The organism is Microvirgula sp. AG722, from assembly GCF_003269145.1.
GTDB classification, from domain to species: domain Bacteria; phylum Pseudomonadota; class Gammaproteobacteria; order Burkholderiales; family Aquaspirillaceae; genus Microvirgula; species Microvirgula aerodenitrificans.
The window spans coordinates 55,158-111,928 of the sequence record NZ_QLTJ01000011.1; the positions used below are offsets into that span (position 1 = coordinate 55,158).

Here is a 56,771-nt window from a genome sequence, read left to right on the forward strand (position 1 = left end):
GTTCACCACGCTGATGGGCGACCAGGTCGAACCACGCCGGGCCTTTATCGAGAGCAATGCGCTGATTGCGCGGAATATTGATATTTGAGGGTGTAGGATCCCACGAATATCTAGATATTTCCCACTTTTCTAGATTTGCGGGATTATGTATGATTTTGACATATGGCAAAGTGGCTTGTTTTTGAAAGTTATCTGATGACAGCAAAAGTGAAAATTCATTGACTAAGTTGTGAAAATTTCCCTGTACTGGATCAGCTGCTCGCGTGGAGTCTATAGCCTGCGTCGGCTTCGCAAAATGCGAAGATAACTTTTATTTACATCTAGACCACTGCATTACGTACGAGGGACTCATGGTAGACAGCTCGCAGGACGACGAACTCCTTCACCTGGCATCGCTGCGCCACTCCGTATCTCCGGACTTGATGGCTGAACTGATGGCGCTTGCCCCAAACTTTGAAAACCTGTCGGCTTACGGTGCCAAGGTGAACTTCTCTCGCTCCGTCTCAAGCATCCTAGATGCAGCGGCGGCGAGGGAAGGGAGTGGTACGAAGTAATGAGATTTCTCAGCCTGGAAGTTCAAGACATCTTCGCGTATCAGGGACTCAGCAAGGTCGCCTTCGATACTTGCTCAGAGTCTCGCAACATCGTTGTCATTTCTGGGCGAAACGGCGCAGGCAAGACTAGCTTGCTTAATGCAATTAAGCTTCTCTTTCTTGGTACCGAGGACGAGGGACTTCGTCGCGTGAACTTTGGCGGCCCTCCGATTAGCGCAAAGCACTTCGTCCTTGGGCAGCCTGGTCGCTGGTATGGCGTTTTCAATACTGGAGCCACCGGCACGGACGCGCGATCTCATGTCGCGTTGGAATGGGAAAGTGGTGGGCATCGATACCGTGCAGAGCGTAGTTTCCGTAGAACGCCAAGCGGATACGAAGAACTGCTCGTGGCCACGATTGACGGTAACTCCATTGCTCAGCCTGAGGAGCTCCTGCGTCAGCTGGTTCCTCGCGAAGTCATCCCCTTCTTTTTCTTCGACGGAGAACAGATCCAGTCGATTGCAGACGCAGAGGTTGGTAGAGAGCAGGCGGAAATTGAGCGTCTTCTAGGTTTGTCCTTTGTCGCTCACCTGATCCGTGAGGTTGAGCTTTATACAAAGGAGAAGCAGCGAGCAGGAATACCAGCTGAGGCGAGCCTCCTCATCGTCCAAGCGGAGAACGCTAAGCGCGAGGCAGAGGCTCGCGCTGAGCTAGCGCGCAATGCAAGGATTGCGCTAGAGAACGAAGTGCAGGAGCTGCTGCGATCGCGCCGCCGTCTGGATGCTGAACGCAACAAGCTGCGTACCGGCATCGCGGAGTCCGATCAGATCCGAATGACAAACCGTATGCGAGTATTGAAAAGTGAGTACGAGCGCCTAGCCCTGGAGACGGCCGCAGATATTCCTGTCGAATCCCCGTGGCTCACTAACTTGGACCTCGTTCGCGAAGCATTGCGCGCACTGGAAGACGAACTAAACAGAAGCGCCAATCCCGATGTGGCGCTGCGATTGCACGAAGAGCTTCCTGCGGAGCTCTTGCGACGTCTGGCTGCTTTGTCGCCTCCAGTCTCCATGGACAAGACCCAAAAGGAACAGTTTCACCAAGATGTCGAGGAAGCACTGGAAGTGTTCGGCATTACCGTCCAGGCGCCAAGCAATCCACTGCTGAACACCCTCAGCCCGAGGCAAGTGCAAGCTCTCTATCGACGCTTTCTGGTCTGGTCCGAAAAGGGCACAAATCTTGTGAATGCCCAGGCCGATCGCCTTCGGACAATTCGTCAGAATCAAAGGGAACATCAGCAGATCCAACGTGATCTGGACGAGGCTGAGATCACTAGCGATCAAGCGCGCCAGCAGTTCAATTTCTTGACAGCGGAGATCGAAGCGCTTGACACCCGAGAACGCGACTTCAGTGACAAGTTGGCAGAGTATCGCATCGAGGAGCAACAAGCCAGCCGTGCTATTGCTCAGGAGAGCGACAAAGTCACTCGTGCGCTCCGTGAGTTCGAAGAGGTGTCCCGAAAGAACCAGGGCTATCAACTGGGGCTGAAGGTGATGAAGGCGTTGGAAGATTACCGGCAACGGCGTCGTGCGCAAATTCGCCAGGCAGTGGAAGCTCGCCTTAACGAGCATGTTGGAGTGCTGCTGGGCCCTAGCCAGTTGATCAAGTCAGTACGCCTCGATGATCAATTCAACATGACCTACTTCGACGCGCAAGACGAAGAGGTCGCCCGTCGTAGCATTTCCTCAGGGATGAGGCAGCTTGTTGCCATGTCTATGCTCTGGGCTCTAAAGGACGAAGCAAATCGGCCATTGCCCGTAATCATCGACACGCCGCTCGGTCGGATCGACCGGCAGAACCGAGCGCTCTTGATGACCGACTACTTCCCACACGCAGGAAATCCACTTGTGCTCCTGCCCACTGACAGCGAAGTTGCGAAGGAGGACTATGCGCAGCTCTCATCTCATATTGCTCGACGATATGAGATCGTCAATAGCGATGGGCGAGATGCTCAAATCGTCGAGAGACATGGAGCGGGTGCATGAGCAGCCTTTTCTTCACAGCCGACGAGCGCGACTTCTGCGATCGTGTTCTCGAGCAGGGCCTGATGTTGCCACCCAAGCATGGGCCGCGTTGGTGGGTTATTCGTCTCGCAATTTCCCAGTCTCTACGCCTCGAATCGCTACCTGACGAGCGCTACAACGCTCCTGCTCATCGCGTCAGCGAGTTGGAGCTTGAACAGATTACAGGCTTCGGCAAGGAGACGTCAGAAAACTATGACGACTCGATGCGTTTACTCTTGTCGATGCGGCACAAGCAAGATCTATTTCACGACGAAGACGATCAACTCTATTTGCAGTGCTTGCAGCGCCATGCTCGTCGCGGTATCGAGCACCTGAAGACTGCATGGCGTCCAGATCAAAGCTTTTATGACTATTTACTCGATGAGCTCTACTTGCACGCGGTGCCAACCAGTGGCGGAGATTCAGACAGCTCAGCGGGCACCGTTAGCCTGTCCGCACTTATTCAAGGTCTTGGGCAAATTGGAGTGTCTGCACAGGCAGTAAGTGATGCGCTCCCCGGTCCTCGTTTGACTCGCTTTCCGCTCACCCTATCTACGGTTGATGACTATGACCGCCTCAGAAGGGGCTCCGAAGACTTGGCTTTTGCGATCGGTCTCGGTAGCTCTGGCATTGTCGTAGCACGCGAACAGGGAGAACGACGAGTTATCGTCGATGTTCCGCGACCGAGCTCCACTTGGACCGATGTGACCTGGTCAAGTATCCGTGCGGCACTCGACGACCGAAAGGAGGCACTTCCTGTTTGCCCCGGCGTTGACGTGATGGGTATCCCAGTCGTTTTTGATCTGGTCGAGACACCGCATCTTTTCATTGCGGGGGCCACTGGCAGCGGGAAAAGCGTTTGTCTGAATGCGCTGCTGGTTTCTCTTCTCTCTGCGACCAGGCCACCTGAACTGCTAATGATTGACCCCAAGGGCGTCGATTTTGCGGACTATGACAAGTGCGCGCGTTTGAGAGAGCGGCACGTCATCACCGACATGACAGAGGCGGTTGCTGCACTACGAGCCTTGACGCAGGAGATGGAAGAGCGCCAGGTCGTACTTCGCCAATACGGCGCACGCAATTTGGCAGAGGCTCGTGCCAATGGTGCTTCACTTGAGCGTGTTGTGGTGGTCATCGACGAGCTTGCTGACTTCATGATGGGAAAGAGCGGTGCTGAAGAGCCGTTGATCCGCTTGGCCCAGAAGGCCAGAGCAACTGGTATTCACCTTGTGCTCGCAACTCAGCGCCCTGAGGCCGCTACATTCCCCGGCCTACTACGTGCCAACATTCCAAGCCGAATCGCGCTCACAGTTCAAAAGTCAGCAGATTCGAGGATCATCTTGGATGAGGGAGGCGCAGAGAAGTTGTTGATGCGTGGTGACATGCTAGTGAAGTTGGCAGGGCGAGATGCTATTCGCGCCCATGGTGCACGGGTTGAACCTGAAGACATTCGCGCTGCCGTTCAGGGAGTCAATTACAAATGATAGATGCTCTTCTTCGTCCGGCACGGTTCGAGTTAGTTTACCTGTCTCTCTTCGACATCGGTACGCTTCGTGGCACTACGAGCTTTAGCCTGACCTCCGCGGATGGGCGTGCGGTGAACATCTACCTCATCATGGGTCCGAACGGCGCAGGTAAGACGACTGTCTTGGAGTCGATCTACACTACCATGAGCCTGCTTGAGGCTAGAGAACACTCTGAAGTCGGAATCGACGCTATCGATAATGGACAAGGCGGTCTGCAGCTCGATGCATTAGTCTCGCTCGACGATGGCCAGCGCGCACGCCTGTTCTTGTTATCAATCGTCGCCGGCTCCCCTGGGCTCCTCCGAACCTGGACTAGCGAGCAACTTGAGACGCTCGGAGCCGAAAAGCAGATTGTTCTAAGCTACAAACGATCGGGGATAGGAACGAGCATTTCGCGTTCCTTGGAGTCGCACCCAGAGGCGTTAGCGTTTTCTGAGGCGATTCTTGAACGCCTAGAGGAACCTCCACCGGCCTTGTTTGACACCGGCAATGGTTTCCCCACCGTTCTGTACTTTCCGTCGGATAGAGGAATGAAGCGACCGCCACCGGGAGAGCGCGCGGTAACGCGTCCCGATGGGCTTGGCTATCGCCCAGCTCATAGGTTCAATGCGGACGGCGCGACCTGGTCCTCGTCGATCGACAACCTATTCGTTTGGTTTACTTGGCTCGACGATGGACGCGAGCAGCTCTGTCGTGAGTTGGTTAATCAGCTGATCTTTAGGGGCAGCAAGAGCCTTCGTCCAGTGGACCGACCAACGCTTTCGGTCCCGGTCGAAGTGGAGGGGGGAGCCCGGCACAGGCTGGACCAACTCAGTAGTGGTGAACGCCAGTTAGTACAGCTGGTCGTGCGCGTGGCTAGTCACATGACCGGGTCAACTATCGTTCTGATTGATGAGACAGAGCAGCATCTGCATCTAGTGATGCGTCGACGCCTGATCAACATCGTTAAAAATTGGGCGCGAGAGTACGACGGTATGAGTTTCATACTCACGTCCCACCAAGTCGACTCCATGCGCATTTTGGCGCCCAAACTTGCAGAAGAGGGACTAGTGAAGGGTGGGTGCCTAGTCAAACCGAAGTTCCGCCTGCCGCATGAGTGAGAACATCGCGTCGTTCGACGACTTCGATTCGGACATACAGATCGCTGCCCATCAGACAGGGCTAGTTCGCATCGTGCTTGAGGGTGAAATGGATGTCACCCTCTTCCGACGCTACTGGTTCTCTCACCGGCAAGATGTATTCGAGTTCGTTGAGGCTGAAAGCGTCGCCGGAGCAGCTGGTTGCACAGGCGTGCGGAGCGGTGTAGCAACGTTTTGCGACCAAGGCATCCCAGCCTTCGGGATCGTAGACAGGGACACCCACTTCCGTCAAAAGAACTGGGACCAGCTTTTCCTCCGCGATGCCACATCGCTGAACCCCGATCCCATCGGCACTCGGTTATACGTTGCATCGCGCTGGGAAGTCGAAGCCTATCTCCTTGAGGCTGATCAACGACTCTCTGACTGGGTAAGCGCGCAGCACAGGAAGCCCCCAGGCCCCGAGCACCTGTGCAGGCAAGCCGTGGAGATCGTCTTACAGGCCTGCGATTCTTTGCTGTCCGCAGCGGCGTACTTTGCCTCCAAACATGAACAAGGTGAAGCCGTAAGTGCTGGAGCATTCTGCGACTGCAGTGACGCTCAGATTGAAGAGACTTGCAATGCGCACATTGCCGCCAGCCCGGCTGATGCTCAAGAGGTCGCCGCAAAGGTCTCCAATCTGATCGCGGCCGTGAGGGCTGAACTCCCACCGAACGAGGTCGATCGCCTAGCATTCCTTCTTCAGTATGTGGACACTAAGCGTCTCTTCAAACGCCTTGTGCACAAGCTAGGGGTACAAGAGAATCCCTGGTTCCTTGCAACCATCATGATGCGTGATCAACGACCTCCTCGCGAATTAGATCAGTTTCTCTCTCAAGTTGAGGCTCAGTTCGCTTGCTAAGGAAGGTCTGAACAAGTCCCTGCGTCAAAATACTGTCACAATATAATCAATGTGTTATGACGCACCAAGGTTGGAATCGGCCACTTATTCAGACAATCCCTAACCATTCCATTCCTATGGCACATGCAAACTAATAAATTTATTACTTAATTCTGACTCAGAAATGCCCGCCATAAAAGACAACCCCCGATGTAGATGAATATTTAATGATAGCTTGAGGGATGTTTCATCCTTGGAGAGCCCATCCACGTGCTGTCGCATAATAAGCAAATTAAGATATAAAACCTCATTACCACCTGTAAATGTTCGCCAATCGATATCTATCCCCCCGTTAAAATTAAAATTCTCAACAGGTGGAATTGCTTCATTAGCCAGTGACAAGCAAAAAGCATATCTACACAGAGTATTGTAGTGATTAATGCCAGTCTTTCGCTTTAACGTAATCAATTGATTTTTGGCAACTGCCGTTAATCTAATTCTATCGATTTGCATCATTTAGATCTCCGCGGCGAAAATAGCTGTGCTACGTCGCACTTCGTCAAACTCCAGGCCAATCGACGCGGCCATAAAAGGCTGTAGTGCTGTATATGCTGGGCCATGTACCTCTTCGTCAGTCGAGAGCACAAGTACCTGATGTGAGACTTTGCCGAAGAAATTATTGATCAGTGACTCTCGGTGCTTCTGATCCAGGCGGGCCAGTGGCGTATCAACCACCACCGGGAAGCGCCCTTTTCTCTCTTGAATCAGAGCACTAAGTACAGAAATAGCCAGAATCTGCCTCTCACCTGCAGACAAACGTTCCATCGGCAGCGTATGGCCTGTGGTATCGATAATAGAAACCGTATAAGTATCTGGATCAACATTGACTCTTCCTACCAGCCGCTTTTTGCGAAGCAGCTGCTGGAAGGATTGCGTAATCATGTCAGATAGCCAAGTAGCTTTGCTGGCAAGCAACCGCTCCCGGAAAACCAGTAACGCTTTTTTCGCCCGTCCAGCCGCTTGCAAGCCCTGCTGCTCCAGGGCTTTATCCTTGAACTCTTCCTGCAAACGCTTGTGTGCAGCATTCAGGCGTGTTTCTGTATGAGTACGATATGTCTGTAGCTCGGATAGCTTAGCCGTCAGCACTAGCAAGTCTGACTCGGTCTTCGCAACCGTATGCGCACGCTGCTGCAAGCCACCCAAAACACCGGCAAGCTGCTCCCCTGCAGGTATTTTCCCAACCGCTCGCTCAGCCTTGGATCGGGTGGATTCTGTTTGTTCAACCTGTGTCACACATTTCTGTAGTGATGAGACGGCCTGCTCCAGTCGTGGCTGAATTTCATGCGGATTACCACCTGCTTGCAATACAGGTTGGCGTACATTTTCTGCTTTGAATCTAAGCAAGTCTGCCTGTAGCAGCCCGGCCAACCGCTGCTTTTCTGAGGAGGGCAAAGACAATTGTTTTAGTAAGCGGCTATCGCGCTTTTCAAATTCGCTGGCAAGCAAAGTAGCATTTTGTGCCTGCTGATCGATATCCCATTGGGTTTTGTATCTATCCCACAGAGGGCCAAGCCAAGTGAGGGGGAGTAGTGGATCCTCTATCGCATCGATCAATTCTGCCTGCGCTTTTTCATTGCGTTTTCGAGCGATATCAACTTCCGCCTTTAACTCCGCAGCTTGTTCATAGGCAGTCAAGCCCTGACGCTGGGCATCTAGCTTGTAGTGTTCCAACGCTGACGTGGCTGCATCCAGCGTATTTTGCAGGCTAGCTCTTTGCTGCTCCAGAACCGTGATGGATTGTTCTGTTACCTCAAGTTGTTGAGCAAACTTCTCGGCATCTTCACGCAGCTTGGCATGCTCGCCACTGCTTTCCTTGTTACGCAGATTTGCTCGCCGTTCTACTGCCTTCAGATCCGTTGCCAACGAGTCGATTCCACCCAGACCCAAGAAAACTTCTGTAGCACGGCGCAACAGATCAGGTAACCGAGCTGGGCTGGCAAGCGCTTCTATTTTTTCGCCATCAAACAGGAAAAGCTGGGCTAACTCGGCAGGCAGGATGCCATTAATAAATTCATCCCAGCTTTCAGTAAAAGCCGTGTCTATCATGCCATGGCTACTTACTGTCATGTTTTCTTGCAGGTTGCCAGTGGATGTTCTCCACTCGCGTCGAACGGCAACTGGTTGCTGCCTTCCACCCATCTCAACAAGCAGATTAACTTCAACAGCTGCATTACCCACTGCATCTTGTCTAAGTAAACTCTGGATAAGCTGATCGTATTCTGACTTTCGGGCCAAATTAATTGCCTTGTAGCCGTACAGTGCGATCTGAATGGCCGTCAATAAGGTAGTCTTGCCGCTGCCATTCAGTGCTTTGATCAAAATAACCGGCTTGCCATCACATACTGAAAGCGGCAAGGTCTGGCGCTCGCGGAATGGCCCCAAGTTTTCGATAGAAATATCTGTAAATGTAATTTTTGCCATGTTATTGCTCAGGCCAGTACTGTCGAAGCATCGGAACTGTCGTCGTCGCTCGCTTCATCAATCTGTTGTTCGTTGCTTTCCTGTTGCTGGGTACTCATGGCAAATTCCAATGCTTCCTCTTCCGTCCGGAATGCATTGTTTTGCAAAATTGACTCCAGACGATCCAGATGCTGGGAACGCTTCAGGGTCTGTTGGGCCTGGAATTGCTCAGCCAACAGACTGCGCGTCAAGCGATACAAGGTTTCAGCCGCTTCAGGGTCAAGCTCTTCTGTCACAGTCTTGAGCAATTCGAAATCACTTGTGTCCAACGGAACCGACTCGATTTCCTTGCCTGGGTAGGGCTGCTGATAGATCGATTCGTAAATGCCAGGTAGTAAATCTTCGATTTCGCCTTTTTCTTCTACCCAGATACGGCGTATCTCTTGCAGTTCTTCCAGTGAGATCAGCTCCACATTGTGGTAGCCAACTTTGTCGCCCGCTTGCTTCACCATTTTCTGGGTTGCTAAGAGCTCACGTAGCAGCTCGACACGCTTGGACTGCAAGTACGGGCCATGGATGAGAGAACCATTCAGTACCTTGAGCTGGCCACTCATGCGGCGGAAATCACGCACATCACGATCGGAAGTAGTCAGCTGCTTATTACGAAAATCGAGGATGGGTTGCATCCAGGCTTTTTGATCATCGTTCTGGATCATCGCCTGCATCGACTTGTCTTGTGAAACCATCGTGCAAACATAGCAACCAAACCGGCTATCGCCACAGCTTGGAGTCGATGTATCTACAACAATCGGGCACTCGGCATCCTGGGTTGCACCGCGATAAATATGGAACAGCTCCTGATTGCTGACTCCCCAAGGGTTGTCATCTGTAATCAGGTACTCCCACACATCATCACTGGTCCAGGTTTCTACCGGCAGGTATACCCATACACGTGACAAGCGCGGATCTTTGTTCCTACTCAACCGGTCGCGCGTGCTCCCGCTGTAGGTATCCATGACTTTGTCACGTGCATTGCTCTCACCGCGCCTTTGGCCAAGAACCAGAATCGCCTCGCCATTGCTCTCTGATAGCTCCTTGATGAACTTGGTGGAAGCACTGATTTTGAGCCGGTCGGTACACCATCTGAAACGATTACGTGGTGCAGGATAGCCCTTGCCAATCAGGCTGACCCAAAAACGGTTCTCCAAAGTAGGAACCAATCGATTCGGCACAATCGGCATGTTTTGCGCATCTGCCGCATGCCGCATGCACTCCAGAGAGTTGCTGACCCAGGAGGCAATCACCGGGTTCTCAACCAAGGTGTCGGTACTGATTACATAAATAAGCTTGGTTCGCTTGGATGCCGGTAACTGTGCAACGGCTTTCCAGACCAACTGCAAGGAGGCTGTTGAGTCCTTGCCTCCGCTGTAGCCAATAATCCAGGGGATGGAATCCGACTGATACAGGGTCTGGATTTCCGCGATGATAGTGTCAACAGGCGTGCTCACTTAAGGCCTCGTGTGGATTGCTTGGGAGCCGTGCGGACTGCCAAAAAGGCCGTCTCAACATCTTGCTCCTCTACGGCCAAGGCTAAGCCTAGGACGCGTTTTATTTCATTGCAGGTCAATGTGATGTTCTGGCTGGACTTGGACATGCGGCCACCGATCATGGCCCGCCCCTCCCAGGTTTCAATATTTTTCCGCGACCAGTCGATTTCTCTGAGCTTGCTCAGGGTCTGGGCCAGATCACCAGAATTTTCCTGGTAGACAAACTTGCCTGCGCGTCCCAATGCTTGCAGAACAATTGCATGGGAATGAATGAAGTCTTGTCGGACTTCACCAGCAGTCATTTTCCCTTCTCGGACATATCGCCACTCCGGGAACTGGGCAGCTACTGCCTCCCAGTACTCCAGACACTTTTTGGAAGAAGCCGTAAAGTCCTCAAGCTCTTTCTCGGAAAGCATCTCCAGAATGGCGAAGTGCAGTGCGCTGAGAGTGAACAATTTTCGTGAGCGACCTGACAACGATGAACGTTCTGACTCAATCAGGTTATGGAACACTTTTGACGTCAGGCTGAGGTGTCTTGCCACATTCGCGGCGGCGCTGCGGTGGTCGTACAGGATCCCAAGTGAGGAGGATGGTTTGACAGCATGGCGGTTAAGATCCGCAAACATCTGCTGGCACCGCTCCAACCCTCGATCCAGGAAAAACACGACTGCAATGGTTTCGTCAGCCAGTTCTGGGGCCTCTTGCAAGGCTTGTTCGATCGCAGCTCGACGGTGCTGGCCATCATTCACGATGAACCTGGCATGCATATCGACCGTAAGGGTCCCCATCCGAAAATTGATGACATTGTCCTGAGCAACCGGTTCGAATGACACGGCACCATCAATCGATGCAGTAATTGCAGAAAACGTGTAGCTATCTGCATTGATAACGATGTAGCGAGCAATGTCTGGAACACGTGCACGGTTCAGCGTGCGTTGAGCCCTCAGCTCGGGCATCAGTTCTTCGTTGTCAAACTCGAACAGCTTGGCAAGCAGGCGAAGCGGGCACATGGAAACGTAGTATTCACGCCCAGCTTGCACCCCTCGAATCGCAGGGAAAACATAGGAAAAAGAGTTCGCCATAGTGACCCGAATTCTAGCATGTTTGTGTTTTTACAGACATACATACGTTATATGCCACCAGCTGAGATACAGCAAAATTCTTCGGGTAAAATGGTGAGCAAGAGCAACTTCAAAGATTAGGTCATGACTGAGCATCAACAAGAACTGAAAAAGCTCGCGAAGCAGCAGGAGTACGCTCTCCAGCTTGAAAAGGTAAAGTGGGTGCAAAGAAAGCAAGAGTTGGCTTTCCTGGAAGCAGGACAGCACATGCGTGCACTGAATCAGTTAATGTGGCAAGTGCCCAACATCGCAATGGCGATTACCGGTGGCCTCTGGTACGGAGCCGCCAACTTGCATGCTCAAGAACCGAGAGTATGGGTATTTGCCTTTGCTGCGCTTGCGGACTGCATGACCGTTATCACACTTTGGCGACTACGTCATCTCATTCAAAAAGAAATAGACAAACAATCTCGATTCACCGCAGAAAGGGCCATCTCAGACCGTGATGAAGGCAAAAAGTGCTGGATAAAACGTGCCTATACAGCTGTGTTTAGTTTTACACCGCTAGTAGTTAGATGCTGGACTATTGTTCTTCTTGCTGCTGCAGTTGTGAGTATTTTTGGAGCCTGCAACGCTGAAAAATTCAGCACAACTCCCGCACCTCTGCCAACATCTGCTCCAAGCAAACCTTCACAGGGGAAGAGCCCTGTATCTCAAGCAGTCATAAAAACCACCGCATCTTCATCCGTCAGTAAAAAATCCCCATGACTAAACGAGCATGGACGGCGTACAGCCAAGCGAGCCAGCATTATTTTGATGTATACCAAGAGCTAGATTTCACAAAAATGCATAAAGCATTCTTGCGATTTCTACCGGCAAAGGGCTCGCTGTGTCTGGACGTTGGTGCTGGCTCAGGGCGTGACGCCGCGTCACTAGCCAGAAGGGGTTATCAGGTCACGGCTGTCGAACCAAGTCAGGGCCTACGCAGCTTGGCAGAGAGTCATCATGGAAGCTCATCGATAACCTGGATTGATGACAAGTTGCCCCGGCTAGATAAGGTCAAAAGCCTTCCAGATCGCTACAAATTTATTTTACTCAGTGCAGTCTGGATGCATATCCCATTGCGCAACCGGTTAGCATCGTTGCGTACACTTCGGAGTCTGCTTGCTCCTGATGGATACATTGCCATCACCCTCAGGCTTGGCATTCCCAGCAGTGACAGAGTCATGTACCCGGTAAGTGTGGACGAACTACTTCAGCACGCTGAAAAGGTTGGCCTATCCCCGGTATATGTTGGACGAAAAACCAAGGACTCAATGAGCCGTAATGATGTCGAGTGGCAGAAGGTCGTTTTACAAGCGACACCCATAGATAAAAAAGCCTCCCGAACATCCACGGCAGTCTGAGAGGAGTGCTATTCTTCGAGGGTCGATATCGCAGTATTTACGGAGATATTTCGATGAGTAGCGCCGGCAATCATATTCAACTTGTCGAAGTCGAAGGGCCGATCTGGGAAGGTGTGCCCATACCCTCATTTCTACCTCTGAGCGACAGCGGCACTCAGCTGAGTGGGGGCGTCGTTTATTGGTCGGACATGCCTGACGGACTTCAAGTTTGCTTCATGCAATGGCTAGAAAGTAAGTGCCTGTCTATCAGCATGCCTCCGGCCGGCCTGCCGAGAGCCGGGCGTCGGTATTTTCTGGATGATGTGCTCGGGTAATCCCCCCGACAAGTAAGTGTCGCGAGAAGTAGAATTTTCTAGCCGCAGCACCTTAGGGGATTTTGCATGAAGACCTCCCGATTCACAGACAGCCAGATCATCGCCATCCTGAAGCAGGCCGAGGCCGGTACGCCGGTTCCGGAACTATGTCGGGAGCACGGTATGAGCAGTGCCAGCTTCTACAAATGGCGGGCAAAACATGGCGACATGGATGCGGTGCTGATGACACGGATGAAGGAGCTGGAGGCAGAGAATGCCCGGCTCAAGAAGATGTACGCCGAGGAGCGCCTGAAGGCCGACGTCCTGAAAGAAGCCATCGAAAATAAGTGGTAAGGCCATCTCATTGACGTGAGATGGCTATGCGTGCCGTGCGGGATCGCTCCCTGACCGTCAAGGCGGGCCTGTGCGGCGTTTGGTGTGAGTGAGACCTGCTACCGGTATCGTGCCAAGGGCTCGGTAGAGAACGAGCTTATTGCCGATTGGCTGGTCAGGCTGGCCCGCAACCAACGCAACTGGGGCTTCAGTTAGCCGATGGCCGTAGCATCCGGCTCTTCAACGTTATCGACGACTTCAACCGCGAAGGGCTGTGCATCGATTACTTCTGGCGACCGCTAAAAATGGGGGGGGATTACCGTTACATCGCCTTCATGCCAAAGCCGGACGGGAAAACCACACTGGAAAACCTGGCGCAGGCCTTTGCCCATTACAATGAGCACTACCCGCGCAGCGTGCTGGGCTACCGGTCACCCCGGGAGTTTCGACGCCTGGAGGATTCGTCAATCTGAAGCGGGAACGGGTGTCCTGAGATACAGGAGCAAGCCCAAGCTCCTACATCAAGTTTTATATTATATCAAGATTATCTACGCCAATCTGGGTGCTAATGCGCTCCCAAAGATCATCATGGGGGAATCTCCCCATAGTTTGCGTTCTCAGGTGGGTCCATCCCCACAGCCATTGCAACAGCTTAAGCATGCCATCCTGGTACTGACTTCTTGTTGGCGGGCCTGTTTCCCATGCGGGAACCACGGGGATGCTAAACCCAAACAGGCAATCAAAACCTTTCTTCCCATACATGAGGTGCTGCTTGGCCCTGCAAATGTCATCCTGGGATTGCAAAGGGCCTTCGTCCACCACGTTGGATAGGACGTCATTGAGCATGCTCACCCCATGAATAAAGACCCCTGCATCTAGCTCGCACTGGCCATTCTCCCAGACAGTCCTACTGAAAATTTTGGCGTTGAAAACCTCAAAAAATTCAGCGGCTAACTCTCGGTGCTTGAACGACATCCCTGCGGTCAGCATGCACTTGTATATCAGATCTGCGAGGGTTCGCATGTCCTCATTACGCGCTTCATGCCGGTAAACCTCCCACATCAAAACCAAGGCTGCCAGCGCATCTAGGCTCCCTGCTCGTACTAACGTCCGCCCTTGACTGTGCCAGACATAGTTTTGCGTTCCATCGACTTCTGCTCTTCTCCAGTTGCGTATCGCCCTACGAACCTTCGGCTGCAGGAGATCGATGTAGCGCTCTACCCGCCTGATCGTCATGTCCTCGACAAGTAAGACCTTCCAGAGCGGGCTGTTCAGCTCCTTCAACGAACCCGGCGCCGCTTTTTCGACGGCTGCAACCAGATCGGGGCAGGGGGTCACCTTGCCTCTTTTGTATCGAGGCCACTTCTTGGGTGGCGCTTGCTTCTCGCCATCTTGGTTGGTTTTTTGGGGCTCGAACTTTTTCTCTAGCCCATACGCTGACTGCTTCCCTGTCCGTAGCCGAACCCCCTCATACCAATAGCGCACTTTCAGTTCTTTAACAGGAGCGTTTAGGCCATTTTTCTTCATCACTTTGGCACCATGGTTCGAGGCGAAAATTAAAAAATCACACCCAACCACATGAATATACAAACATTTTTATTGTTTGAGTAAAAAATAATCATGGTTTTGATCCACCTACGATAAAACCCAGCGATGGCGTACGCTTAATGCAGTTCTGAAATGAGGCGTGACGTGGCGAAACAAGCAGATATAGAGCGTTTAACTGGTGAGCTAAGAGATAGCCTGACCACCCTGTATGGCCCCTTACTGCCCAGCCGAGAGCTCTGGAAAATCTTCGGTTACGCATCTCCAGCTGCGTACCGCCAAGCACGTGCTCGGAAGTCGCTGCCTGTCGGGGAGTTCGAGATAGAAGGGCGCCGGGGCTACTTCGCGCTCACGTACGACGTGGCTCAATGGCTCGCGAAGCAAAGCAGTCAGAAAGTTTCTGCATTGCCAGCAGAGGATCAAGACGCTGGCGTGGATACAGATTGAAGGCCTGTGAGACCGGTGGAGGCTCGGATGTCCCGCCGGTGTGGTGACGGGTCAAACGCAACCCAAGAATGAAGGAGAAGCAGAAATGTAAAAGGCTAGCACTGTGGCTAGCCCTTTGATGCAAAAGCCGAAACCTTTGCCATCGACAAGCTCAGTATCGTCTCGCGCATCCTAGCGGTCAAGCCACATTCCCCCATTTCAAGCCAAAAACGGTCAGCAAGCTGCTGAACGGCGGCTTCGCTCGTCCTGCGATTGGCTTTTTCCAAACAGATGCGTGATAGCGCAGGGAGAAGTCTTGCCTGCGCTACCAGGAGAATACGATGCGAGTACGCAAAGTCGTTACCCGTAGGGGTAGGCACATCCGTGGCTATTTCCCCTCGAAAAAGCTCAACCGGATGGTGGCCTGGGAGTCGCTACTGGAAAAAGATACGCTGCTCTTGATGGAGCTCTCTCCAGGAGTGCTTTCCTACCAAGAACAGCCGGAGGAAATCTCCTACTGGGATGGGCAGGCAATGTGCGGCTACGTTCCGGATCTGCGCGTTAACCTGTGCAACGAGACTTCCTTACTTGTTGAGGTTAAGCCGGCCGAAGAGCTCGAACGTCCTGCAGTGAGGACTAAATACCAGCAGATAGCGCAACACCTGCTGGAGCAAGGTGAACACTTCCTGATTCTGACCGATCAAGAAATCCGCCTGGAGCCGCAGTACAGCAACTTGTGCCGGTTGCTCTACTGGTACAACCACGCCCCTGTGCGGCTGCCATCTGCCCAGGAAATTGGCATGCAACTTAAAGGGTTCGAGCAAGCCACGATCCAGGATTGCCTGGACCTATTCGGCGCAAGCGTCACCTATGCCCTGATCGCCAAGGGCCTGCTTGTTGCTGACCTGACGCAGGTACTCACACCGGCATCCCTTGTGCACTTACCAGAGGGAGGTCGTCATGCAGCGATTTACTTTTAAGCGCGGGCTGTGCTTCATCGCCGGGCAGACTCGCTGGGAGCTGGACCGGCGGCTTGCTAGCGGCAAGTTACAGCTGTGCTCCGAGGACGGAGAAGTCCTGAGTCTGACGTATGCCGAGCTTTTGCAGCGCTGGCAGTCGCAAGAGTGGCTGATCGATGAGCAGTCGCTGGCCAATCTGGGGAATGTGATCTACGTGGTTACCCCCCGTGATCTATCGACCTACCCGCCCAAAATCCAGGAGATTGCCAAACGTCGTCTGCATTATCTGCAGAGGCTGAATCCAGAGCAGACACCCTATAACTCGACTGTATGGGGAGAACGCATCCGTGAAATCTCAGAAGAGATCGGTGATACGGCTCCGCCATGCCCGTCGACCGTTTCTGCCTGGTGGCGGCGTTACCGGCAAACACGGTCCATTCTGAAGCTGATCCCGTGGAACCGCTCGGCTTCGATCCATCAACACAAGCCAAGCTACGCCATCTTCGAAGAGGTCATCGCAGAAGTTTACCTGACAGACAACAAGCTGCCCAAGCTCTCTGTTTATGAACGGATTAAAGCGCGTGTTCAGGCTATCAACCAGATATTGTCAGCTCATGAGCAGATTAAATGTCCGGGGCGCACCACGGTTTATCGCTGGCTGGGGGAGCTTCAACAAGACCTCGTTGATCTGGTTCGGGAAGGGGCTGAAGCCACACGCATGAGATATCGAGCCGCCATTGGCATGGTCAAGACTCAAGCTATTCTGGAGCGTATCGAGATCGATCATACGCCTCTGGATATCATCATCATCGACCTGATGACAGGCCTGGCGCTGGGACGGCCGTGGATTACCTTGGCGATTGACCACTATTCGCGAATGATCGTTGGCTTCTACATCAGCATCGGTGCCCCATCGGCCAACTCGCTCTTGCAATGTCTGCGGCGTTCCATCCTGCCGAAAGAGTATCTCCTCGCTCAATATCCAGACATCAAGAATTGCTGGCCAGCCTACGGTATCCCGCAGCTAGTTGCGGTAGACAATGGGCCCGACCTTCATAGTACCGGGTTTGAACAAGGCTGCCTGGAGTTGAGCATTGTGGTGTTGTTCTGTGGGTCAAAAATCTCATATCAGAAAGGGGGGATCGAGCGCTTCATTCGTACGATGAGCGCAGGCCACATTCATACCCTGCCAGGGACGACGTTCTCCAATCCGGAGCAGCGCGGTGACTACGCATCCGAGAAACAGGCTTGTCTGGATATGCAGACGTTAACCCACTTGATCTCCAAGTGGATCGTAGATGTTTACAACGTCACGCCTCACCGGGGCATCAACAGCCGGCCATTGGATCGGTGGCAAGAATCAGCCCAAACCACGCCGATCGCTTTGCCAGTCAACCCGCAGCAGCTGGAGCTGATCGCTGGCATCCCCGCCAAGCGCACGCTGTTCCATTACGGCATTGAATTCGATGGGCTGCATTACAACGACCACATCGTGCAGCTGATTCGCCGTCGTACAGGCAAAAATAACCCCGTGGATATCAAGTACTACGAGGACGATGTTGGCCACATCCATGTCCTGGATCCGGATAGCAAAGTTTACCTCCGCGTTCCAGCCAGAGATATTAAGTATGCAGCGGGTCTTACCAGGGAAATGCACCGCACCATCCGCGCCCATGCCCGCAAGAAGTTCGGCGAGCAGTGCAATACACCTGAATTGCTGGAGGCAAAACGCGAAATCCAGGAGATGGCGCAAGCGGCACTGCAGCACAAAAAGATGGGCTACCGGAAGTCGGGGGCGCGTCAGTTCAGCCTGAACAGCGAGGCGGTTCTGGCCAAGCAGGATCCGCTGGCCGAAGCCAGAAAACCCGCCAGACGGAAGAAGGTTACCCCTCCGGTAGACCTGCCGGACGGTTTGGGCGACGACTTGCCCGAGTTTTCGGTCTTGCCTAAGAAAGGGAGTGTCTGATGGATCCCCTTCTGATGATGAAGAAGTTTGTTCCCGCTGCCGACTTTACCTCGGACAAGGTGCTGGGCTACAAACTGCTGCTGGAGCCGATTTGCCACCAGCGATTCCGTAATGCGTTATTCCTTATCGCCGAGTTGCATCACCGTCGTCGTACCCATGCCGTGGGTGGCGGTGTGCTGCTAATCGGCCCTTCCGGTGCAGGTAAAAGCACAATCCTGCAGGCGTATGAAGCCGAGTATCAGCGCACCTTTGGGGCGCAGCAAACGCAAATCCCGGTCCTGGTCACGCGAGTGCCATCCTCGCCAACCGTACGTAGCCTGGCCGGCGCTATCCTCGAAGCCATGGGTGACCGTAAGTCACACCGAGGTACGGCGCCCGAGAAGACGACCCGGCTCGTGGAGTTCATCAAACACTGTGGCGTGGAAATGTTGCTGCTCGATGAGTTTCAGCACCTGTTCTACACCCCAACCGTGACCGCATTCCGTGATGTCACCGACTGGCTGAAAAATCTGCTGGAAAGCACAGGGGTGGGTATGGTGGGGAGTGGCTTACCCGCGGCCGAGCTAGTCATTCGCAGTAATGAGCAGCTGTCGCGCCGCTTCTCCCAGTGTATCCAGATGGATCCATTCTCCTTAGAGGATGAGGCCGATTTCATCGAGTACCGGGGGCTGCTCAAAGGTATTGCCTCGTGCCTGCCGATGGAAAGCGAGATTCCCCTGCATGAGGCCAACCTGGCCCGCCGCATTCATACGGCCAGCTTTGGTCTACTCGATTACACCATCAAGCTGCTGGAGGGGGCGGTATCGGCGGCCAATCTGGCCGGGCTGAGCACCTTGTCACTTGATGTGCTGGCTGCCGGTTTCCGTGAGCGCATCTGGAAAGACGTGCCAGACACCTTGAACCCATTCCATCCTGAGTCACCGATACGGCCGTTGACGCAACCCGGAGAGGTCTTTTACCAGCATACGCGCAAAGATCCTGTTGGCTCGCCCGTCGCAGTAAAACTCGGACTACGGACAACCAAGGGAGGGGCAAGCAATGCATGACAGCGCCACGCCACTGCCATCAATACCAACACTATTGATCCGCCCCCACCCTTCCCGAACCGAGGGACCTACTGGCTATCTATTCAGGCTGGCAGAAGCCAACTTTATGAACCTGCGCGACTTGGCGGAAATCGGCATTGCGTTTAATCCGGAGGCTTTGCTGCAACAACAGCTACTGCCACATCCGCAGCTCTACCCTGAACTGCATCAGCAGGTGGGGTACGTGGCCAAGCTCCTGCAAGAGCAGCCGGGTATCTGGAATCGGCAGCACACCCGGTTTTGCCCTTACTGTTTAGGGGAAGATCCACGCTGGCAGCTTGGCTGGGAGATTTTGCACTTTGACACCTGCCATAAGCATGGCATGTGGCTGATCGACCAATGCTCAAACTGTGGTGAACGCCTGACCTGGCAGCGGGACAGCCTGCTGCGTTGTAACTGTGGCGCAGACCTGCGGCAGGAGGTGCCAGAGGATGCTCCATCTGCCAGCATTCTGCTCGGTGAAGTACTGGAACAGATTCTGTTCAGGCAGGACATCCGCTACCAGCATGGTTACCCGTTCCAAGGAATGACGATTGCCCAGGTGCAATTGCTGATCCGGTACCTGGGGGTGTATCTGGATCCGGCAGCCCGTCAGAAGCCTCTTAAGATTTCCAATTCTGGCGCGATGGTTGTTTCCTGGACTATCTCATCACTGGCGGCAGAGATGCTGGTCTTTTGGCCCGAGAAGTTTCACCAAGCTCTCGACGTGCTGCAAAACACCAAGGGAGAAGCCAGGATCAGTTTGAAGGCCGTATTCAAAGATGCGTACCAGCACCTATATAAAGGAAGTCTTCGCGGGGGCATCTATAGCCCGGTACGGGAAGCCTTTGAACAGTGGGTCACCCATAACTGGAAAGGTTCACTTGCCAAGCGAAACCGCCGCCTGGCCGACTCTGTACTCGAGAACGTGCAGTGGATTCCCGGCAAGGCAGCGGCAGATCGGCTGGGCATCTCAATGGCCAGGCTGCGGTATCTTGTCCGCTCCGGTCAACTGGATGGCCAGGAGACGATCAGTACCAAGGGCCGTCGCTTCCTGATGGTGCGGAAAGACCAGCTGGCACAGATCGAGGAGGAGCTGGCAGGAGAGATCACCATGGCCAAAGCGATGGAAATTCTCGGTCTTGGAAAGGTCCGGTTGCGACGAATACTCAAACTGCTTTTCCCATCGGCCAGGCGAGTGAACGACCAGCAGCATTTGCCATGGTGTATTTCCAGCGCGGAGGTGCAGCAGTTGGCGGAACTGGGCGAGGAGTTGCCACGCATCTACTGCGTAGATGATAACGAGATCTCGCTCGCTGATGTGCTGCATTACTGGCAGTGGAATGCTGACGAGATCGTGTCGTTGGTGGAAGAGGTCAAAGCGGGGACGCTGGTACTGACCAGAATGCTCATCGGCAAAGCTGGCATCAGCCGCTGGGTGTTCGAGCGCAAAGATCTGATCCAGTGGCGAGCCGCGATGCAAACAGATCGGGTTAACTGGATTACGATTCCTGAGCTCGCGGAAGTACTGGGTGTGAAACAGCAGGTTGCTTACTGGCTCACCCAGAACGACTACATCCGCTCTCACAAGCTAGGGAATGGTAAGCACCATGGCTCGCGAGTCCGAAAGGTCGATGTAGATCGCTTCCTTCGGCAGCACATCTTCGGTACCGAGATAGCTGACCGGATTGGACGTTCGCCCAGAAAGGCTATGCTTATATTGAAAGCAGTGTCGATCTACCCCCTTCGGGGGACCAGCATCGAAGCATGTCGCCAGCTGGTGTACCCTCGCTCCGAAGAGCTTGAACGGTTCATTGCCAAGCACAGCGTCGGAGACCTGACGAAGTGGCACGACACGGTGAAGCGACGTCAGAAAGCGTGGGAGAGGATCATCTACGAAAATGGGACGCCAGTGCCTGATCCGTCCCACTTCCGCCTAGAACCTCGTTGATCTGGCAAAAACTCAAATCTAGATCCCATTGGGATCCTACAGAGGGTGCAGGATCATCCCGCGATCTTCCAGGTTTTCCCCAAAAACCTAAATTTCGCGGGATTTGCTCATGAAGAAAGCCACCTACAAAGGTGGCTTTCTTCACTTTCTTTGGCCCATCATGTGACCTCCTCCTACAAAACCGTAGCGGCGAAAAGTAGGGATTTCTGGCAAATTTGAGCCCATCCGGGCAGGAGATTTGTCATGAAAAAATCGAAGTTCACGGAAAAGCAGATTGCCTTCGCGCTGCGTCAGGCGGAGTCGGGCGCCACGGTCGCCGAGGTCTGCCGCAAGGTGGGCATCTCCGAGGTCACCTTCTGCAACGGGAAGGTGAGGGTTGCAACCTTGAGCTTGCAACCTTTCTTGCAACCCTGAAAGGCCGCACCACGGGGACAGCCCTGCGAGAAGCTATCCGCAGCCTCTGCGCCTGGGCTCCGATGACGGGGGACCAGCTTGCAACCCTGCCTGGCAAGCATCGGCATTATCTGCGCAACAAGCATCTGATTCCCATGGTGCGCGATGGCGAACTGCGCTTCCGTTACCCGGAAAGCGCCAAACACCCGCATCTGGCTTGTGTAACAGCCAAGGCGGGGGATCTTTGACATACCCTCCCTGATTGCCTCCCTGCAGGTCAAAGCGTCGTCAACTTCCTGAACCCGGCCTTCCCGGCCACCACACCGGGCTTCGATGGCCTGACCGGCGCAGCGAAATGCAGGCTTCCGCCTGTTGTTGTGAAATGCATGTATATGCACATACAATCCATGGCAACATCGACAAGAAGTGCGACATGAAAGCCATCCGCCTGCCCTGCTACTGTGGCTCCCTCCGGCAAGCATCGCGAGTCGTCACCCAGCTGTACGACCAGAAGCTCAAGCCTTCAGGCATCACCATCACGCAATTCGGCATCCTGAAGCTGCTGGCGGCATGCCCCGGCCTGAGCACAGGCAGCCTCGCCGAGGCCCTGGCGATGGACAGCACCACCCTCACCCGGACCCTGAAGATCATCCAGGAAAATGGCTGGATCGCCGTCACGACGGGAGACGACCGCCGCAAGCGCTGCTGGAGCATCACCCCCACCGGCCGGCAACATCTGGAACAGGCCGAACCGCTGTGGAAAAGCGCGCAACAGGAGTTCGCCAGGCTCGCGCATGACGTGGATCTGGACAGCTTGACCCGTACCGTGTTTCAGCTGGTGCAAAAAGTGGGAGAGTAATTTTTTCTCCAGATATGTGTATATGCATACTTTTTCATGCAAGGAAAACCATGAGCGCTACCCAACTCGACGTCACCCATGGCCAGCACTTCTCCGGCTCGCATATCGGCGCATTCAGCGACCTCGATCACTACCAGTTCTTTCACCCGCGGGGCAAGGGGCGTGGTTATCCGGGCAAGCTGTTCCTGAAAGAAGCGCTTGCCCTGAGCAGTATGGAAGTCTCGATCAACAAGCTGGGGCCTGGGCAAAGCATGCCGTTCAGCCACACGCATACTGCGCATGAGGAGCTGTATATCTTCCTCAAGGGGCATGGCCAGTTCCTGGTTGACGGCACGGTCATCGACGTACAGGAAGGCAGCGTAATTCGCGTCGCACCGGAAGGGGGTCGCTCCTGGCGCAACCAGTCGCGGAAAGATCTCCATTACATCGTGATTCAGGCAATGGCCGGCAGCCTGTCGACCCGCACCATCGAAGACGGCGTGATGTGTGCGGACAAGCCCGTCTGGCCAGACTGAGGGGTTATGAACGGGGGGCCGATTTGGCAGGCGCAAGGCTGACGGCGCCCGTTCCATGCCCGGATCAGGAGTCACCCCCTGACCGAAGCGTTCGCTTCAATCGTCAAATTCGAGCTGGTGGCGATCTGGTTTTTGACACTGATTTGCTAAATACATTGAGCAAAAAACATGTTTTTGCTCAATGTATTTAGCAAATACTCTTGCTGCCCCGTATGATGAAAGCGTCTTCATCCTCTGCCGTGAGGTGACACCATGGCCCGCACACATCCCTCCCTGTCTCCGGCGCTGCAGAGAATCGCCAGATCATTCGGCGAGCGACTGCAGCTGGCACGTAACCGCCGCAAGCTGTCGGCAACGCTGTTTGCCGAACGCATCGGCGTTTCCAGGAATACCCTGCAAAGAGTGGAAGACGGCGACCCCGGCGTGTCGCTGGGTACCTACCTGCGCGCCCTGCGCGTGCTGGGTCTGGAGGACAATCTCGATGCGCTGGCCAGGGATGATGAACTGGGCCGCAAGCTGCAGGACATGGCGTCGATGGGCGGGCTACGCGGGCAAGCCCCGGCTGAACCACACCCCTCCTGTCCGGCGATCCCCCCGCCGCCACGAATCCGCGACAGGAAAAAGGATTGAACACCGATGCCGACACAAAGGACAGCAAGGGTTGGCCTGCAGATCTGGCTCGATGCGCCGGAAATCTGCGAGCGCATTCAGATCGGCACGCTGTATCCAAACATGCAGCAGACAGGCCTTGCTCCACCGTTTGCATATACCGAAGATTGGCTGGGAAACAAAAACTGCTTCATGCTGGACCCTCGCCTTGACCTGTACGTCGGTGAACAACATCCGGCTTCAGAACGAGGTTTCGGCGTATTCCTGGACTCGGCGCCAGACCGCTGGGGCAGCAAACTGATTCAGCGCCGGGAAGTACTGAAGGCAAAAGCAGTACAGCGCAGCCCAAAGCTGCTATCGGGTCTGGAACTGATGCTCGGGGTTCACGACTTCACACGTAGCGGTGCACTCCGGTTCTGCTACCCGGGGGGAAACTTTCTGGATGATGACACCACCTATGCAGTGCCCCCTGTCACCAGCCTGAAAACACTCTCTGCCATTGCCCTGGAGCTGGACGACGATAACGCGGAAGACAAACCGGAGTATGAACACTGGCTGAGCATACTGGTTGCGCCAGGTTCATCCCTGGGCGGCACACGGCCCAAGGCCGTCTTCGCGGAGAGGGACCACTCACTATGGCTGGCCAAGTTCCCGGGAAGAAATGACACTCATGACTGGGGCCTCTGGGAATATCTTACCCACCAGCTTGCACGCAAAGCCGGCATTGACGTCCCGGAGTCGGAATTGCTGTCGTTCGGGAAGGGCGACCATACCTTCTGCGTAAAACGGTTTGACCGCAATCCTGCTGCCCGACGCTACCCACCTTCACTCCTCAGATACTGACTGATTTTCCTCATCTCGCAAAAACACTCATTCAGCGGCGAAGGCAAGCTCAGACGGGAATCAACAATGAGATTATCAGAAATAAAAAGCAAGTTAATCAGCATCCTTACCAAGGAAATAAGCCTTGGGCCCGGTTTTTTAATCCAGCAAGACCTTGAATTATTGATCCTGCACGTAGAGCAAGACAAATTGACCAAGATCGACGGAGAAAATATTGCAACTCATGTCTTGGCTAATTACTTGCATGAAAACACTGAGGAAATAGAAGAGCTGATTGATTGGGTTACGAGAGGATGACTTGCCCCGATAATCCCTCTCGTTTCCCACGATATTCAAGTAGAAACCGGGCAACCAGGCCTGATCGCCTGCGGGCTGTCGCGCCGGCCATGCCGCGAGGTGTTTGCGCCTGCAACACCGCCACCAGTGTATTGGCATGGCAACGCCCCCTGTTGCCATGCCAATACACTGGCGTTACCATGCGCCGCTCTGTCCCACTCAACCCGCACTGCAAAGGAGGAAAAATCATGCGCCAACCTTTACCTCTCCGCAGACCCCGCCTGGGTTGATCGAAACACCTCCGCTGCCATTCAGCGTCTTCGCATTGCCCGGGCCCCGGCCTGCCATATCAGTCTTTTTTCTTTCTGATCTGGAATTTTCATGGGCAACTGCATTCAGCATCTGGCCGCCGGCGTCACCCTGATCGCCGCGGACAACACCTGGATCGACGGCGACGCGATCCAGCAACTTCATACCACCCTCACTCTGCCCGGCATGCGCCACGTTGCCGGGATGCCAGACCTCCATCCTGGCCGGGGCTATCCGGTCGGCGCCGCCTTTTTCTCGCTCGGCCGTTTGTACCCGGCCCTGATCGGCGGTGATATCGGCTGCGGCATGGCGCTGTGGACCACCGACCTCGATGCGAGGAAAGTCAGCCTCGACAAGCTGGAAAAACGGCTCGGCAATATCGACACCCCGCTCGACGACGACTGGCAAGCACTGGTGTCCACCCTCGCGCCGCCGGACACCGGGTTCGACCCGGCACTGGGCACGATCGGCGGCGGCAACCATTTCGCCGAGCTGCAACGGCTGGACCACATCTACCAGCCGGCCGCGCTGGAGGCACTGCAGCTCGATGCGCGGCAACTGCTCCTGCTGGTGCACAGCGGCTCGCGCGGGCTTGGCCAGTCCATTCTGCAGCAACAGGTCAGCCAGTTCGGCCATCGCGGCCTGGAGCAGGACAGCCCGGCATGCGCGGACTATCTGGCCCGGCACGCCACCGCCCTGCACTTTGCCGAAGCAAACCGCGAACTGATTGCACGGCGCATGCTGGCACGTCTGCATGCAGACGGCGAACCGGTGCTGGACATCCACCACAACCTGGTAGTGCCGGCGACCCTTGGCGACGAAGCCGGCTGGCTGCACCGCAAGGGCGCCACCCCGTCCAGCGCCGGACCGGTGGTGATCCCGGGTTCGCGCGGGGATTTCAGCTATCTGGTCGCCCCCCGGCCCAGCGAGGACAGTCTGTTCTCGCTGGCACATGGCGCCGGGCGCAAGTGGATGCGCAGCGAGTGCAAGGACCGGCTGGCCCGGCGCTTCACGCCTGCCCAGCTCAGCCGCACCAGACTGGGCAGCCACGTCATCTGCCGCGACAAGCAGTTGATGTACGAGGAAGCGCCCGAGGCCTACAAGCCGATCGACAGCATCATCGACGCGCTGGTTCAGGCCGGACTGGTCACGGTACTGGCGCGCCTGCGCCCGGTACTGACCTACAAGACCCACGGGGAGTGCTGCTGATGATCCTGCTGCAACTCTCTGCCGCGCAGGGACCGGCCGAATGCTGCCTGGCCGTGGCCAGGGCACTGGCCTGCCTGCAACACGAAGCGGCGCAAGCCGGTATCCGCACCGAACAGCTCGAACGCGAGGACGGCGAACAGCCGGGCACGCTGCGCTCGGTCTTGCTGAGCCTGGATGGTGACGGGGAAGACACGCTGGCCAGCCACTAGGAAGGCACGATCCAGTGGATCTGCGCCAGCCCGTGGCGTCCCCGTCATCCGCGCAAGAACTGGTTTATCGGCGTCGCGCGCTGCGAAGCGCCGTCGACGACACTCGCCGACGAAATCCGCTTCGAGGCCACGCGTTCGTCCGGCCCCGGCGGCCAGCATGTCAACAAGACCGAATCCGCCATCCGTGCCACCCACGTCGCGACCGGCATCAGCGTCAAGGTCCAGACCGAACGCAGCCAGCATGCAAACAAGCGACTGGCTATGCTGCTATTGGCGCACAAGCTCGCCTGCCGCGATGAGGAAATGAATGCCGCGCAGCGCGGCCTGCGCCGGCAACTGCATCGGCAGGTCGAGCGCGGCAATCCGCGGCGGGTGTTCAGGGGAGAAGGCTTTGTCCCCCTCTCATCCTGAACCGACGCTCCTGCCACGCGGCCCACTGCCCAGGAGTCCCGCATGTCCAGATCCCCCTTCCCGCTGTCCCGCGTCTATGGCCTGCTCGAACCCGGTCCGGTGCTGCTGCTCAGTACCGCGCACCAGGGCCGGGCCAATGTCATGACCCTGTCGTGGCATACCATGATGGAGTTCGAGCCGCCGCTGGTGGGCTGCGTCGTCAGCGACCGCGACTTCAGCTTTGCCGCGCTGAAAGCCACCCGGCAGTGCGTGCTGAATATCCCGACGGTGGAGCTGGCACAGAAGGTCGTGGACTGCGGCAACTGCTCGGGCCGCGATACCGACAAGTTCGCCACCCTCGGCCTGACGCCGCTGCCGGCGGAGCAGGTCGCCGCACCGCTGGTCGCCGAGTGCTACGCCAGCCTGGAATGCCGGGTGGTCGATACCCGGCTGGTGAACCGCTACGGCTTCTTCGTGCTCGAGGTCGTGCAGGCCTGGCTGGATGCCGACCGCAAGGACCCGCGCACGCTGCACCATCGCGGCTACGGGGCGTTCATGCAGGCCGGGGAAACGATCCAGTTGCCGTCGAAAATGCGGTAAGCCTGTCACCCCGCCAGCCGCAGCAGCCCCAGTTGCTGCGCCAGCGGCAGCCACAGCAGCAGTTCGACGGTCAGCGTCGCCAGCGGCTGCCCGCTGAGCGTGGCCGAACGCTGCAGGGCGGCAGGGCCGTCCAGGCCGTCATTCAGTGCCTGCAGCAGATGGTATTGCCACGGGTCGAGCGGGTGCAGTGCCACCCGCCAGTGCTGACGGGCCACCGCCAGGTAACTGGCGGCCGGCTCGGGGGCCGGCGGGACCGGACCGTCCTGCTGCAGTTGCCGCCAGTACGGCAGCAGCGGCAACGACAGTGCCAGCGGCCGCACGCAGGCCGGCACCGCCAGCAGCGGCAGTTCGCTGCCGGCGGCCAGCGCCAGCATCAGCCCGCCCGCCAGCGGCGCGTGATCGTTCTCGGGACCGGGCGCGCGCAGCGCCTCGGTATAGGCCCGCTCCAGCCGGGCCAGTTCCACCGGCAAGTGCGCGGCAGCGGGCGCCTGCGGCGGCAGGCTGGCGGCGAGGAAGTCGGCAAAGCCGGCGCCGAGGTCGTACATCGAGGGCGAACGTGACGGCTGGCGCGCCAGGTAGGCATGGGCAAAGAACCCGAACAGCGGCGCTTCCAGCACCCGCAGCAACAGCGGATAGTCGGCCTGCAGGCACTCCAGCAGCCGCTGCCAGTAACCATGGTGATACACGCCAAGCCGGTCGCGGATGGCGCCGCGCGGCGGGGCGGCGATCATGTCCTTGCCGGTTGCCGCGCCGCGGGCGGCGGCCAGGGCCAGGCCGTGTTCCAGCCCGCCACTGGCGGTCATGACCGTCAGCAGCCAGTATTGGCTGTCCATCAATGCGCTTCGGCTCATGTCATTGGCACTCCGGCGCCGGGCAGGGTGTGGGGCGCTTCGCGTTGCAACAGCTGCCGTGCCAGATCCAGCTCGGCCAGCAGGGCCGGATACGGCGGAATGTCGGCATCCCATTCCAGCAGCGTGCTGGCGCCACCGCACAGCCGCTGCGCCAGCAGATACAGCTCCCACACCCGCGACGGCACCGGGTGGTCATGGGTGTCGATCAGGATGTCGCCGCAATCGCTGGGCCCGGCCAGATGCATCTGCACGATATGGTCGGCCGGCAACTGGCGGATATAGTGTTCCGGGTCGAAACCGTGGTTGTAGGCCGAGACGTACACATTGTTCACGTCCAGCAGCAGGCCGCAGCCGGTGTCCTGCGCCAGCCGGGCCAGGAATGCCCATTCCGGCACGGTGGATTCGCGAAACTGCAGATAGCTGCTCGGATTCTCCAGCACCAGCGGCCGGCCAAGGAAATCCTGCACCGCCACCACCCGCTGCCGGACATGGCGGTAGCTTTCCTCGGTCAGTGGCAGCGGCAGCAGGTCGTGCGAATTGACCGACGCCACGCCGGTCCAGCACAGATGATCGGAAATCCATGCCGGGCGGATGTCGTCGGCCAGCTGGCGCAGCTGCGCCAGATAGCCCCGGTTCAGCGGGTCGCTGCTGCCGATCGACAGCGAGACGCCATGCATCACCACCGGTCGCGTCTCCCGCAGCCGGTCCAGCACATGACGGGCATAGCCGTGGTGGTTGATGAAGTTCTCGCTGATGACCTCGAACCAGTCCGCTCCGGCGCCGTGCTGCATGATGTGCGACAGATGCACATTGCGCAGACCGACGCCGAAGCCGAGATGGGGCAGGCCAAGCCGGGGCTGGGTCATGCGGGGCTCCCGGTCAGGTCGACGGCGGCAGGGCCAGACGCAGGTCGGTCGGTGCCGGCGGCTCGCCGGCGGTCTTCCCGCGCTGTGCCATGACTTCGCCATAGGCCTGCCAGGCCTTGTCGTACACCGATTCGCCAACGGCGAAATCGAGCGGTTCGCCAAACGGTTCGCTCTGGTACGGCGGGCCGGCGAAGTCGTACAACTGCATCTGGCCGTCCCTGGGGAACATCTGCGAGGCCGAGATCGGCACCGCACAGCCACCGAAGCTCTTGCACTTGTTGTCGCCGGGCGCGCTGTACAGATCGGCATCCGGCGACGGGCCGCCACACAGCACCTGCGCGCCCTTGTCCACGGTCGGCGAGCGCCCGCACATTGCCTGCGCCGCCTGCTCGGTGGCCGGCGCACGGTGTGCCAGCGCCGAACAGGAATGGCCTCCCCCACTGTCGCTGTCGCACTGTACGAAGCCACAGCCGCCTTCCGCCCGGCAGCTGTTGGAGCCACGACAGGTATGGTAGATCTCGATGGCGGCACAGCTGTCGCCGCTACTGCCGTCCAGGCTCATGCCCTGACAGGCGTGATACAGCGTGCCCGGATCGCGCTGGCCGATATCCAGCGACAGGTCCGGCGCCATGCCGAACACGGCCCAGCACAGCGAGATGCGGTCGCCGGAGCCGACCATGGATGGATACGGGAAATCCATGCCCGGATGTTGCCAGTAGTCGTTCAGCACCGTGGTGATGCCGGCGATGGCGCCAACCGAAACCTTGCTCAGCACCGGCCACATCGTGGTCTGGTCCTGCTTCAGCCGGTTCAGTGCACCGGCCACCGCATCCGGCGCCGGGATATTGGCCGGCGCGGTGGCCGGGTTGTAGTCGGCGTTGGTCAGCAGACTGGCACTCCAGCTATTGCCGCGCTGGTGCCACTGTTCCCAGGTTTCAACGCCGGGCAGCAGCAGCGCCAGTGCGGTAAAGCGTTCGAAGTGGGTCAGCGCCGAGCTGTCGTGCCGCGCATGGGCGTCGGCGGACGGTGCCGGGTCGCCGCTGCCGGTATAGGACGGGTAGTCGACTTTCAGCGCGGCGAAGTCCTCGCGATACTTGCCCTGCACCACCTGCAACTGCAGGCCGCGACGATAGCGGGCAATGCCGATATCGCTGCCTTCACCCTGGTCGGTGATGGCGCTCATCATGTCGATGGCCTTGTTGAACGAGGTATCGACGCCCAGCCCGTCTTCGGCGGTGAATCGGGTGTCGAAATGCGGGAACTCCATCATCGGATGGCCGGAGCCCTGGGCGTGGCTGTTGAACATGTCCTGCTGCACCGAATCGGCCCGGAACAGTTTCTGCCACAAGGTTTCGCCGTCCTGGTATTCGATGCTGATGTACTGGGCCAGGCATTCGTACATCCAGCCGATGGTGCCGAACATCGGCAGGTCATTGACGCCCTTGTCCGCCGTCCAGCCACTGAACGGCACGGTCGGGAAGTATTTTTCCTGTACCGACGGCGGCTGTCTGGCCAGTTCGGCGCGGGCATCGGCCTCCGGCTGTTCGATGGCGCGGAACAGTGCGATCTGGTTGTCGTTCAGCGCTTCCAGGTTCACGCGGACATGGCGGTAGGTGTCGGTGTCTTTCAGGTCGATGATGTGCGGCAACACCGAGTGCTGCGGTCCGTAGCAGCGCCAGCCGAGGCCGGTCTTGTCGACCAGCGCCGCCGGGGTGAAGTCCGGCTGCTCGCCGATGGCGTTGGCCAGGTTGGCGGCCATCTGCAGGTGCAGCATTTCCTGGATGAACACGCTGAAGATCAGGTTGAACGCGCGCTGGTTGTCGGTGGCCGGCCTGGCGCTGGCTGACGCCCCCGGCCATTGCCGGCCCTGGTAGTAGTCCAGCTGCTTGCTGTTGATCTGGTGCGTGCCCTGGATCGAGTACAGCGTGGTCATGTACAGCGGAATGGTGAACAGCTCGACACTGACCGCTGCCTGCACGATGGCGCGCACGGCGGACGTGTCGCTGGCCAGACAGTCCAGGCTGCGATCGTCGACCAGGGTAATGCTGTTGCCGAGGACAGGAATTTCCATTGTCATTCTCCGAAGGAGGATTCGATGAGATCGGGTTATTCCGCAATGCGTTTTATGACAATAGATTTAAAATGAATTTAGTAAAGCTTGTTTTTTCTCACGGCCCCGGCCGCCTGACGGCAGCGCGTGCCGTCAGGCGACGATCGGCACCGGTGCAGGCAGGTACGTGGTCTAGAGTGACAATCACAGGATGCACTTCCCGCTCCCCCTGATTACCTGATGCCATGCCAACCCAAGCCGACCCCGCCACTGCCCGGCGCTGCCAGGGCACCCCCACGGTCACCGTTGTCGATGCACGCGGGCTGCCGGTGCGCACGATCCGCTACAACCGCACGCTGGATACCGACCTGCCGGATGAGTGCATCACCCGGCAAACCTTCACGCCGCCGGGCTGGCAGGCAACCCGTCTCGACGCCAGGCTGGGCGACGCCTGGCAGGCTGATCCGGCAACGCCGCCCAATTTCCGCTATGCGTGCTCACTGTCCGGCCGCGTGCTGCAGGTCTGCAGCCAGGATGCCGGCGACCTGCACGCGCTGTACGACATCGAGGGCGGCGTCCGGCTGCACCAGCATGGCAGCCGACGACTCGAGCAGGCGTTCGACCTTCTGCACCGACGGGTCACGATTCGTGAAAGCACTGATGGTATCGACCGGATCAGCGAGCGCCTGCGCTACGCCGACCGCGATGCCCCGGCCGGCAGCAATTTGCATGGCCGGGTCTGGCAGCAGTACACGCCGGCCGGCATGATACAGATGCCAGCCTACGGTCTGACCGGCCAGCCGCTGCTCAGCCGGCAGCAGTTCCTGCTCGACGCGGTAGTGGACAGCGACTGGTCCGGCAGCGATCCGGCAACCCTGGGATCCGCGCTGGCGGAAGAGATCTACACGACGCGCTGGAGCTGGAATCCGCTGTCCCAGCAGAGGCAGAGCATCGATGCGGCGGGCAACCGGTTGCAGCAGGACTATGACATCTCGGGCCGACCGGCCGCCAGTGCATTGCGGCTCCCCGGTGCAAGCACCGCGCAAGCCGTTTTGTCCGCCATCGACTATACCGCTGCCGGTCAGGTCCGTTCCGAGACGGCCGGCAACGGCGTCGTCACCGAGTACAGCTACGAGCCGCAGACCCGGCGGCTTGCGGCGCTGGTCTGCCACCGGCCGGCACGGTCGGGGCGCCGCGCCACACTGCAGGCACTGACGTACGGCTACGACCCGGTTGGCAATCTGCTCTCGCTCTCGGATGCCAGCCAGCCCACCCGGTTCTCCGCCAACCGTCGCATCAGCCCCGACAGCCAGTATGAATACGACGCCCTGTACCAGCTTCATCAGGCTGTCGGCCGGGAAAATGCCACGGCCAGCCAGCAGACTTCGGCATTGACATCCCCGATCGTACCGCTGTGCACCGACGACAGTCTGCTCAGTGGCTACACCCGGACCCATGACTATGATCGCGGCGGCAACCTGACCGCGATCCACCATAACGGCGCCAGCGCCTATACGCTGGCAATGATCGTGGCGCAAACCTCGAACCGCGCCGTCCGCCAGACCGGCGACCTGACGCCCGCAGACATCGACGGCCTTTTCGATGCGTGTGGAAACCTGCTGCAGCTGCAGCCGGGCCAGCCGCTGGCCTGGAATACCCGCAACCAGTTGCAGCGCTGCACGCAGGTGTCCCGTGACGGCGCCAGCGACAATTACGAAAACTACCGGTACGACAGCCAGGGACGGCGGGCGGCAAAGCAGACCGTCACCCTGACCGGCGGGACGATCCGCCGCAGCCGGGTTCTCTATCTGCCCGGGCTCCAGCTCCGCCAGACGCGGCAAACCGTGGACGGTGTCGACACCCTGGTCGAAAGCCTGCAGCTGGTGCAGCTGGGCAATACCGGTCGCCAGTCGGTGCGCCTGCTGCACTGGGATACGGGATGCCCTGCCGGTCTCGCCAACGACCAGTGGCGCTACAGCCTCGACAACCAGACCGGTTCCTCCATGATCGAGCTGGACCGGCAGGCCGACATCGTCACCCGCGAGGAATACTATCCCTATGGCGGTACGGCAGTCTGGTCGGTCCGCAGCACCGTCGAGGCCGATTACAAATACCTTCGCTACTCGGGACAGGAACGCGATGCCAGCGGCCTGTACGACTACGGTTTCCGCTACTACGCCCCGTGGCTGGGCCGCTGGCTGAATCCGGATCCGGCCGGCACGGTGAACGGACTGAACCTGTACTGCATGGTGGGAAACAATCCGGTCGTCAACCGTGACGTGAATGGTCTGGTATTCGGCAAGGTGCTGGACAGGATCAAAAAGGGCGCGCTCCCGGCAGTGCCGGTTCCGGGCCATACCGTCAACACCACTTCGCTGGCGTTCCGGGACAGGAGGGAGAGCGTGGCCGGCCCCGGTCCCGGCAGCAATGCAGCAGTGGCAGGCAATCGCTTCCACCGGTTTCTGAATCTGCTGCAACAGGAAGGGGCGGCTCCGCCGGCAGCAGCGGACGTACAGCAACAGGCGCTGGCCAGCTATGCCAGCAAGCACGTCAACTTCGAACATTTCGTCCCGAAGATGGAGGAAAAATACGGTCTGCAACTGATCACCAACAGCGGAGGTGGCGACTGTCTGCTGCATGCACTGGAGGGGCGGAACCTCGGGTTCGAGGAACGCATCGAGCTGCGGGACCAGATCGCACAGTCCGCCGCTACCCTGCTCCCTGGCGGGCGGGTCTCCGGTGACGAAATCGCCATGACGCTGATGCAGTCGCTGCCCGGCAACGATCTCACGGCCCTCGCCCTGATGGAAGGCCGCCACCAGGTATCGTCCGACACGCTGCAGGCAATGATCAAGACCCCGGGCATGTACGGCGGCGACATCGAGATCCAGGCCTACACCGCCCTTCCCCATACGCCGGACGCCGTCCATGTGCTGACAGCAGAAGGCAGCGACCGGATTGAAATCCGCCGGCATACTCCCGCCGACCGCCTGACGATCTTCAGGGGCCCCCGGACAGAAGCGATGCCGTTCGTCTCCTTGCTGCTGGAGCAGCCGGATATTCCGGTGATCCATCTGGCCGGTTCACACTGGCAGCGAGCGATCTAGGCGCTCCCGTATCCCCCCGCTTTTCCGGCAACCTCTGCCGCCACCGCAATCACTAATGGTTAATCTTCTACCCAGAGAGTTCAACCATGAAATAATTGCCAGGGTCACCGTCATCCTTGACGCCCGGATCCGAACAATTCGAGAGGCGCGTCCCTCGGTGGGGACCGCCTCCAGCGGGGATACCCACCTATGAAGAACCTGAGCATCCGCCACCGGATCCTCGGCAGTTTTGCCATCATTCTGGCCCTGATGACCCTGATGGCCGGCATTGCCTACTACCAGCTGGCCAGGATCGACCGCGCCGCCTACAGCGTCGAGCACGACACCACGCCGGGGCTGTACTACAGCACCATGATCCGCGGCAACATGACCGAGGACTTCATGCTGACCCAGCGGATCGCACTGGTCGACCGCAATGCGGCCGAGCGCCGTCCCGATCTGGACAAGATGCGCGACAACGCCGCGCGGCTCAATACGCTGATCAAGGGCTACCAGGCCTCGGCCAGCCGCGACAGCGACCAGCGCAAGTTCGCCGCATTCGAACTGTCGCGGGCGCGCTACCATGCCCTGCAGCGCCAGCTGTTCGACGGTCTGGAGCAGCAGGACCGGCATGCCACCGGGCAGCGCTTCGCCGCCTTCCGCGCCGAGCGCGAGCACAATTACGCGCTGATCCAGGACATCGTCAACGAGAACCGCCGCTATCTTGACCGCTCCGCCACCAATATCAGCGATGCCGTGACCACCTCGCGCATCAGCATGCTGATCACCCTGCTGATCGCGCTGGGCGCCGCCGTGGCCTGTGGCCTGCACCTGTTCCGCTCGCTGACCGTGCCGATGACCCGCGTGGTCGGAGTGCTGGACGAAATGCGTACCGGCGACCTGACCCAGCGGCTGAGGCTGGAGCGCCACGACGAGTTCGGCACACTGGAAACCGGCTTCAACCGGATGTCGGACGAGCTGACTGCGCTGGTCGCCCAGGCGCAGTCGACCGCGCTGCAGGTCTCGACGTCAGTGACCGAGATTGCGGCCACCGCCCGGCAGCAGCAGGCGACCGCGACCGAAACTGCCGCGACCACGGCCGAGATCGGCGCCACCTCGCGCGAGATCGTCGCCACCACCCGCGACCTGATGCACACCATGAACGAGGTCTCGACCGTGTCCGAGCAGGCGGCCGCGCTGGCCGGCAGCGGCCAGGAGGGGCTGAGCCGGATGGAAGCCACCATGCAGCAGGTGATGAACGCCGCCGGATCGGTCAACGGCAAGCTGTCCATCCTCAGCGAGAAGGCCGGCAATATCAACCAGGTCGTGACCACCATTACCAAGGTCGCTGACCAGACCAATCTGCTGTCGCTGAATGCCGCCATCGAGGCGGAAAAGGCCGGCGAATACGGCAAGGGCTTCTCGGTGGTGGCATCGGAGATCCGCCGCCTGGCCGACCAGACCGCCGTCGCCACCTACGACATCGAGCTGATGGTGCGCGAGATCCTGTCTTCGGTGTCCGCCGGCGTAATGGGCATGGACAAGTTCACCGAGGAAGTGCGCCGCGGCATCACCGATATCGAGCGCATCGGCTACCAGCTGTCGCAGATCATCCAGCAGGTCCAGGCGCTGGCGCCGGGCTTCCAGCAGGTCAACGAGGGCATGCAGGCGCAGATGACCGGCGCCGAGCAGATCAATCAGGCCCTCGGCCAGCTGTCCGAAGCCGCCCAGCAGACGGTGGAATCGCTGCGCCAGTCCAGCCAGGCCATCGAGGACCTGAATCTGGTGTCGAACGGCCTGCGTCATGGCGTGTCGCGCTTCAAGGTCCAGGCCTGAGTCCGGACAGCATGCTGTTCCTGCTGTTCCACCTCGACGATGCGCGCTATGCGCTGCCCGCCAGCCGGCTGGCCGTGGTGCTGCCACGCGTGCAGACCCGGGCGTTGCCGGCCACGCCGCCCTGGGTCAGCGGCGTGTTCATGCATGACGGGCAGGCGGTGCCGGTCATCGATTTCTGCCGGCTGGTGCTCGACCGGCCGGCGCGCGCGCGGCTGAGCACGCGCACCGCCCTGGTCCACTACCCGCTCGGCAATGGCGACAGCCGCCTGCTCGGGCTGGTGCTGGAGCAGGCCACCGACACCCTGCGCTGCGATCCGGCCGCCTTTGTCGCCACCGGCGTGGATACCGGCGACACGCGCTACCCCGGCCCGGTATGCCATGACCGGCACGGGCTGATCCAGCGGGTCGACATCGACGAACTGCTGCCACCGCCGGTGCGCGCGCTGCTGTTTCCGACCGCCAGGGCTGGTGCATGACCGTCTCCCGCTATTTCATCGACTTTCTGAACGCGGAGATCGGGCTTGATGTCGACTCGATCGGCATCATGCATGTCGAGCGTGCCATCGACGAGCGCCTGCGCGCCACCCGGTCGCCGCATGCTGCCGCCTACCAGGCGCTGCTGCAGACCGACGCGGGCGAGCGTCAGGCGCTGATCGAGGCGGTAGTGGTGGGCGAAACCTGGTTCTTCCGCGACCGCGAAGCCTTCCACACCGCCGCCAGACTGGCACGGCAGCAGTTTGCCGGCTCCCCGCTGCGCCTGCTGAGCCTGCCCTGCTCGACCGGCGAGGAGCCATACTCGCTGGCGATGGCGCTGCTCGATGCCGGCATGCCGCCGGACAGCTTCCATATCGACGCCATCGACATTAGCGCCGAGGCCATCGCCGCCGCCGGGCGCGGCATCTATGGCAGCAATGCGTTTCGCGGCCGGCAGCTCGATTTCCGTGCCCGCCACTTTACCGCCGTCGCCGGCGGCCAGCGGCTGAATGACCCGGTGCGGGCCCGGGTGCGCTTTCGCCAGGGCAATCTGTTCGATCCGGCCCTGCTGGCCGGCGAAGCCCCGTACGACCTCGTGTTCTGTCGCAATGTCCTGATCTATTTCGATCGCGATGCCCAGCAACGGGCCATCTCGACCCTGTGCGCCCGGCTGGCACCGCATGGCCTGCTGTTCGTCGGCCCGGCCGAAAGCGGACTGCTGGTGCGTGCGCAGCTGCGCCCGGCCGGCATCCCGCTGGCCTTTGCCTTCCACCCGCCGGCCACGGACGAGCCGGCCCCGCGCCGGATGCCCCGCCCCGCCCCCCTGCGGTCGCTGCGCCTGCCGCCAGCAACACCGGCGCCGCCCGCCACGCCGCCGCGCATCGCGTTTGCGACGCCGCCGGCCGCCCCGCCGGCGACCGTGGCCGACAGCCTGGACCACGCACGACGGCTGGCCGATGGCGGTCACTTCGACCAGGCCTCGGCCGTCTGCGAACGCCTGATCGACCGCGAGGGGCCCAGCGCGGACCTGCTGTTCCTGCTCGCGCTGATTGCCGATGCCAGCGGCCGGCCGGACGAAGCCCACGCCTGCTACCGCAAGACCCTGTACCTGGACCCCGCCCATGAACAGGCGCTGCTGCATCTGGCCTCGCTGCTGGACAGCCGCGGCGATGCGACCGGCGCCCGCCGGCTGGCGGAACGGGCGCACCGTGCAAGGGGGACCCACGATGTCTGAAGCATTTACCGATGCCGCCATCGACCAGATCGACGACTGCTGGAACCGGACCGGCATTCGCGGCGATGGCTCCTGCCCGTCGCTGATCCGCTACATCCATTGCAGCCGCTGTCCGGCCCATGCGCTGGCAGCCCGGCAGATTCTCGACCGGCTCAGCGTCGACAGCGTCATGGCGGCGGATACCCCGGCACCGGCCGATGACGACAGCGGCCCGCGCCATTCGACCCTGGTGTTCCGTCTCGGCGAGGAATGGCTGGGCTTGCCGACCCGGCTGCTGCGCGAGATCGCCGACAGCAGCCGCATCCACTCCCTGCCGCACCGCCGCACCGACGGCACGCTCGGCGTGGTCAATATCCGCGGCAGCCTGGTGGTCTGCGTCAGCCTGGCCAGCCTGCTCGGCCTGCCGGCCACACCGGCGGCCGTGACCGGCCAGCGCGCCCGGCCACGGCTGCTGGTGGTCGGGCGCCAGGGGGCGCCAGTGGCGTTCCCGGTCGATGACGTGCATGGCATCGAGCGCTTCGCCGACGCCACCCTCACGCCGCCACCGGCCACGGTGGCCGGCCATGGCAATCATTTTTCCACCCGGGTCGCCCGCTGGCGCGACCACGGTGTCGGTCTGCTCGATGAAGCGCGACTGATGGCCGCCCTGAACCGGAACCTTGCCTGATGGCCGACGATCTGAGCCAGTTGCCGCTTATCGACCTGTTTCGCCAGGAACTGGAAGTCCAGGCCCAGGTGCTCAATGACGGCCTGCTGGAGCTGGAACGCCAGCCCGCCGCCGCCAGACCGCTGGAAGCGTGCATGCGCGCCGCGCACTCGATCAAGGGTGCGGCGCGCATCGTCGGTCTCGAGCCGGCGGTGGACATTGCCCATGTGCTGGAAGATGCCTTCGTCGCCGCACAGCATGGCCAGCTGGCGCTGGACAGCGGTCAGATCGACCTGCTGCTGCGCGCCGTCGACCTGCTGTCGCATATCGCCGACCCGGCGCCACAGGCCCCCGCCGCGCCGGAACTCGCGGCCATGCTCGAGGCGCTGACGACCCTGACCGCCACCGGGCAGGCCGCGCCGCCACCGGCGGCCGGCAAACCGCCACCGGCACCGGCACCGGCACCGGCACCGGCACCGATTGTCGAACCGGAGGCCGACGCTCCGCCCGGCGGCGACGCCGATACGACCAGCGGCGACCGCTCGCTGCGCGTCAGTGCGGAAACCCTCGACCGGCTGCTCGGTCTGGCCAGCGAGGCCATGGTGTCGTCGCTCAGCCTCAAGCCGTTCGCCGACGCGCTGCTGCGGGTCAAACGGCTGCAGTATGCGGCCGGTCAGGCGCTGGAGGTGCTGCACGAAGCCGCCACCGTGCCCGGACGCCAGGTCGATGAGCACCAGGCCACCGCGCTGACCGACGCGCGCACACTGCTGGCCGAATGCCAGCGCCTGCTGTCGGAACGGCTTGGCGAGCTCGACCGGTTCGACCGCCACTCCGGCAATCTGGCCCGCAGCCTGTATGACGAAGCGCTCGCCTGCCGCATGCGCCCGTTCGCTGACGGGGTCAGCGCCTATCCCCGCCTGGTACGCGACCTCGGCCGCTCGCTCGGCAAGCAGGTGCGGCTGCAACTGCTCGGCCAGCAGACCCGGGTCGACCGCAACATCCTCAGCCAGCTCGACGCGCCGCTCGGCCACCTGCTGCGCAATGCGCTCGACCATGGCATCGAAGCCCCGGCCGTGCGGCTGCAGGCCGGCAAGCCGGCGGAAGGCACGCTGACGCTGGAAGCCCGCCACAGTGCCGGCGTGCTGCTGATCCAGCTCAGCGACGACGGCGCCGGCATCGACCTCGATGCCCTGCGCGCCCAGATCCTCCGCCGGGGTCTGGCCAGCGCCGCCACCATCGAACTGCTGAGCACGACCGAACTGCTCGACTTTCTGCTGCTGCCCGGCTTCAGCATGCGCGATGTGGTGACCGACATTTCCGGCCGCGGCGTCGGCCTGGATGTGGTCCATACCATGGTCAAGTCGGTGCGCGGCACCTTGCGCATCACCAGCGAACAGGGCAAGGGTACCCGCTTCACCCTGCAGCTGCCGCTGACGCTGTCGACCGTGCGCAGCCTGCTGGTCGATATCGGCGGCGAGCCATACGCATTCCCGCTGGCCCACGTCGAACGCACGCTGTCGTGGCCACGGACCCAGATCGAGCAGCTGGAGGGGCAGCCCTGCCTGAATCTGGACGGTGTCCGCATCGGTCTGGCCGACGCCGCCCAGATCCTGCAGCTGCCGGCAGTGGAGTCGTCGGCCGACGAGGTGGCGGTGGTGGTCATCGGCGAACCGCCGCAGCAGTACGGGCTGGTGGTCGACCGCTTTCTGTCCGAAGGCATGCTGGTGGTACACCCGCTCGACGCCCGGCTCGGCAAGATCCCCGATATCGCCGCCGGCGCGCTGATGGATGACGGTTCGCCGGTGCTGGTGGTCGACGTCAAGGATCTGCTGCGCTCGATCGAGAAACGTGTGGCCGCCGGCCAGCTCGACGCGATCCGCCCCGGCCAGGCCAGTGCGGCGCAGGCGCGGCGCAAGCGCGTACTGGTGGTCGACGATTCGCTGACCGTGCGCGAACTGCAGCGCAAGCTGCTGACCGGCAACGGCTACGAGGTCGCGATCGCGGTCGATGGCATGGACGGCTGGAACGCCATCCGCACCGAGCCGTTCGACCTGCTGATCACCGATATCGACATGCCGCGCATGGACGGCATCGAACTGGTCGGTCTGGTTCGCCAGAGCGCGGCGCTGAAATCGCTGCCGGTCATGATCCTGTCTTACAAGGATCGGGAAGAGGACCGCATGCGCGGACTCGACGCCGGCGCCGACTACTATCTGGCCAAGGGCAGCTTCCATGACAATACCCTGCTTGACGCGGTGCGCGACCTGATCGGAGCGGCACAATGATGAATATCGGCATCGTCAACGACATGCCGCTCGCAGTGGAAGCGCTGCGGCGTGCGATCCTGCTGCGGCCGGCGTGGCGCGTCTGCTGGGTGGCGGGCAATGGTGAAGAAGCGGTCGCCATGTGTGCCTGGCAGACACCGAACCTGATCCTGATGGATCTGGTCATGCCCGGTCTCGACGGTGTCGAGGCCACCCGCCGCATCATGGCGCGCACGCCGTGCCCGATCCTGATCGTGACCGCCGACATTGGCGAAAATGCCGGCCGGGTCTACGAAGCGCTCGGCGGCGGCGCGCTGGACGTGATCGCCACGCCCACGCTGGCCGGCGGGGATCTGCCGCGCCTGGCCGCACCGTTGCTGGACAAGATCGAGCTGCTGTCGCGACGGCTGGTGATGCCGATCGCCCCGGCGCCGGCCCCGGCCCCGGTTGCCGGTACGGCACGGGCCGGAGGCGGCTGTCAGTCGGCGCTGGTGGCGATCGGCGCCTCCGCCGGCGGGCCGGCGGCAGTGGCCGAGGTGCTGCGTGCGCTGCCGGCCGACTTTCCCGCCGCCGTGGTAATCATCCAGCATATCGACGCGGCATTCTCCGCCGGCATGGCGTACTGGCTCGACGAACAATCACCGCTGGAAGTCCGGCTGGCCGGAGAAGGCGCTGCCCTGCTGCCGGGCCGGGTATGGATCGCCGATGGCCGCGCCAACCTGACGCTCGGCGCCGACGGCCTGCTGCACTATGCGCGCACGCCGGGCACTACCGCCTATCAGCCATCGGTGGATGTCTTTTTCCACAGCGTGGCGCAACATTGGCGGCGTGGCGCCATCGGCGTCTTGCTGTCGGGCATGGGCAACGACGGCGCGGCCGGACTCAAGGCGCTGCTCGACCGGGGCTTCCCGACCATTGCCCAGGACCGCGCCACCTGCGCGGTCTATGGCATGCCGAAGGCGGCAGCGGCACTTGGCGCGGCAGCCAGCGTGCTGCCGGTTCACCAGATCGCGCCGGCGCTGCGTGCCGCCTGCGCACCCCGGGGCCGCGGCCCCACCCTCGAGGATGTGAGTAAATGACTGACCTGCTGTACCCCCTGGATACCCCGCCACAGGCCCAGGACAACGACCCGATCATGGTGCTGCTGATAGACGATCAGGCGATGGTGGGCGAAGCCATCCGGCGCATGCTGGTCAACATCCCGAACATCGACTTCCACTATTGCTCGAACGCCGAACAGGCGCTGCAGGCCGCCCGGCTGACCCAGCCGACCGTGATCCTGCAGGATCTGGTCATGCCGGACGTGGACGGGCTGATGCTGCTGCAACAGTTCCGCAGCCTGACGCAGACGCGTGATGTGCCGATCATCGTGCTGTCGTCGCGCGACGACCCGAAAGTGAAGAGCGCCGCATTCTCGCTGGGAGCCAACGACTATCTGGTCAAGCTGCCGGACAGCATCGAACTGATTGCGCGCATCCGCTATCACTCGCGTTCCTACCTGCACCGGCTGCAGCGCGACGAGGCCTATCGCGCGCTGCGCGAAAGCCAGCAGAAGCTGCTGGAAGTGAATCTGGAACTGCAGCAGATGACCCATTCCGACGGCCTGACCGGGCTGGCCAACCGTCGTTATCTGGATGAATACCTGTATACCGAATGGCAGCGCGCCACCCGCGACCAGCAGCCGTTCTCGCTGCTGATGATGGATATCGACGCGTTCAAGCAGTACAACGACACCTACGGTCACCTGGCCGGCGATGAAGCGCTGCGCCAGGTCGCCGCCACCATTCGCGCCGGCGCCACGCGCGCCACCGATCTGGCGGCCCGCTTCGGCGGCGAGGAATTCGCCCTGGTGCTGCCGGCAACCTCGCCGGGCGGCGCGCGGCTGATCGCCGAGAAAATCCGCCTCGATGTCGAGCGCATGGCCATCCCGCACTGTGCGTCACCGACCACCGGCAGCCTGACGCTCAGCATCGGCGTCGCCACACTGGTGCCGCAGCGCGACCAGCCGGTCGATCTGGTGGTCGAACTCGGCGATCAGGCGCTGTATCAGGCCAAGCACGAGGGCCGGAACCGGGTAGTCGGCATGGGCGAATAGGCGGAAGGGGCAGGACGCTGCCCCCCGCCCTCAGCCGGCCAGCAGGCCGACGCCGGTCAGCGCAATCGCCACGCCGGCCGCACGGGCCAGCTGGGTATGCAGACCGACCCGTTGCTGACCGGCGCCGATCAGCAGCCCCGCACCGTGCAGCAGACCGGAGGCGACCACAAAGCCGGCCGCGAAGGCGATGCCGGAAGCATCGGCCGGCATTTCCAGCCCGTGTGCCATGCCGTGCAGCACGGCGAAGGCGCCAATCAGGCCCAGCGCCACGCTGCGGTGCGGGCGCAGGGCGAAAGCCACCAGCAGGCCGGTCGCCACGACCGAGGCGGCAATGCCGCTTTCCAGCCCCGGAACGGACACGCCGGACCAGCCCAGCGCGCCGCCCACGGCCAGCATCAGCATGAAGGTCAGCGGGCCCTGCCAGCGCGCCGGGCCGCCCATCTGCCATGACCACAGACCGACCGCCAGCATGGTCAGCAGGTGGTCCAGCCCCGAGAACGGGTGCAGGAAACCGCTTTCCAGCCCGCTGGCGCCATGGCCCGGGTGCGCCTGGGCGGCGGTGCTCAGCAGCAACAGGGCAACGGTCGCGAAAAGGGGAAATTTACGCATGGGTGGTGCCCTCATGGCCTGGCTTCTGCATGCTTTTGTCCTTGATCGATGAATGATGTGCCGCAATCCATTCCGGCCTGCCGGGCAGGCGAAATGGAACGGTCGGGGGGCTGCATCTATGACATAAATCGCTGCCGCGGACAATTCCGCTGGCACTTTCTCGCGAATGGCACTGGTAATTATATCGTTCTGCGATATATTTAAATGGCAGCCCTACCCTGGCTGCCCAACCCTTTTGCCGGAGCATGACCATGAACCCCCTGATGTCCGTCCGCATGCTGTGGTCTTCCCGCGCGGGATGGGATGCGCTGTCGCGCACCCACCCGTCGTCATTCCGCAGCTTTGTGCTGATTGTGCTGCCGCTGTCACTGCTGGCGTCGGCAATGATCCTGTATGCCGCCTGGTTCCATGCCGACAGCTATGGCAGCCTGGCCCCGTTCAGCTACTGGCAGGCGGTGGCGCTGACCTTCCTGCTGACCTGCTGGCTCAGCGTCCATGCCATGGCGCAGTTCATTCGCATCGCCGTGCATACCCGCCCCCGCCCGGCCTATGCCGATTGCTACCGGCTGGCCGCCATCGCGCCGATTCCGATCTGGCTGTCGTCGCTGTCGCTGCTGGTCCCGTCGCCGCTGTTCAACGTCGTGGCGGCCGTGCTTGGCCTGCTGGCGTCGGGCGGGCTGATTTTCCATGGCCTGGATGCGCTGTTCGAGCATGACGACTCGGTCCGTACCGAGGCGCTGGCACACACGGTATTCGCTGTCGGCGCCCTGGTCTGGACCCTGATCGTGGCCTTTCTGGCGATGCCGTTCTTCTGAACGGCCGTGCGCCGGGCCGGCCACGCTCCCGTCAGTTGCCCGTCAGCGAACGGCGGTAATCGGCCAGCTCGGCGATGGTCAGCACGGTCAGCCGGTGCTGGTCGGCATAGCGGGCGATCTGCTCGCCGCGCGCCATGCTGCCGTCCGGGTTCATCAGTTCGCACAGCACGGCGGCCGGGCGGAAGCCGGCCAGTACAGCCAGGTCCACCGATCCCTCGGTATGGCCGCGCCGCGCCAGCACGCCGCCCGGCACGGCCCGTAACGGAAACACATGCCCCGGCCGCGCCAGATGTTCCGGACCGGCGTCGGGCGCGGTGGCGGCACGGATGGTCGTGACCCGGTCAGCCGCGGAGACGCCGGTGCTCACGCCGTCGCGGGCTTCGATGGTCACGGTAAAGGCGGTGCTGAAACGGCTTTCGTTGCGGCTGACCATCGGCGGCAGCTGCAAGCGATCCAGCGTGTCGTCGGTCAGGCACAGGCAGACGATGCCGCTGCCGTCGCGGATCATCTGCGCCATGACCGGCACAGTCAGCGTTTCCGCCGGGATGATCAGGTCGGCCTCATTCTCGCGATCGAAATCATCCATCAGCAGGACCGGGCGACCGCGCTGCTGGTCGGCGATGGCCTGTTCGAGACGTCGGGCAAAAGGCAGGGCGCCCAGGACGGGAACCGCAATTTCTTCAAGCAATGACATGTGAAACGCTCCTCGCAATGATTTAGGGCGAAAAACGTTCCAGGGCTGGTGAACAGCCATGCGCCGTCGACGCGACCGGGCCGGCCGGACACAGGCAGCACGCCCGCAGCAGGCAGGTGCCGTCGATCCGGACCGCGCAGGCTGCGCATCCGTGCATGACTCATCTTCTTTCATCCGGACTCTGACCGTCGGCTCTGGCATTTCACCAGATCTGCTGACCCCGCACGGGTGCGGGCGCTCGCGGGCTTGTCGCGCGGTTTCCGACAGAGGAAACGCGCGGCTTACCGCCGGTGGGGAATTTCACCCCGCCCTGAAGACGCAATCGTGTCCGGACGCAACATGGCGGTGCCTCCGGACGCGTCGATTCTAGCCCTGTGGGTCAAGGGTTGGCACTCAATTTTGCGGCGCCGGCACAAAGCCGTCGCGGAACAGGGCGACAAAAGCCTGTGCCGCCGGGCTCGGGCTCCGGCTCCAGACCATGTGCACGGCGCGACACGGCGCGTCGACAATCGGCCGGCTGATCACGCCGTCAAGCTGCGCGGCACACGCTTCCGGCACCAGTGCAATCGCCAGCCCGCGACGCACGATGCGGGTAATCCAGTCCAGGCTGCCGACCTCGAAGCTGACCCGCCGCTCGACGCCGCTGCGCAAAAAAGCCTCGTCGGTCTGGCATCGCGCCGCCGAGCCGCCGGCATAGTCGACCTGCGGTTCGGCGGACAGGTGCCGCAGCGACAGACCGGGCTCGTCGCCCAGCCGATGTCCCGGCGGCAGCAGGGCGACCAGCTGCTCCCGGCACAGGGACAGGCTGCTGACACGCCCCAGTCCGGCATCGACGCTGACGCCGACAAAGGCCACATCGCAGCTGCCATCGCGAACATGGTCGAGCAGATCCCCGCTGCTGCCGGTATACAGCCGTGCCGCGACGCCAGGATGGCGCTGGTGGAAACGCGCCAGCCATTCAACCGGATCGACATTCGCCAGCGCAGAGAGCGAGCCGACCGTCAGCGTGCCACGCACTTCGCCGCTCGCAGCCGCGACCACTTCGCGTACCTGACGAACGCCATCCAGCACCTGCCGCGCCGCCGGCAGGAACGCTTCGCCGGCCGCGCTCAGGCTGACGCGGCGCGAGCTGCGTTCGAACAGCGCCACCCCCAGTTCTGCCTCCAGCCGGGCGATCTGGTGACTCAGCGCGGATTGCACGATATGGCAGCGCGCGGCGGCACGGGTAAAGTTGCGCTCTTCAGCGACGGCCACGGCACAGGCGAGTTGTTTCAGGTCCATGGCATCCATCTTAAAATCAGATTGATGCGATGAGAACAATTCATTGGCGTCATGCGATGCCGGACGTCAACAATAGGGCACCTCCTCAGCACGACAAGATTCCGATGCCGCCCCCCGCTTCCTCTCCCCGCCTGCCACCGTCGATGGTGGCACTGATGGCCGTCGCCACCGGCCTGACCGTCGCCAGCAACTACTACGCCCAGCCGCTGCTGCACACCATCGCCCGCTATTTCGACCTCAGTATTGCCAGCGCCGGCTTCCTGGTCACCACCGCCCAGCTCGGCTATTCGCTCGGACTGATGCTGCTGGTGCCGCTCGGTGACATCCTCGAACGGCGGCGGCTGATCGTCGGCATGTCGCTGCTGGTCGCCGCCGGCCTGCTGCTGACCGCCTTCGGCCGCCAGTTCTGGCTCATCCTGCTCGGCACGGCGCTGACCGGGCTGTTCTCGGTAGTCGCCCAGGTGCTGGTGCCGTATGCCGCCTCACTGGCCGCGCCATCCGAGCGCGGACGGGTGGTCGGCACCATCATGAGCGGCCTGCTGCTCGGCATCCTGCTTGCACGGACGCTGGCCGGCGCCCTGGCCGCGCTGGGCGGCTGGCAGACCGTCTACTGGGTCGCCGCCATCCTGATGAGCCTGATGGCCTTCGCCCTGTGGCGCACCCTGCCGGCGCACAGGCCGGACACCCGGCTCAGCTACCCGCGCCTGCTGGCTTCGGTGTTCCTGCTGTTTGTCGAGGAGCCGGTACTGCGACTGCGCGCCCTGCTCGGCGCCATCGTGTTCGGCGCCTTCAGTCTGCTGTGGACGCCGATGGCCTTCCTGCTCGCCCGCGCCCCGTTCCACTATTCCGATGCCACCATCGGCCTGTTCGGTCTGGCCGGGGCCGCCGGGGCGCTGGCGGCATCCCGTGCCGGGCGGCTGGCCGACGCCGGGCATGCCGGCCGCGCCACCACCTTCGGTCTGTGCTGCCTGCTGCTGTCATGGCTGCCGATCGCACAGGCCAAGAGCTCGATCGTCGCGTTCGTCATCGGCGTGCTGCTGCTCGATCTGGCGGTCCAGGCCGTGCACGTGACCAACCAGAGCGTGATCTACCGCATCCGGCCGGAGGCGCGCAGCCGTCTGACCGCCGCCTACATGACCTGCTATTTCATCGGCGGCGCACTGGGCTCGGTCACCTCGACCGCCATCTACATGGTCGCCGACTGGACCGGTGTCATGATCGCCGGTGCCGTCCTGACCCTGACCGGGCTGGTCATCTGGTGGTTCAGCACCGAACGGAAAGTGATCGACCGCCACGCGGCCTGATGCCCGGCCCGGCATGTTCCTTGCTATCTTCCTGCCTGTGCCGGCCCCGAACGGGGGCCGGCCGGATGCGCCCCCCACCACCCCGGGCAGGCGCAGACCGATGCCAAGGAGATCCCCCATGCCAGCCCCCTCTTCCCCCGTCACCCTGCTGGTGACTCGCCGGATTGCACCGGAACGCCATGACGACTTCGTTGCCTGGATGCAGCGCGGCCAGCAACTGGCGGCACAGTTTGCCGGCTATCTCGGTTCCGGTACCCTCGCCCCGGCCCCCGGCGACGACAACCATCAGATCGTATTCCGCTTCAGCGACGATGCCAGTCTGGCGCGCTGGGCCGACTCCCCCGAACGACGCGACTGGTTGCGCCAAGGCACCGGACTGGTGCACGCCAGCCAGGTCCATGAGGCGCGCGGGCTCGATCATGGCTTCGCGGTCGCGCCGCCGCCTCGCTGGAAGCAGGCGGTCACCATCTGGCTGGTGTTTTTCCCGGTCTCGCTGGCATTCACGCTGCTGTTCGGCGCCTCGCTGGCCTCGCTGCCGGTCGTGCTGCGCGTGCTGGCCAGTACACTGATGCTGACACCGGTCATGGTGTTCGTCTTTATCCCGTTCGGCACCCGATTACTGCATCGCTGGCTGCACCCGGACACCCAGCGGCCCCGTATCATGCCGCAAACGCTGCCCCCGGCCTCCTGACCCGCAAACGAAAACGCCGCATCCCGGCCGGAAGCGGCGTTTTCAATCGGGCGAGGCGGATCAGGCCAGTACGGCCGCCATGGCCGACGCGACGTAGTCGACATTGCGCGAGTTCAGCCCGGCCACGCAAATGCGGCCGGAGCGAACCAGATAGACGCCAAACTCTTCACGCAGGCGATCGACCTGGGCCGGGGTCAGCCCGGTGTAGCTGAACATCCCGCGTTGCGACAGGAAATAGCTGAAATCACGGCCCGGCACCCTGGCCGTCAGCACATCGAACAGCGACTGGCGCATGGCCTTGATGCGTTCCCGCATCCCGGCCACTTCACCTTCCCATTCCGCCCGCAGTCCCGGGTCAAGCATCACCCGCGCCGCGACCTTGGCGCCGTGGGTGTTCGGACTGGAGTAGTTGCGACGCACGGTGAATTTCAGCTGGCCGAGCACCACGGCGGCTTCGTCACGGTCACGGCAGACCACGGACAGCCCGCCACAGCGTTCGCCGTAGTAGGACAGGTTCTTCGAGAACGAATTGCTTACAAAGTAGCTGACACCAGCCTCGGCCAGTGCGCGAATGGCGAACGCATCCTGCTCCAGCCCGTCGCCGAAGCCCTGATAGGCGATGTCGAGGAACGGCACCAGCTCACGGTCGCGCAGTACCGGAATCAGGCGCGTCCATTGCTCGCGCGACAGGTCGACGCCGGTCGGGTTGTGGCAGCACGGATGCAGCAGCACGATGCTGCGCGCCGGCAGGGCTTCCAGCGCGGCCAGCATGGCATCGAAACGCACGCCGCCGGTAGCCGCGTCGTAGTACGGATAGGTGTTCACCACCATGCCGGCACCTTCGAAGATGGCGCGGTGATTGTCCCAGGTCGGGTCACTGACCCAGACGCCGCTGTCGGGGAAGTAGCGCTTGAGGAAATCAGCGCCGATCTTCAGCGCGCCGGACGCACCGATGGTCTGGATGGTGGCGACCCGGCCGTCGCGCAGCACCGCGCTGTCGCTGCCGAACAGCAGGCCCTGGACGGCGGTGCGGTACTCGGCCAGCCCTTCCATCGGCAGGTACGGGCGCGGGCCGGTCTCGCCGGCATGGGCCGCTTCGGCCTTCCTGACCGATGGCAGCAACGGAATGCGGCCTTCTTCGTCGTAGTACAGGCCGATGCCCAGATTGACCTTGGTCGGTCTCGGGTCCTGGTGGAATTTTTCGACGAGCGTCAGGATCGGGTCGCCGGGATAGGCGTCAACGTGTTCGAACATGGTCGGAATGCTCTGCTGGGTGTGAAAACGGGTTTGGCGCCGGGCGGTGTTTGCGGAGGGCTCCGCGTCCGGTCGTCGATCAACCTAACATTGCCACCGATCGGCGCAAAAAACCATCATCAGTCATCGACCTGTCCCGCCATGGCAGTGCCCGCCTGCCGCATCGAGCCGTCATGCCGTTACCGGTACCCGCCTGCCGGGCAGGATGCCTGTGTCGTGAAAAGTGGTGGAAAGGCTGACAGCGGCACCGCCGCCGTGTAGCGTGTGGCCCGGCGTTCCGTGTTCTCTTTCCGGTTCGCCAGCCATCCGGATTTCCGCAGCGGCGCACACCGGCCCGATTCGGTCCCCGCCGTTGCCCCAACGTTCCAGGAGAGACCCTCATGCGACCCATGCTCCGGCTTGCCGCCGCAGTACTGGCCCTCGGCCTTGCCGCCTGCCAGACGCCTCCCCGCACACCGGCCGCTTCTGCCAGTGCCCGCCCGCTGCCGTCAGCAGCCGCCGACACGCGCATCGACCAGCCTCGCGATCAGGCCGAGCTGCTGGCAGTCATCGCCCAGCACCACCAGGATGTCATCGACGCCTCGGTCATGCTGTTTCCCCGCGTCCGCTCACCGGTCTGGAAGGCCTATCTGAGCGACACCATCAAGACCCAGGCCAATGAACTTCGCCAGGTCCGCGCACTGCAGGAACAGCTCGGCGGCACCCCGCGCGAAGTGGCCGCCCGGCCGTTTCCCGACTTGCTGAGCGGTAGCGTGACCGACGCCACCACCCGCTACCAGCAGGCCAAGGACGCGCGGGACGACGTGCTGCGTCAGCAACTGGCCGCCGGCAACCAGCTCGCCGCCGGTCCGCAGCTTGCCGGTCTGGTCGACAAGCTGTCGACCCGCCTGCCGGATGAACCGGCCCGCCTGGCCCGGCTCGCCGACGAGGACCCGACCCGCGCGCCGGCCGCCACCCGGGCCGGCAGACACGCCGACAGCGCCAGACATGGCTCCGCCCGCAAGCATCAGGCCGGCAGCAGGAAGGCCCATGCCAGTGCCGGCAAGAAGAGCAGCAAGGCCAGCGCAACCCGGTCTTCTTCGAAGAAGAAGCACAAGAAGTAGGTCGCGCCCGGCCTCCGGACCCGGTCAGACGCCGATGACGCCACCGTCGCGGCGGCGGATCACCACGGTCGCCGAACGCGGCCGGCCGCCGGCATCGCCGTCCGGCCAGCTCGACACCGCCTTCGGCTGCGCCGGGTCCGAACGCTCGCTGGACGTTTCGCCCGGGTGCTGGATATTGACGAACAGGGTGCGGTTGTCCGGCGTGAACGCCAGGCCGGTGATTTCGCAGCCGTTCGGACCAGTCAGGAAGCGGCGCACCTGACCGGTCTCCGGCAGGGTCGCCAGCATCTGGTTGTTGCCCATGTTCGCGTATTCCTTCTGGTTCAGCGTGCTGGTCGACACGTCGGTCTGAATCCACAGGATGCCGTTGCTGCTGAACTTCAGCCCGTCCGGGCTGCCGAACGCGTCGCCATTGACCGTGCCCTTGCTGGCGCCGTCCAGCGTCGGATTGCCGGCCAGCGCGAACAGATCCCACTTGAAGCTGTCGCTGGTCGGATCATTGCCGGCTTCCTGCCAGCGGATGATGTGGCCGAAGATATTCTTCGCACGCGGATTGGCCGCGTCGGTGCCCGGCTTGCCATCGGTGCCGCGCTCGCTGTTGTTGGTCAGCGTGCAGTACAGCTCCCACGGACGCTCCGGATGGACGGCAATCCACTCCGGACGGTCCATTTTGGTCGCCCCGACCTTGTCGGCAGCGCGGCGGGTGTGGATCAGCACCTCGGCCTGATCGCGGAAGCCGTTGTCGGCGGTCAGCCCGTGCTGGCCATGCACCAGCGGCAGCCAGCGCCCGCCGTTGTCATCGTCGAAGCGGGCGACATACAGCGTGCCCTGATCGAGCAGGGTGCGGTTGGCCTTGCGGTCGTGCGGCTTGTACTTGCCGCTGGACACGAATTTGTAGATGTACTCGAAGCGCTGGTCGTCACCCATGTACACCACCACCCGGCCGTCCGGCGCCAGCGAGACCGTCGCGCCCTCATGCTTGACCCGGCCGAGCGCGGTCCGCTTCACCGGCCGGGACTTCGCGTCGTACGGATCGATTTCCACCACCCAGCCGAAGCGGTACGGCTCGTTCGGCGTCACCTGGCGGTCGAAGCGGAAGTCGCGTTCGCTCCAGCGGTAGCCGGCATCCTGCGCCTTGATGCCGTAGCGCTTGTCGTCCTCGGTCAGGGTGCCGTTGTTGGCGAAGAAATCGCTCCAGTTCTCCTCGCAGGTCAGATAGGTGCCCCACGGCGTCTGCCCATTGGCACAGTTGTTGAACGTGCCGAGTACGGTCGTGCCTTTCGGATCGGCCTCGGTCCGCATCAGCGCATGGCCGCGCGCCGGACCGGCGATGTCACAGGGTGTCTGCGCGGTAATGCGCCGGGCGAACGACGACGGGCGTACCACCCGCCAGTTGTCGCCGGCATGCTCGACTTCGATCACCGACACGCCAACGGCGGCCTGGGCCTTGGCCACTTTGGCCTCGCTCCAGTCTTTCATGCCGTCAGGATGAAGCAGCCCGTCGTCGATATATTCGTGGTTGATTGCCAGCAGGCCGCGGCGCGAGCTCTGCGCACCGAACGGCAGCGCAAAGTACGCCATGCCGTCGTGGTGCATGCCGGCCTGCACCGCCTGCTCGGCGGCGGTATTGCTGGCATCAGGCTTGAAGGCCGGCATCCGGCCCCGGATGCCGGTCGGGTCACCCCAGGCGTACAGCACCTCGGCCGTATAGCCGTCCGGCACCACCACGCTGTCGCGCACGGCGATCGGTACCGGCTCGAAGGCCAGCGCCACCGCTCTGGCGACCGGGGCCGGCGTGGCCGCCTCCGCGAGGCCGGCCAGCGGCGCGAACAAGGGCGAGAACAGGCCGGCGGCCACCGCGCCGGCGCCGCCCTTCAGCAGGCTGCGACGCGACAGTTGCGCGCTGACCAGGTCGGAAAAAGCGCGGTTATCGCTGGAATTGACGATGCTGTCGTCGGTCTTGATCAGTTTGCTCACGGCGCACGATTTCAGGTCATGGAAATGACCGCCACGCTATCGTCATGACATGACTGCACAGTGAAAAACCGATGAACAAATGATGACGGCCGGTCATTGACCGGCCGTTGGGCGAAACCGCAATCGCGGTTCTACTGGCAGCGACGCGTCTGCAGGCTGGCCTTTGGCCACTGCCCGGCGATCTTGCGCACCGCGCCGGCTTCGGCCGGTTCCAGCCCGTCGAGCAGGAATCGGGTCTGCTTGATGCCCTTGCCGCGCGACTCGATGTCGGCACCGGTAATGCCGGCAGCGCTCAGCTTGGCGACAAAGGCCCTGGCCGCGCTTTCCTGGCTGAACAGCCCGAGCGACAGCGCATTCTTGTTCGGTTCGTTGGCAACGACGTAATTGTCGAAACCCTTGCCCTTCAGTTCGAGCGAGCGGGTATTGGCGGCGGCGCGATCGGCAGCCGGCGGCAGGTACACCCAGTGCTTGCCGGTCGGACGGCCCCCGGTCTCGCTGACGCTTTCCTTCGCCTTCAGGCCCTGCTTGCCGAGTGCGGCGCGTACCGATGCCACATCCTGCTCACCGAAGGCACCCAGCGCCAGACACACCCGGGGAACGGCCGGCTTGCTGTCGGCGGTTTTCTCCGCCTTCGCGGCCGGTTTGTCCGCAGGTTTCTCAACCGGCTTGTCAGCCACCTTGCCGGCCGTGGCCGGTTTCTCGGCTGGTTTCTCGGCCGCTTTGTCTGCCGGCTTGTCAGTCCCGCTGGCGACAGGGGCGTCAGCCGGTTTGTCGGCAGCTTTCCCGGCCGGGGTATCCGCCGGGAAAGCTGCGGCGGCCTCACCCGTCTTCGCCGTATCGGCCGGTGCCGGGCCGGCATCGGCCGTCGGTTTCGCGCTGGCCAGCACGACCTCGGCCTCGCTGGGCGCGAGCCGGCTCGCCTGATGGGCATTGAATTCGTACGGGGCGGTATACACCTCGTGCGGCATTTCGAGCGAAATCACCGTCGCCGCGACCAGGTTGGCCACGACCAGTGAGGCAAAAATCCATTTCAACATAGCGGTTGGGCGACCAGTGCCAGTCCGGAAAGAACCAGATTATCCACAATCGCCGCCGGTACGGCGAGATGAGACATCAGCATCATGCCATCCCCCCCGCCAATCAGGATGCGGACCGGGCGGCCAAGGTCGGCGGAAAAGCGTGCGGCGCGGCGTTCCACCGGCGCCACCAGCGCATCAATGCAGCCGGACAGGATCGCATCGGCGGTCTGCTGCGGATAGGTGGCGTAGTCCCCTTCCGGGTAGCCAAGCCGGGCAGTTCCCCGCGCCAGGCTCTGCCGCATCAGCGCAAATCCGGGGGCAATGGTGCCGCCGCGAAACATGCCGTCGCGGTCCAGGCAGTCGAGGGTCAGCGCGGTGCCGGCACTGACCACCAGCAGGTCACCGCCGGGCTCATGGTGGGCACCGATCAGTGCTGCCCAGCGGTCCGCGCCCAGCCGGGCCGGATCACGGTAGCCATTGCGCACGCCGGCCCGCTCCGCCGTCGGCTGCAGCCACTCGACCGGCAGTCCGACCAGCGCGGCGATGGCGCTGTTGTCGGCCGGCGAGGCCACGCTGGCGCCGACGACCCGTTGCGGCGGCGTCTGCGCCACAGCCAGCCCCAGCGGGGTCAGATCGTCATGCGGGCAGGCGTGTACCGGCCCGGGACGTCCGTCAGCACCGAGCCAGGCCCATTTGACCCGGGTATTGCCGGCATCGATCAGCAGCGTGCTCATGCCATCCTCAGGCTGACATCGCCGGCATGCACCACAATGTCTCCGCTGGCGGTGCGTACCCGCAGCGCACCGGTTGCGTCGACGCCGATCGCGATGCCATGCACGATATTCCCGTCCGGCTGATGCACGGCAATTGCCTGTCCCTGCCAGGCGAACAGCCGCTGCCATTCGTCGCGCAGCGCATCGAAGCCTTCGCGGGCGAACAGGTCCAGCACGTCACCGAGTTCGGCCAGCAGCCGTCCGGCGATCGCGTTGCGGCCAAGTTCCGGCCGGATGCTGCGCGTGCCGGTCACCGGCTGGTCGACGACGGCCGGCGGCGTCAGATTGATGCCGATGCCGATCACCACCGCCGTCGGGCCCAGACTGTCGCCGGCCAGTTCGATCAGGATGCCGGCCAGCTTTCGCCCGTCCATCAGCACGTCGTTCGGCCACTTGAGCGCCACCGGCAGCCCGAAATGGGCCAGTGCCCGCACGATGGCCACCCCGACCGCCAGCGACAGGCCGGACAGGCGACCTATGCCGCCCTCGAAGCGCCACAGGGCGGAAAAGGTCAGCGACTCGCCGACCCGCGCCTGCCAGCGACGGCCGCGGCGGCCGCGGCCGGCAGTCTGGACTTCGGCAAACAGCGCCAGCCCGCCCGGGCAGCCGTTGCCGGCCCGGGTCAGCAGGGCGGTATTGGTCGAATCGATTTCGTCGGCAATCTCGACATTCCAGCCACCGCCGGCCAGCGCGGAGATGGTGCGGGCATCGCACCATTCGATCGCCGGCGTCAGCCGGTAGCCACGGCCGCGTACATGCTGCAGCGTCAGCCCGTAGTCACGTTCCAGGGTCTGCACCAGTTGCCACACGTGCGAACGCGAGCGGCCCAGTTGCGTGGCCAGCACTTCGCCGGAATGGAATTGCCCGTCGCCGAGCGTGCGCAGCAATGCAAACATGTCAGCGTCCCTGCGTATCGCGAATGCGGGCGAGGGTGGCCGTGGTGGAAGTGGCGTGCAGGAACGGTATCGAGTGCACCTGTCCGCCACGGGCCAGCACCTCGCGGCTGCCGACAATGCGGTCAGGAGTCCAGTCGCCGCCCTTGACCAGCACGTCCGGGCGGACCAGCCCGATCAGATCGGCCGGCGTGTCGCTGTCGAACCAGGTCACCAGGTCGACGCAGGCCAGCGCGGCCATTACTGCCGCGCGGTTCTCCAGTGCATTGACCGGGCGGTCGTCGCCCTTGCCCTGCCGTCGCACCGAGGCATCGGTATTCAGCGCGACAATCAGTGCCTGCCCAAGCGCACGCGCCTGGGCCAGGTAGGTCACATGGCCGCGGTGAAGAATGTCGAAACAGCCGTTGGTAAAGACCAGCGGCCTCGGCATGGTGTCCAGCCGGGCGGCAAGCGCCTCCGGCGGACAGATTTTCTGCTCGAAATCAGGTAATGGATAGTTCATGCGGCTGGGCTTGCGCCGAGCGTTTTGCGGTAGCGATTGAGGGCCTGCACCGTGTCCAGCTCGACGCCGAATAGACTCGACAAGTTGCGCAGGATACCACCGACCACGCGCTGCTCCCATTCGCTGCCGAAACGGATCTTCTGCGTCAGCCAGTCTTCGAGCCAGTCCGGGTCCGGCAACCGGCTCTGCACCGTATCGTTCGGGAACAGCGACTGGTTCACGTGCAGGTTGGTCGGGTGCAGCGGCTTGCCGGCACGGGCCGAGGCCGCCATCAGCATGCCGATTTTGGCGAAGGCAGTACGGGCTTCGTCACCATGCTGCTCGATCGCCCGCTTCATGTATTTCAGATAGGCGCCGCCATGGCGCGCTTCGTCATGTGACAGGGTGCGGTAGATATGCTTGATCACCGGTTCCGAGTGCCATTCGGATGCACAGCGGTACCACTGGGTCAGCCGGAGTTCGCCGCAGAAGTGCAGCATCAGCGTCTCCAGCTTCGGGGCCGGATCGAACTCGAAGCGCACCGCATGCAGTTCGGCCTCGGTCGGCACCAGTTCGGGACGGAAGCGACGCAGGTACTCCATCAGCACCAGCGAGTGCTTCTGTTCCTCGTAGAACCAGATCGACATGAAAGCGGAAAAGTCGCTGTCATCCTTGTTGTCGCGCAGGAACATCTCGGTCGCCGGCAGCGCCGACCATTCGGTGATGGCATTCATCCGGACGGTCTGCGCCTGCTCGTCGGTCAGCTTGTCGGCGTCGAATTCCTCCCACGGAATGTCGGTCGCCATGTTCCAGCGTGCTTTTTCCAACTGGGCATACAGCTCGGGGTACAGCATCTGAGACTCCATATAGTCGAGTATTCGCTCTATTCTACCGGACATGAGACATTATTTGACTTACATCAAACAAGGTTCATTCCCTTTCGCCCGACCCGCAACTTCAGCGGCCAGCGCAGGCGGCGCGTTTCGTCGTCCGGCCACAGCCGTGCCAGCGCCGGGACGATCGCTGCGCGCGGATCGCGGCCGGTCGCTTCCCCGGCCAGACGGGTGGCAGACCAGCTGCCCAGGTAACCGAGCAGCTGGGCGCGGCTCCAGTCGGCCTCCAGCGTGAATGCGGGTGCCGGCAGCTCGGCAAACGGCCAGTCCAGCGTGGCATA

General features: G+C 61.4%; 52 protein-coding genes, 3 pseudogenes and 1 riboswitch (2 of these 56 cut by a window edge). Of the genes and pseudogenes, 36 read left to right on the forward strand and 19 right to left on the reverse strand.

Annotated features, from left to right (window positions below; translation table 11 throughout):
• The 6 genes from gyrB to DFO50_RS13715 form a co-directional block, all read left to right on the forward strand.
• Positions 1-88: the end of a DNA topoisomerase (ATP-hydrolyzing) subunit B gene (gyrB, locus tag DFO50_RS13690; RefSeq protein WP_028500699.1), read on the forward strand. The gene continues 2,306 nt to the left of window position 1, outside the view; only the last 88 of its 2,394 coding nucleotides appear in the window; the start codon falls outside the window, past its left edge; its stop codon occupies positions 86-88.
• Between the two features lie 262 nt (positions 89-350).
• Positions 351-554, forward strand: coding sequence for a hypothetical protein (locus DFO50_RS13695; RefSeq protein ID WP_146745101.1), 204 nt, complete (start codon positions 351-353; stop codon positions 552-554).
• Positions 554-2,578, forward strand: coding sequence for an AAA family ATPase (locus DFO50_RS13700; RefSeq protein WP_112692726.1), 2,025 nt, complete (start codon positions 554-556; stop codon positions 2,576-2,578). The genes DFO50_RS13695 and DFO50_RS13700 overlap by 1 nt, the downstream gene beginning before the upstream one ends.
• Positions 2,575-4,080, forward strand: coding sequence for an FtsK/SpoIIIE domain-containing protein (locus DFO50_RS13705; protein ID WP_112692727.1), 1,506 nt, complete (start codon positions 2,575-2,577; stop codon positions 4,078-4,080). Before DFO50_RS13700 ends, DFO50_RS13705 begins: the two co-directional genes overlap by 4 nt.
• Positions 4,077-5,222, forward strand: a complete 1,146-nt coding sequence (locus tag DFO50_RS13710; RefSeq protein ID WP_112692728.1) for an AAA family ATPase — start codon at positions 4,077-4,079, stop codon at positions 5,220-5,222. The genes DFO50_RS13705 and DFO50_RS13710 overlap by 4 nt, the downstream gene beginning before the upstream one ends.
• On the forward strand, positions 5,215-6,099 hold the full coding sequence (locus tag DFO50_RS13715; protein ID WP_112692729.1) for a hypothetical protein: 885 nt from the start codon (positions 5,215-5,217) through the stop codon (positions 6,097-6,099). The genes DFO50_RS13710 and DFO50_RS13715 overlap by 8 nt, the downstream gene beginning before the upstream one ends.
• A gap of 114 nt (positions 6,100-6,213) precedes the next feature.
• Here DFO50_RS13715 and dndE read toward each other — a convergent pair whose 3' ends face one another.
• From dndE to dndB, 4 genes are read right to left on the reverse strand one after another with little or no spacing between them, the layout of a single operon-like run.
• On the reverse strand, positions 6,214-6,594 hold the full coding sequence (gene dndE / locus DFO50_RS13720; RefSeq protein ID WP_199489835.1) for a DNA sulfur modification protein DndE: 381 nt from the start codon (positions 6,592-6,594) through the stop codon (positions 6,214-6,216).
• Positions 6,595-8,559: a DNA sulfur modification protein DndD gene (gene dndD, locus DFO50_RS13725; RefSeq protein ID WP_112692730.1), complete on the reverse strand. Its 1,965-nt coding sequence runs from the start codon at positions 8,557-8,559 to the stop codon at positions 6,595-6,597. It lies immediately after the preceding gene.
• An 8-nt stretch (positions 8,560-8,567) separates the two neighbouring features.
• Positions 8,568-10,046, reverse strand: coding sequence for a DNA phosphorothioation system sulfurtransferase DndC (gene dndC, locus DFO50_RS13730; protein ID WP_112692731.1), 1,479 nt, complete (start codon positions 10,044-10,046; stop codon positions 8,568-8,570).
• Positions 10,043-11,167 carry a DNA sulfur modification protein DndB gene (gene dndB / locus DFO50_RS13735; protein ID WP_112692732.1) on the reverse strand — a complete coding sequence of 375 codons (1,125 nt, stop codon included), beginning with the start codon at positions 11,165-11,167 and terminating at the stop codon, positions 10,043-10,045. Before dndB ends, dndC begins: the two co-directional genes overlap by 4 nt.
• Before the next feature lie 123 nt (positions 11,168-11,290).
• On the opposite strand from dndB, the gene DFO50_RS18945 reads away from it, so the two are divergent.
• The 4 genes and pseudogenes from DFO50_RS18945 to DFO50_RS13755 form a co-directional block, all read left to right on the forward strand.
• Positions 11,291-11,914: a hypothetical protein gene (locus tag DFO50_RS18945; RefSeq protein WP_146745102.1), complete on the forward strand. Its 624-nt coding sequence runs from the start codon at positions 11,291-11,293 to the stop codon at positions 11,912-11,914.
• Positions 11,911-12,552, forward strand: coding sequence for a bifunctional 2-polyprenyl-6-hydroxyphenol methylase/3-demethylubiquinol 3-O-methyltransferase UbiG (locus DFO50_RS13745; protein WP_112692734.1), 642 nt, complete (start codon positions 11,911-11,913; stop codon positions 12,550-12,552). Before DFO50_RS18945 ends, DFO50_RS13745 begins: the two co-directional genes overlap by 4 nt.
• 380 nt (positions 12,553-12,932) lie before the next feature.
• Positions 12,933-13,462 (forward strand): annotated as a pseudogene (locus DFO50_RS13750) (transposase); the annotation flags it as partial.
• 39 nt (positions 13,463-13,501) lie between these two features.
• Positions 13,502-13,651 (forward strand): annotated as a pseudogene (locus DFO50_RS13755) (IS3 family transposase); the annotation flags it as partial.
• A gap of 55 nt (positions 13,652-13,706) precedes the next feature.
• On the opposite strand, the gene DFO50_RS13760 reads toward DFO50_RS13755, so the two are convergent.
• Positions 13,707-14,708: a hypothetical protein gene (locus DFO50_RS13760; protein ID WP_146745103.1), complete on the reverse strand. Its 1,002-nt coding sequence runs from the start codon at positions 14,706-14,708 to the stop codon at positions 13,707-13,709.
• A gap of 782 nt (positions 14,709-15,490) precedes the next feature.
• Between DFO50_RS13760 and DFO50_RS13770 the strand changes: the two genes are divergently transcribed.
• The 14 genes and pseudogenes from DFO50_RS13770 (at position 15,491) to DFO50_RS13835 (ending at position 27,301) form a co-directional block, all read left to right on the forward strand.
• On the forward strand, positions 15,491-16,129 hold the full coding sequence (locus DFO50_RS13770; RefSeq protein WP_112692736.1) for a TnsA endonuclease N-terminal domain-containing protein: 639 nt from the start codon (positions 15,491-15,493) through the stop codon (positions 16,127-16,129).
• Entirely contained in the window at positions 16,110-18,074 is a 1,965-nt protein-coding gene (locus DFO50_RS13775; RefSeq protein ID WP_112692737.1) for a Mu transposase C-terminal domain-containing protein, read from the forward strand. Before DFO50_RS13770 ends, DFO50_RS13775 begins: the two co-directional genes overlap by 20 nt.
• Positions 18,074-19,120, forward strand: a complete 1,047-nt coding sequence (locus DFO50_RS13780) for a TniB family NTP-binding protein (RefSeq protein WP_112692738.1) — start codon at positions 18,074-18,076, stop codon at positions 19,118-19,120. Before DFO50_RS13775 ends, DFO50_RS13780 begins: the two co-directional genes overlap by 1 nt.
• Positions 19,113-21,089, forward strand: a complete 1,977-nt coding sequence (locus DFO50_RS13785; protein WP_112692739.1) for a helix-turn-helix domain-containing protein — start codon at positions 19,113-19,115, stop codon at positions 21,087-21,089. Before DFO50_RS13780 ends, DFO50_RS13785 begins: the two co-directional genes overlap by 8 nt.
• A 243-nt stretch (positions 21,090-21,332) precedes the next feature.
• Positions 21,333-21,458: pseudogene (locus DFO50_RS13790) on the forward strand (transposase); the annotation flags it as partial.
• Between the two features lie 457 nt (positions 21,459-21,915).
• Entirely contained in the window at positions 21,916-22,341 is a 426-nt protein-coding gene (locus DFO50_RS13800; RefSeq protein ID WP_158537466.1) for a MarR family winged helix-turn-helix transcriptional regulator, read from the forward strand.
• 50 nt (positions 22,342-22,391) lie between these two features.
• On the forward strand, positions 22,392-22,856 hold the full coding sequence (locus tag DFO50_RS13805) for a cupin domain-containing protein (RefSeq protein ID WP_112692741.1): 465 nt from the start codon (positions 22,392-22,394) through the stop codon (positions 22,854-22,856).
• 252 nt (positions 22,857-23,108) lie between these two features.
• A complete protein-coding gene (locus DFO50_RS13810; protein WP_107888987.1) occupies positions 23,109-23,486 on the forward strand; it encodes a helix-turn-helix domain-containing protein in 378 nt (125 codons plus the stop codon).
• Positions 23,487-23,492: 6 nt separating this feature from the next.
• Entirely contained in the window at positions 23,493-24,308 is an 816-nt protein-coding gene (locus tag DFO50_RS13815) for a type II toxin-antitoxin system HipA family toxin (protein WP_107888986.1), read from the forward strand.
• Between the two features lie 66 nt (positions 24,309-24,374).
• Positions 24,375-24,605, forward strand: a complete 231-nt coding sequence (locus tag DFO50_RS13820) for a hypothetical protein (protein WP_028500245.1) — start codon at positions 24,375-24,377, stop codon at positions 24,603-24,605.
• A 360-nt stretch (positions 24,606-24,965) separates the two neighbouring features.
• Positions 24,966-26,102: an RNA ligase RtcB family protein gene (locus DFO50_RS13825; RefSeq protein WP_112692742.1), complete on the forward strand. Its 1,137-nt coding sequence runs from the start codon at positions 24,966-24,968 to the stop codon at positions 26,100-26,102.
• Positions 26,102-26,311, forward strand: coding sequence for a hypothetical protein (locus DFO50_RS19950; protein ID WP_308418257.1), 210 nt, complete (start codon positions 26,102-26,104; stop codon positions 26,309-26,311). The genes DFO50_RS13825 and DFO50_RS19950 overlap by 1 nt, the downstream gene beginning before the upstream one ends.
• A 9-nt stretch (positions 26,312-26,320) precedes the next feature.
• Positions 26,321-26,722, forward strand: a complete 402-nt coding sequence (prfH, locus tag DFO50_RS19955; protein WP_308418258.1) for a peptide chain release factor H — start codon at positions 26,321-26,323, stop codon at positions 26,720-26,722.
• A 42-nt stretch (positions 26,723-26,764) separates the two neighbouring features.
• Complete coding sequence (locus tag DFO50_RS13835) at positions 26,765-27,301, forward strand: flavin reductase family protein (protein ID WP_028500248.1); 537 nt, start codon at positions 26,765-26,767, stop codon at positions 27,299-27,301.
• A gap of 5 nt (positions 27,302-27,306) precedes the next feature.
• Here the strand turns inward: DFO50_RS13835 and DFO50_RS13840 are convergent, their stop codons facing one another.
• The 3 genes from DFO50_RS13840 to DFO50_RS13850 are packed head-to-tail and all read right to left on the reverse strand — an operon-like array spanning position 27,307 to position 31,089.
• Positions 27,307-28,152 (reverse strand): DNA-binding domain-containing protein, encoded by an 846-nt coding sequence (locus DFO50_RS13840; RefSeq protein ID WP_112692743.1) that lies wholly within the window; start codon positions 28,150-28,152, stop codon positions 27,307-27,309.
• Positions 28,149-29,018 (reverse strand): DUF692 domain-containing protein, encoded by an 870-nt coding sequence (locus DFO50_RS13845; protein ID WP_112692744.1) that lies wholly within the window; start codon positions 29,016-29,018, stop codon positions 28,149-28,151. Before DFO50_RS13845 ends, DFO50_RS13840 begins: the two co-directional genes overlap by 4 nt.
• 13 nt (positions 29,019-29,031) lie before the next feature.
• A complete protein-coding gene (locus DFO50_RS13850) occupies positions 29,032-31,089 on the reverse strand; it encodes a ferritin-like domain-containing protein (protein ID WP_112692745.1) in 2,058 nt (685 codons plus the stop codon).
• Between the two features lie 224 nt (positions 31,090-31,313).
• On the opposite strand from DFO50_RS13850, the gene DFO50_RS13855 reads away from it, so the two are divergent.
• The 8 genes from DFO50_RS13855 (at position 31,314) to DFO50_RS13890 (ending at position 42,703) form a co-directional block, all read left to right on the forward strand.
• A complete protein-coding gene (locus DFO50_RS13855) occupies positions 31,314-34,175 on the forward strand; it encodes an RHS repeat-associated core domain-containing protein (protein ID WP_112692746.1) in 2,862 nt (953 codons plus the stop codon).
• 189 nt (positions 34,176-34,364) lie between these two features.
• Positions 34,365-35,990: a methyl-accepting chemotaxis protein gene (locus DFO50_RS13860; RefSeq protein ID WP_028500251.1), complete on the forward strand. Its 1,626-nt coding sequence runs from the start codon at positions 34,365-34,367 to the stop codon at positions 35,988-35,990.
• Positions 35,991-36,001: 11 nt separating this feature from the next.
• Positions 36,002-36,466 (forward strand): chemotaxis protein CheW, encoded by a 465-nt coding sequence (locus tag DFO50_RS13865; RefSeq protein WP_051529038.1) that lies wholly within the window; start codon positions 36,002-36,004, stop codon positions 36,464-36,466.
• Positions 36,463-37,698 (forward strand): protein-glutamate O-methyltransferase CheR, encoded by a 1,236-nt coding sequence (locus DFO50_RS13870; protein ID WP_112692747.1) that lies wholly within the window; start codon positions 36,463-36,465, stop codon positions 37,696-37,698. Before DFO50_RS13865 ends, DFO50_RS13870 begins: the two co-directional genes overlap by 4 nt.
• A complete protein-coding gene (locus tag DFO50_RS13875) occupies positions 37,691-38,365 on the forward strand; it encodes a chemotaxis protein CheW (protein ID WP_112692748.1) in 675 nt (224 codons plus the stop codon). Before DFO50_RS13870 ends, DFO50_RS13875 begins: the two co-directional genes overlap by 8 nt.
• A complete protein-coding gene (locus tag DFO50_RS13880) occupies positions 38,365-40,629 on the forward strand; it encodes a hybrid sensor histidine kinase/response regulator (protein WP_112692749.1) in 2,265 nt (754 codons plus the stop codon). Before DFO50_RS13875 ends, DFO50_RS13880 begins: the two co-directional genes overlap by 1 nt.
• On the forward strand, positions 40,626-41,687 hold the full coding sequence (cheB, locus tag DFO50_RS13885) for a chemotaxis-specific protein-glutamate methyltransferase CheB (RefSeq protein ID WP_276527367.1): 1,062 nt from the start codon (positions 40,626-40,628) through the stop codon (positions 41,685-41,687). The genes DFO50_RS13880 and cheB overlap by 4 nt, the downstream gene beginning before the upstream one ends.
• Positions 41,684-42,703, forward strand: coding sequence for a diguanylate cyclase (locus tag DFO50_RS13890; protein ID WP_051529039.1), 1,020 nt, complete (start codon positions 41,684-41,686; stop codon positions 42,701-42,703). Before cheB ends, DFO50_RS13890 begins: the two co-directional genes overlap by 4 nt.
• Positions 42,704-42,733: 30 nt before the next feature.
• Here DFO50_RS13890 and DFO50_RS13895 read toward each other — a convergent pair whose 3' ends face one another.
• Complete coding sequence (locus DFO50_RS13895; RefSeq protein WP_028500257.1) at positions 42,734-43,312, reverse strand: HupE/UreJ family protein; 579 nt, start codon at positions 43,310-43,312, stop codon at positions 42,734-42,736.
• A 251-nt stretch (positions 43,313-43,563) separates the two neighbouring features.
• Between DFO50_RS13895 and DFO50_RS13900 the strand changes: the two genes are divergently transcribed.
• Positions 43,564-44,127 carry a YIP1 family protein gene (locus DFO50_RS13900; protein WP_028500258.1) on the forward strand — a complete coding sequence of 188 codons (564 nt, stop codon included), beginning with the start codon at positions 43,564-43,566 and terminating at the stop codon, positions 44,125-44,127.
• 31 nt (positions 44,128-44,158) lie between these two features.
• Here DFO50_RS13900 and ribB read toward each other — a convergent pair whose 3' ends face one another.
• Together ribB and DFO50_RS13910 are read right to left on the reverse strand one after the other, a co-directional pair.
• Positions 44,159-44,821: a 3,4-dihydroxy-2-butanone-4-phosphate synthase gene (gene ribB / locus DFO50_RS13905; RefSeq protein WP_028500259.1), complete on the reverse strand. Its 663-nt coding sequence runs from the start codon at positions 44,819-44,821 to the stop codon at positions 44,159-44,161.
• Positions 44,822-44,979: 158 nt separating this feature from the next.
• Positions 44,980-45,143, reverse strand: a riboswitch (FMN riboswitch).
• A gap of 71 nt (positions 45,144-45,214) precedes the next feature.
• Positions 45,215-46,102, reverse strand: a complete 888-nt coding sequence (locus DFO50_RS13910) for a LysR family transcriptional regulator (protein ID WP_107890294.1) — start codon at positions 46,100-46,102, stop codon at positions 45,215-45,217.
• A gap of 104 nt (positions 46,103-46,206) precedes the next feature.
• Between DFO50_RS13910 and DFO50_RS13915 the strand changes: the two genes are divergently transcribed.
• Entirely contained in the window at positions 46,207-47,406 is a 1,200-nt protein-coding gene (locus DFO50_RS13915; protein WP_107888978.1) for an MFS transporter, read from the forward strand.
• Between the two features lie 118 nt (positions 47,407-47,524).
• Complete coding sequence (locus DFO50_RS13920) at positions 47,525-48,097, forward strand: antibiotic biosynthesis monooxygenase (RefSeq protein ID WP_107888977.1); 573 nt, start codon at positions 47,525-47,527, stop codon at positions 48,095-48,097.
• Positions 48,098-48,157: 60 nt separating this feature from the next.
• Here DFO50_RS13920 and DFO50_RS13925 read toward each other — a convergent pair whose 3' ends face one another.
• Positions 48,158-49,351, reverse strand: a complete 1,194-nt coding sequence (locus tag DFO50_RS13925) for an amino acid aminotransferase (RefSeq protein ID WP_107888976.1) — start codon at positions 49,349-49,351, stop codon at positions 48,158-48,160.
• Positions 49,352-49,731: 380 nt separating this feature from the next.
• Here DFO50_RS13925 and DFO50_RS13930 point away from each other — a divergent pair, with 380 nt between their 5' ends.
• Positions 49,732-50,454, forward strand: coding sequence for a hypothetical protein (locus tag DFO50_RS13930; protein WP_146745104.1), 723 nt, complete (start codon positions 49,732-49,734; stop codon positions 50,452-50,454).
• Positions 50,455-50,478: 24 nt separating this feature from the next.
• Here the strand turns inward: DFO50_RS13930 and DFO50_RS13935 are convergent, their stop codons facing one another.
• The 7 genes from DFO50_RS13935 to DFO50_RS13965 form a co-directional block, all read right to left on the reverse strand.
• Entirely contained in the window at positions 50,479-52,431 is a 1,953-nt protein-coding gene (locus DFO50_RS13935) for a PhoX family phosphatase (protein WP_107888974.1), read from the reverse strand.
• Positions 52,432-52,562: 131 nt separating this feature from the next.
• Positions 52,563-53,468 carry an SPOR domain-containing protein gene (locus DFO50_RS19895; RefSeq protein WP_112692751.1) on the reverse strand — a complete coding sequence of 302 codons (906 nt, stop codon included), beginning with the start codon at positions 53,466-53,468 and terminating at the stop codon, positions 52,563-52,565.
• The gene (locus tag DFO50_RS13945) at positions 53,462-54,184 is read right to left on the reverse strand and encodes a type III pantothenate kinase (protein WP_112692752.1); all 723 of its coding nucleotides are present in this window, start codon (positions 54,182-54,184) and stop codon (positions 53,462-53,464) included. Before DFO50_RS13945 ends, DFO50_RS19895 begins: the two co-directional genes overlap by 7 nt.
• On the reverse strand, positions 54,181-55,119 hold the full coding sequence (locus DFO50_RS13950) for a biotin--[acetyl-CoA-carboxylase] ligase (protein WP_028500267.1): 939 nt from the start codon (positions 55,117-55,119) through the stop codon (positions 54,181-54,183). The genes DFO50_RS13945 and DFO50_RS13950 overlap by 4 nt, the downstream gene beginning before the upstream one ends.
• Position 55,120: 1 nt before the next feature.
• Positions 55,121-55,618 carry a D-glycero-beta-D-manno-heptose 1-phosphate adenylyltransferase gene (rfaE2, locus tag DFO50_RS13955; RefSeq protein WP_028500268.1) on the reverse strand — a complete coding sequence of 166 codons (498 nt, stop codon included), beginning with the start codon at positions 55,616-55,618 and terminating at the stop codon, positions 55,121-55,123.
• Positions 55,615-56,451 carry a ferritin gene (locus DFO50_RS13960; RefSeq protein ID WP_028500269.1) on the reverse strand — a complete coding sequence of 279 codons (837 nt, stop codon included), beginning with the start codon at positions 56,449-56,451 and terminating at the stop codon, positions 55,615-55,617. The genes rfaE2 and DFO50_RS13960 overlap by 4 nt, the downstream gene beginning before the upstream one ends.
• A 65-nt stretch (positions 56,452-56,516) precedes the next feature.
• Positions 56,517-56,771, reverse strand: partial view of a class I SAM-dependent methyltransferase gene (locus tag DFO50_RS13965; protein WP_112692753.1) — the 3' end only. It continues 510 nt past the right edge of the window; 255 of the gene's 765 nt are visible here — the last part of the coding sequence; its start codon lies off the right edge, out of view; the stop codon is at positions 56,517-56,519.

Excerpts from the sequence above, each read along its gene's own strand:
- DFO50_RS13695 (WP_146745101.1), top strand. The coding sequence starts at position 351 with ATGGTAGACAGCTCGCAGGACGACGAACTCCTTCACCTGGCATCGCTG.
- DFO50_RS13700 (WP_112692726.1), top strand. The coding sequence starts at position 554 with ATGAGATTTCTCAGCCTGGAAGTTCAAGACATCTTCGCGTATCAGGGA.
- DFO50_RS13705 (WP_112692727.1), top strand. The coding sequence starts at position 2,575 with ATGAGCAGCCTTTTCTTCACAGCCGACGAGCGCGACTTCTGCGATCGT.
- DFO50_RS13710 (WP_112692728.1), top strand. The coding sequence starts at position 4,077 with ATGATAGATGCTCTTCTTCGTCCGGCACGGTTCGAGTTAGTTTACCTG.
- DFO50_RS13715 (WP_112692729.1), top strand. The coding sequence starts at position 5,215 with ATGAGTGAGAACATCGCGTCGTTCGACGACTTCGATTCGGACATACAG.
- dndE (WP_199489835.1), bottom strand. The coding sequence starts at position 6,594 with ATGATGCAAATCGATAGAATTAGATTAACGGCAGTTGCCAAAAATCAA.
- dndD (WP_112692730.1), bottom strand. The coding sequence starts at position 8,559 with ATGGCAAAAATTACATTTACAGATATTTCTATCGAAAACTTGGGGCCA.
- dndB (WP_112692732.1), bottom strand. The coding sequence starts at position 11,167 with ATGGCGAACTCTTTTTCCTATGTTTTCCCTGCGATTCGAGGGGTGCAA.
- DFO50_RS18945 (WP_146745102.1), top strand. The coding sequence starts at position 11,291 with ATGACTGAGCATCAACAAGAACTGAAAAAGCTCGCGAAGCAGCAGGAG.
- DFO50_RS13745 (WP_112692734.1), top strand. The coding sequence starts at position 11,911 with ATGACTAAACGAGCATGGACGGCGTACAGCCAAGCGAGCCAGCATTAT.
- DFO50_RS13770 (WP_112692736.1), top strand. The coding sequence starts at position 15,491 with ATGCGAGTACGCAAAGTCGTTACCCGTAGGGGTAGGCACATCCGTGGC.
- DFO50_RS13775 (WP_112692737.1), top strand. The coding sequence starts at position 16,110 with ATGCAGCGATTTACTTTTAAGCGCGGGCTGTGCTTCATCGCCGGGCAG.
- DFO50_RS13780 (WP_112692738.1), top strand. The coding sequence starts at position 18,074 with ATGGATCCCCTTCTGATGATGAAGAAGTTTGTTCCCGCTGCCGACTTT.
- DFO50_RS13785 (WP_112692739.1), top strand. The coding sequence starts at position 19,113 with ATGCATGACAGCGCCACGCCACTGCCATCAATACCAACACTATTGATC.
- DFO50_RS13800 (WP_158537466.1), top strand. The coding sequence starts at position 21,916 with ATGAAAGCCATCCGCCTGCCCTGCTACTGTGGCTCCCTCCGGCAAGCA.
- DFO50_RS13805 (WP_112692741.1), top strand. The coding sequence starts at position 22,392 with ATGAGCGCTACCCAACTCGACGTCACCCATGGCCAGCACTTCTCCGGC.
- DFO50_RS13810 (WP_107888987.1), top strand. The coding sequence starts at position 23,109 with ATGGCCCGCACACATCCCTCCCTGTCTCCGGCGCTGCAGAGAATCGCC.
- DFO50_RS13815 (WP_107888986.1), top strand. The coding sequence starts at position 23,493 with ATGCCGACACAAAGGACAGCAAGGGTTGGCCTGCAGATCTGGCTCGAT.
- DFO50_RS13820 (WP_028500245.1), top strand. The coding sequence starts at position 24,375 with ATGAGATTATCAGAAATAAAAAGCAAGTTAATCAGCATCCTTACCAAG.
- DFO50_RS13825 (WP_112692742.1), top strand. The coding sequence starts at position 24,966 with ATGGGCAACTGCATTCAGCATCTGGCCGCCGGCGTCACCCTGATCGCC.
- DFO50_RS19950 (WP_308418257.1), top strand. The coding sequence starts at position 26,102 with ATGATCCTGCTGCAACTCTCTGCCGCGCAGGGACCGGCCGAATGCTGC.
- DFO50_RS13835 (WP_028500248.1), top strand. The coding sequence starts at position 26,765 with ATGTCCAGATCCCCCTTCCCGCTGTCCCGCGTCTATGGCCTGCTCGAA.
- DFO50_RS13840 (WP_112692743.1), bottom strand. The coding sequence starts at position 28,152 with ATGAGCCGAAGCGCATTGATGGACAGCCAATACTGGCTGCTGACGGTC.
- DFO50_RS13845 (WP_112692744.1), bottom strand. The coding sequence starts at position 29,018 with ATGACCCAGCCCCGGCTTGGCCTGCCCCATCTCGGCTTCGGCGTCGGT.
- DFO50_RS13850 (WP_112692745.1), bottom strand. The coding sequence starts at position 31,089 with ATGGAAATTCCTGTCCTCGGCAACAGCATTACCCTGGTCGACGATCGC.
- DFO50_RS13855 (WP_112692746.1), top strand. The coding sequence starts at position 31,314 with ATGCCAACCCAAGCCGACCCCGCCACTGCCCGGCGCTGCCAGGGCACC.
- DFO50_RS13860 (WP_028500251.1), top strand. The coding sequence starts at position 34,365 with ATGAAGAACCTGAGCATCCGCCACCGGATCCTCGGCAGTTTTGCCATC.
- DFO50_RS13865 (WP_051529038.1), top strand. The coding sequence starts at position 36,002 with ATGCTGTTCCTGCTGTTCCACCTCGACGATGCGCGCTATGCGCTGCCC.
- DFO50_RS13870 (WP_112692747.1), top strand. The coding sequence starts at position 36,463 with ATGACCGTCTCCCGCTATTTCATCGACTTTCTGAACGCGGAGATCGGG.
- DFO50_RS13875 (WP_112692748.1), top strand. The coding sequence starts at position 37,691 with ATGTCTGAAGCATTTACCGATGCCGCCATCGACCAGATCGACGACTGC.
- DFO50_RS13880 (WP_112692749.1), top strand. The coding sequence starts at position 38,365 with ATGGCCGACGATCTGAGCCAGTTGCCGCTTATCGACCTGTTTCGCCAG.
- cheB (WP_276527367.1), top strand. The coding sequence starts at position 40,626 with ATGATGAATATCGGCATCGTCAACGACATGCCGCTCGCAGTGGAAGCG.
- DFO50_RS13890 (WP_051529039.1), top strand. The coding sequence starts at position 41,684 with ATGACTGACCTGCTGTACCCCCTGGATACCCCGCCACAGGCCCAGGAC.
- DFO50_RS13895 (WP_028500257.1), bottom strand. The coding sequence starts at position 43,312 with ATGCGTAAATTTCCCCTTTTCGCGACCGTTGCCCTGTTGCTGCTGAGC.
- DFO50_RS13900 (WP_028500258.1), top strand. The coding sequence starts at position 43,564 with ATGAACCCCCTGATGTCCGTCCGCATGCTGTGGTCTTCCCGCGCGGGA.
- ribB (WP_028500259.1), bottom strand. The coding sequence starts at position 44,821 with ATGTCATTGCTTGAAGAAATTGCGGTTCCCGTCCTGGGCGCCCTGCCT.
- DFO50_RS13910 (WP_107890294.1), bottom strand. The coding sequence starts at position 46,102 with ATGGACCTGAAACAACTCGCCTGTGCCGTGGCCGTCGCTGAAGAGCGC.
- DFO50_RS13915 (WP_107888978.1), top strand. The coding sequence starts at position 46,207 with ATGCCGCCCCCCGCTTCCTCTCCCCGCCTGCCACCGTCGATGGTGGCA.
- DFO50_RS13920 (WP_107888977.1), top strand. The coding sequence starts at position 47,525 with ATGCCAGCCCCCTCTTCCCCCGTCACCCTGCTGGTGACTCGCCGGATT.
- DFO50_RS13925 (WP_107888976.1), bottom strand. The coding sequence starts at position 49,351 with ATGTTCGAACACGTTGACGCCTATCCCGGCGACCCGATCCTGACGCTC.
- DFO50_RS13930 (WP_146745104.1), top strand. The coding sequence starts at position 49,732 with ATGCGACCCATGCTCCGGCTTGCCGCCGCAGTACTGGCCCTCGGCCTT.
- DFO50_RS19895 (WP_112692751.1), bottom strand. The coding sequence starts at position 53,468 with ATGTTGAAATGGATTTTTGCCTCACTGGTCGTGGCCAACCTGGTCGCG.
- DFO50_RS13945 (WP_112692752.1), bottom strand. The coding sequence starts at position 54,184 with ATGAGCACGCTGCTGATCGATGCCGGCAATACCCGGGTCAAATGGGCC.
- DFO50_RS13950 (WP_028500267.1), bottom strand. The coding sequence starts at position 55,119 with ATGTTTGCATTGCTGCGCACGCTCGGCGACGGGCAATTCCATTCCGGC.
- rfaE2 (WP_028500268.1), bottom strand. The coding sequence starts at position 55,618 with ATGAACTATCCATTACCTGATTTCGAGCAGAAAATCTGTCCGCCGGAG.
- DFO50_RS13960 (WP_028500269.1), bottom strand. The coding sequence starts at position 56,451 with ATGCTGTACCCCGAGCTGTATGCCCAGTTGGAAAAAGCACGCTGGAAC.